Genomic DNA, 56,372 nt, shown 5'->3' on the forward strand with positions numbered 1-56,372 from the left:
CGTTTTCACGGTTGGGTAGAGCCACGTTCACTGCCTCGCTCGCTTGGCCATCACGGCCCTCACGTTTACTTCAAATGCCTTAAAGGCCGTGGAAAATATCTGACATCGTTGCATTTCAATGATGAGGTGCTGAATACGGTTAGGACCGCAGGAGCAGCCGAGGCAATCTCCCAGACAACGGCATTCGCACGCGGGGCGAGAATAGGTTTTGCGTTTTCTATCTGCAACGAAAACCGAGGCAGGCCTTGATCTTTGGGAAATGGATGACGAATGACTGACTGCGATGGCTGCCCCAATTATTCCATTGGTGAGGCGTTCCTCAGTGACCTGGTAGCTCCTCGAGCGGGTAAGGGCGGGGCCTATCGGGAGATTAGGTGTCTTTGAAGCCTGACAAGCGCTGTTCTGCGCTCCACCGTTTGAGCATAGGCCATGGCTAAAAACGCTTTCTCAGTGTAATCAGAAACTATTTTAGACATCTTGGCTATCGCCGCCTATATGAGAGAGGGCTTTGCTTCCTTGCTAACTTGACCCATGAAGATAGGTACTCTCAGCAGCCATGCAAACTAAGAGCCACAAACGCAGGTGATCCCATACAAGCTCGAGAAGTATTACGAGAGTCGAATATAGGAGATTTTCGAATTGCTTCTAAGTCGATTCCTAATAGGAAGAATTGAAGGAAACATCAACACTCAATAAGAAGCAGCATTAGGCCGTATCGAATTCGTAACGACGTCACGAAAACGAAACAGTGCTCACAAAGCGCCCACCTCCAACGGCCTGAAGGGAAAAGACTTTTTAGACCGAATCTATGCGTAACGAATTCGATACACGCTACCCCTACCGAGATCCTTATGACGCGCTCTACCCTTTGGTTTAACGGGGGCATTCCTCAGTTGGCCACATTATTGCTAGCAATCTTCCACCTAGAGCGCGAGCCCAATCGCGCCACCGTCCCGGTTCACGAGGAGCCCCCATGAGCGAGTTGCGTTTCACCGAAGATCACGAATGGCTGCGCGTCGAAGCCGATGGCACTGTCACTGTGGGCATTACGGCCTATGCTCAGCATGCCCTCGGCGATGTGGTCTACGTGCAACTGCCCGAACTTCAGCACTACGAGAAGGGTGCCGAAGCGTCCACCGTGGAATCGGTGAAAGCGGCCAGCGGGGTGTACATGCCCTTGGCCGGCGAGGTGGTCGCGGTCAATGACGCCCTCAACGACAGCCCTGAGCGGGTCAACGAAGCGCCCATGGGTGATGGCTGGTTCTTCCGCTTCAAGCCAGCCGACATGAGCGAGGTCACCGCCCTGCTCGACCAGCAGGCCTATGACCGCCTGCTCAACGCCAACGACGACGCCTGAGGAAACCGCCATGACCTTCAACCTCGGCACTGCCAACGAATTCATCGCACGCCACATCGGCCCGCGCACCGAAGACGAGCAGGCCATGCTCGCCACCCTGGGTTTCGACTCGCTGCAGGCCATGACAGACGCCGTCATCCCTGCGTCCATCAAAGGCACCAGCGTGCTGGGTGAGCACCAGGGCCAGAGCGAAGCTGATGCGCTGGCAGCGCTCAAAGCCATCGCCAGCAAGAACCAGCTGTTCAAAAGCTATATTGGCCAGGGTTACTACAACACCCACACCCCTGCGCCCATTCTGCGCAACCTGCTGGAGAACCCGGCCTGGTACACGGCCTACACGCCTTACCAGCCAGAAATTTCCCAAGGGCGCCTGGAAGCACTGCTCAACTTCCAGACGCTGGTCTGCGACCTGACCGGCCTGCCGATTGCCAACGCGTCCTTGCTGGACGAGGCCACCGCAGCCGCCGAAGCCATGACCTTCTGCAAGCGCCTGTCGAAGAACAAGGCCAGCCACAGCTTCTTTGCATCGGTCCACTGCCACCCGCAAACCCTCGATGTACTGCGCACCCGTGCAGAACCCCTGGGTATCAGCATCGAGGTGGGGGATGAACGTGAGCTGGGCGATGTCAGTGCGTATTTCGGCGCGCTGCTGCAATACCCGGCCAGCACCGGCGAAGTGCTGGACTACCGCGAAGTGGTGCAGCGGTTCCATGATGCCAACGCGCTGGTGGCCGTATCAGCCGACCTGCTGGCGCTTACCCTGCTGACCCCGCCTGGCGAATTCGAGGCCGACGTGGCCATCGGCAGCGCCCAACGGTTCGGGGTGCCGCTTGGCTTCGGTGGGCCACACGCGGCCTACTTCGCCACCCGTGACGCGTTCAAGCGCGACATGCCGGGCCGGCTGGTAGGCGTGTCCATCGACCGCTTCGGCAAAACGGCCCTGCGCCTGGCCATGCAGACCCGCGAGCAGCACATTCGCCGTGAGAAAGCCACCAGCAACATCTGCACGGCGCAAGTACTGCTGGCCAACATCGCCAGTATGTTTGCCGTGTACCACGGCCCCCTGGGCCTCAAGCGCATCGCCGAACGCATTCATGGGCTGACCTCGGTGCTGGCCGCAGGCCTGCGTGCGCTGGGTATCGAGCCGGTGGGCAGCAGCGCGTTCGACACCCTCACCCTGGCCATCGGCGGCAATACTGCCAGCCTGCACGAAATGGCTCGCGCCCAGGGCATCAACCTGCGCCAGGTGGATGCCGGGCATGTGGGCATTTCGCTGGACGAAACCAGCACCCAGGCCGATGTGCAAAGCCTGTGGCAACTGTTGGGCGGCGACCAGCCTCAGCCCGACTTCGACGCACTGGCCGCCACCAGCACGACGCTGCTGCCAGAGGTGCTGCTGCGCAGTTCGGCTTACCTGGAACACCCGGTGTTCAACCGCTACCACAGCGAAACCGAACTGATGCGCTACCTGCGCCGGCTGGCCGACAAGGACCTGGCGCTGGACCGCAGTATGATCCCGCTGGGTTCATGCACCATGAAACTCAACGCTGCCAGCGAAATGATCCCGGTGACCTGGGCCGAATTCGGCAACCTGCACCCCTTCGCCCCGGCCGAGCAAAGCCAGGGTTACCTGCAGATGACCAACGAGCTGGAAGCGATGCTGTGCGCGGCCACCGGCTACGATGCCGTGTCGCTGCAGCCCAATGCGGGCTCACAGGGCGAGTATGCCGGCCTGCTGGCGATCCGCGCCTACCACCGCAGCCGCAACGAAGGGCATCGCGATATCTGCCTGATCCCATCGTCGGCGCACGGTACCAACCCGGCCACGGCCCACATGGCTGGCATGCAGGTGGTGGTCACCGCCTGTGACGCGCGCGGCAATGTCGATGTGGCCGACCTGCGGGCCAAGGCGCTGGAGCACCGCGACCGCCTCGCCGCGCTGATGATCACCTACCCGTCCACCCATGGCGTGTTCGAAGAGGCAATCGGCGAGATCTGCTCGATCATCCACAGCAATGGTGGCCAGGTGTATATCGACGGCGCCAACATGAACGCCATGGTCGGCCTGTGCGCACCGGGCAAGTTCGGCGGCGACGTGTCCCACCTCAACCTGCACAAAACGTTCTGCATACCCCATGGCGGGGGCGGCCCGGGTGTTGGCCCGATTGGCGTCAAGTCGCACCTGGCGCCGTTCCTGCCGGGCCATGCTGCGCTGGCCAACCCAACAGGGGCCGTGTGTGCGGCACCGTTCGGCAGTGCCAGCATCCTGCCCATCACCTGGATGTACATCCGCATGATGGGGGGCGCAGGCCTCAAGCGCGCCTCGCAGATGGCGATCCTCAACGCCAACTACATCGCCCGCCGCCTGGAAGAGCACTACCCGGTGCTGTACACCGGCAGCAACGGCCTGGTTGCCCACGAATGCATCCTCGACCTGCGCCCGCTCAAGGACAGCAGCGGCATTAGCGTGGACGATGTAGCCAAGCGGCTGATCGACTTCGGCTTCCACGCCCCGACCATGTCCTTCCCGGTGGCTGGCACGCTGATGATCGAGCCGACCGAAAGCGAGTCCCGTGAAGAACTCGACCGTTTCTGCAACGCCATGATCCAGATCCGCGAAGAAATCCGCGCCGTCGAGAACGGCACCCTGGACAAGGAAGACAACCCGCTGAAAAACGCACCGCACACTGCCGCAGAGCTGGTGGGTGAGTGGGCCCATGGTTACTCCCGCGAACAGGCGGTGTATCCGCTGCCGAGCCTGATCGAGGGCAAGTACTGGCCACCGGTAAGCCGCGTCGACAACGTGTACGGCGACCGCAACCTGGTGTGCGCATGCCCACCTATCGAAAGCTACCAGGATGCATGAAGCCGTTGCCTGGCCTGGCCGTTGCCAGGTCAGCCAGCCCTCCCCGAGTCGCAAGGAGTCACTGATGTCCCAAGCACTGCTCAAGACCCCGCTGCATGCCCTGCACCTTGAACTGGGTGCGCGCATGGTACCGTTTGCCGGGTACGACATGCCCGTCCAGTACCCACTGGGGGTACTCAAGGAGCACTTGCACACCCGCGTACAGGCCGGCTTGTTCGATGTTTCACACATGGGGCAGATTCTGCTGCAAGGCAGCGATGCCGCCCGTGCCCTGGAAACCCTGGTACCGGTCGATATCCTCGACCTGCCGGTCGGCCTGCAGCGTTATGCCATGTTCACCAACGAACAAGGCGGTATTCTCGACGACCTGATGGTGGCCAACCTGGGCAATGACACCTTGCTGCTGGTGGTCAACGCTGCGTGCAAAGACCAGGACCTGGCCCACCTGCAAGCACACATCGGCGCATGCTGCAGCGTGCAACCTCTGTTCGAGCAGCGTGCCCTGCTGGCCCTGCAAGGCCCCGCTGCGGCGCAGGTGCTGCAGCGCCTGGCACCCGAAGTGGCCGGGATGACGTTCATGCAACTGCACGCGGTGCGGTTGCTGGGCGAAGACTGCTGGGTCAGCCGCTCCGGCTACACCGGGGAGGACGGCTACGAGATCTCGGTGCCGGCCAGTGCGGCCGAGGCCTTGGCGCGCAGGCTGCTGGCCGAACCCGAGGTACAGCCGATCGGCCTGGGGGCACGTGACTCCCTGCGGCTAGAGGCCGGCCTGTGCCTTTATGGCCACGACATGAACCCCGAAACCACGCCAGTAGAAGCCAGCCTGCTGTGGGCTGTGTCCAAGCCGCGCCGTGCGGACGGTGCCCGTGCCGGGGGCTTCCCAGGCGCTGAGGCCCTGTTCAGGCAGCAGCGCGAGGGCGTCGCCCGCAAGCGCGTAGGGCTATTACCGCAGGAACGCACCCCCGTGCGTGAGGGCGCCGATATCGTGGATGCCCATGACAACCCAATCGGCAAAGTGTGCAGCGGCGGTTTTGGGCCGACACTCGGTGCGCCCGTGGCAATGGGTTATATCGACAGTGAACACGCGGCAGTTGATACGTCGTTGTTTGCAGTTGTCCGCGGTAAGAAAGTGGGCCTGAAGGTGAGCAAAATGCCTTTTGTGACGCCACGTTACTACCGCGGTTGATGGGCATTGGGGCAGGTGACAAAACCCCGTTGTATAGACGTTTTCGAACCTGCCTAATAACTTTTTGAACAGGGCGCCAGGCCAGCCACCATGCCGTTTCCGACACATTGGTCGGTAACGGGCAAGGCGCCAATTTTAGCCCTTGCGCAGGGCTTGTTTTTCGTTCGAGAGTTGGCGTAGAGTCACCTCACTGTGTTTGCATGGGTCGCAACAGTTCGTGACCTGGGCCAGTAGCCGCATTATGCTACAACCCGTTCGACGTCTCTTACTTTCCTGCAACCCAGCCCGGTAATCTTTCGCGTACTCATAACGTGAAAGAAACTGTCATCAAAATTTAAGCGTCATAGGAAATAAGACAATGGCTGAGCGTCAGAACGGTACCGTCAAGTGGTTCAATGACGAAAAAGGTTACGGTTTCATCACCCCAGAAAGCGGTGCTGATCTGTTCGTGCACTTCCGCGCCATCGAAGGCAACGGCTTCAAGAGCCTGAAGGAAGGCCAGAAAGTCTCCTTCGAAGCTGTCCAAGGCCAAAAAGGCCTGCAGGCAGACAAGGTCCAGGTGCTCGGTTAATCCGCACCAGACCCATAGAAAAGCCCCTGCCAAGTGCAGGGGCTTTTTTTTGCCCGTAGAATAGGGCTCCGTTTTCTGGAGCTGTCCTGCATGTCCAAGCCTCTGCTGTTACCTCAGGGTGATTTTCCGCCGGTTGGCCTGGGCCGACGCCTGGCTGCAATGTTCTATGATTTTTTGCTGTGCACGGCACTGCTGATCGTCACTGCCGGCGCCTACAAGATGATCCAGATGGCGATCATCGGCGAAGCACGCATGCGCACGCTGACCGAGGCCGGTGCACTGGATGGCGACCCGTTACTGTCCACCGTGCTGGTGTTCGTGCTGTTTGGTTTCTTTGCCAAGTTCTGGACCCACGGCGGGCAGACACTGGGCATGCAGGTGTGGGGGATACGGGTACAGAACCCGGATGGTACAGCCATCAGCCTGTGGCAGGCGCTGCTGCGCTTCGTGGTGTCGATAGCCTCGTGGCTATGCCTGGGGTTGGGGTTCTTCTGGGCGCTGGTGGACACGCGCAAACGGGGCTGGCACGACATCTATTCCGAGAGCCAGTTGGTGCGGGTGCCGAAGCGGCGCTAGTGGTGTCAGGGGCTTGGGGCTGCTGGGCAGCCCATCGCGACCTGCGGTCGCTCCTACAAGGGGACCGCAGGTCGCCGGGGGTATTAGCCTGCTCTACGCAGTAACCACAACCCCGCCAAGGCGCAAATGGCGGCCGGCAACACCACGGCCAACAAGGGCGGGAAGCCGAACACCTGGCTGGATGGCCCCAGCAGGTCCTGGGCAATGCGGAACACGAAGCCCACCAATACGCCGGTGAACACGCGTTGGCCCAAGGTGACCGAACGCAGGGGCCCGAAGATGAAGGAAATGGCCATCAGTACCAGCGCTGCGGTCACAGCCGGTTGCAGCACCTTGGTCCAGAACGCCAGCCAGTAGCGCGCGTTGTTCAGGCCCTGGTCGGACAGGTAGTGGATGTAGTCCCACAGGCCGGTGATCGACAGCGACTCCGGTGCCACGACCACGGTATTGAGCAACTGCGGCGTAACCGACACATCCCACTTCTCTTCAGGGGCCTGCACTACCTCGGTATGGTCGCCGCGGAAGAACGTGGTACGCACATCGCTGAGTACCCACTGCTCGTTTTCATAACGGGCCCGGCGCGCGAAGCTGGAACTGATGATCTTGCGCTGGTCGTCGAAACGGTAGCGTGTCACCCCCAGCAGCAGGTTGTTCGGCTGCACCGAGTTGATGTGCACGAACTCCTCGCCCTGGCGGTGCCACATGCCACGCTTGGAGCTCTGTGCTTCACCGCCACCTTGCGCCAGTGAGCGATCGGCCTGGGCCGTATTCTCGGTGACCGGCGCTACGTATTCGCCAATCAGCAGGCCGACCAGCATCAGCACCAGCATGGGCTTCATCACGGCCCAGACGATGCGGCCGATGGAAACCCCCGCCGCACGCATGATGGTCAGCTCGCTGCTGCTGGCCAGGGTACCCAGGCCAATCAGGCAGCCGATGAGCGCCGCCATCGGCAGCATGTCGTACACCCGGCGCGGGGCGGTAAGCAGCACATACTTGCCTGCATCCATCACCGTGTAGGTATCGCTCAGGTCACCCATCTCGTCGATGAAGGCAAACAGGGACGCCAAACCGAGGATGATCCCCAGTACGGCCAGAATGGCCATGAGCACGCTCTGGCCGATGTAGCGGTCGAGCTTAGCCACGGGTCACCTCCGCACGGCGGGCAGCACGCTTGAGGCGCAGGGGCTCCCAGTACATGATCCCCAGCCCGATCAGCAGGAACAGGCCGTGGACCCACCACATGCCCAGGCCAATGGGCAGCTTGCCTTTCTCGAGGGCACCGCGAACGGAAATCAGCATTGTCAGGTAAGCCATGTACAGAAGAATTGCCGGCAGCAGCTTGAGGAAGCGCCCCTGCCGAGGGTTGGCGCGGGACAGCGGCACCGCCAGCAGGGTCACGATGAAGACCAGGATGGGCAGCGACAGCCGCCACTGCAGCTCGGCGCGCTCGCGCAGGTCCGTCGAGCCGAACAGCTCGGTGGTGGGGATGGCTTCGCGCTCGGTGACCTCTTCGCTCACCTCCGGCTTGGGCAGCAGCACACCGTAGGTGTCGTACTTGATGGCGCGGTAATCGGCCTGGCCCGGGTTGCCGTCGTAGCGGTAGCCGTTTTCCAGCACCAAGTAGCGGTTGCCGTCGGCCTGGATTTCCTGGTGACCACGCTCGGCCACCAGCACCGAGGGGGCGCGGTCCTTGGTCTTGTCCTGGTTGAAGCGTTTTTCCGAAATGAACACCCCGGCCAGGTTCACCCGGTCATCCGACAGCTGTTCGGTGTAGGTCACCCGGGAACCGTCGCGCAGGGTCTGGAAGCGGCCCGGCACCAAGGTGTCGAACTCGGTCAGGGCGTCCTGCTGGCTGATGATCTTCTGCACCTGGGCAACGCCCAGCGGCGCGAGGCTCAGGCTCAGCCAGGCAACCAGCAGTGCCACCAGCGCGGCGGGTGCCATGGTCATGCCCAGCAAACGCTGCTGGCTCATGCCCGTGGCCGATAGCACGGTCATTTCGCTTTCCAGGTACAGCCGGCCGTAGGCAAGCAGGATGCCCAGGAACAGCCCCAGCGGCAGGATGAGTTGCAGGAACCCTGGCAGGCGGAAGCCCATGATCAGGAACAGCACGCCCGGGTCGAGCACGCCCTGGGCAGCCTGGGCCAGGTACTTGATGAAGCGGCCGCTCATGATGATCACCAGCAGCACTGCGCTGACGGCGCTCAAGGTCACCAGGACCTCGCGGGACAGATAACGAAAGACGATCAAACCAGACACTCCTGGGCTGTCAGCACGGACTGCCATTGAATGGCACCAGACGATGACTTAGTACATCCAAGGCCAATGCGGGTTCGCCACAAGCGAACCTTCATATAAAGTGCGCGCATTATCCTGTGATTGATCGCCCCTGTCACTTGGTGCGCATCAAGCCGCACAACGGGGTTGTCAGCACGCTTGCCGCAGGCTCAAACTGGCAGCTTTTCCGCTGGCGCGCCATGGCGCGGCCAGCCCCGTCCAGAGCGCCGGCACACACGGCGCCACACGTATCGATCATTCGGGGACCCTGACATGGAACTGGTTGTAAAAAGCGTAGCCGCTGCATCCGTAAAAACTGCAACGCTGGTGATCGCAGTTGGTGAAAAACGTACGCTGGGCGCCGTGGCCAAGGGCGTAGACCAGGCCTGCGAAGGCGCCATCAGCGCCGTGCTCAAGCGTGGCGACCTGCTCGGCAAGCCGGGCCAGACCCTGCTGCTGCACAATGTGCCGGGCCTCAAGGCCGAACGTGTGCTGCTGGTTGGCTGCGGCAAGGATGAAGCCCTGGGCGACCGCGCCTGGCGCAAGCTGGTGGCAAGCGTTGCCGGCGTACTCAAGGGCCTGAATGGCGCCGATGCCGTGCTGGCCCTGGATGATATCGCAGTCAGCAACCGCGACGCCCACTACGGCAAATACCGCCTGCTGGCCGAAACCCTGCTGGACGGCGAATACGTATTCGATCGTTTCAAAAGCCAGAAAGCCGAGCCCCGCGCCCTGAAAAAAGTCACCCTGCTGGCCGACAAGGCAGGCCAGGCCGAGGTCGAGCGCGCCGTGCAACACGCCAGTGCCATCGCCACCGGCATGGCCTTCACCCGCGACCTGGGCAACCTGCCGCCAAACCTGTGCCACCCAAGCTTCCTGGCCGAACAGGCCAAGGACCTGGGCAAAGCCCACAAGGGCCTTAAGGTCGAAGTGCTGGACGAGAAAAAAATCAAGGACCTGGGCATGGGTGCGTTCTATGCCGTGGGCCAGGGCAGCGACCAGCCGCCACGCCTGATCGTGCTGAACTACCAGGGCGGCAAGAAGGCCGAGAAGCCGTTCGTGCTGGTGGGCAAGGGCATCACCTTCGACACCGGCGGCATCAGCCTCAAGCCAGGTGCCGGCATGGACGAAATGAAATACGACATGTGCGGCGCGGCCAGTGTGCTGGGCACGCTGCGCGCCGTGCTGGAACTGCAACTGCCGATCAACCTGGTGTGCCTGCTGGCCTGCGCCGAGAACATGCCCAGCGGCGGCGCAACCCGCCCGGGCGACATCGTCACCACCATGAGCGGGCAGACGGTTGAAATCCTCAACACCGATGCCGAAGGCCGCCTGGTGCTGTGCGACACCCTGACCTACGCCGAGCGCTTCAAGCCCCAGGCCGTGATCGACATCGCCACCCTCACCGGCGCCTGCATCGTTGCCCTGGGCAGCCACACCACCGGCCTGATGGGCAATGACGACGCGCTGGTGGGCCAGTTGCTCGATGCCGGCAAGCGTGCCGACGACCGCGCCTGGCAATTGCCGTTGTTCGACGAGTACCAGGAGCAGCTGGACAGCCCGTTCGCCGACATGGGCAACATCGGCGGGCCCAAGGCCGGCACCATCACGGCTGGCTGCTTCCTGTCGCGCTTTGCCAAGGCCTACCAGTGGGCGCACATGGACATCGCGGGCACCGCCTGGGTCAGCGGCGGCAAGGACAAGGGCGCCACTGGCCGCCCGGTGCCCCTGCTCACCCAGTACCTGCTGGACCGCGCCGGCGCCTGACGCCCTGAGCCGGTGGCGCGCGGTGCGCCACCGGCCGGCGATATTCCCATGAGCAAAGTCGATTTCTATATCCTGCCCACCGACGCCCTGTCGGCGCGCCTGGATTTCGCCTGCAAGCTGTGCGACAAGGCCTGGCGCCTGGGCCACCGTGTGTACCTGCACTGCCAGGATGAGGCCCAGCGCATGGCACTGGACCAACGGCTGTGGGCGTTCAGGGGTGAAGCCTTCGTGCCCCACGACATGGCCGAGGCCCAACCCGATGCCAGCGTGGCGCTGGGTCTGGGCGAAGACGCAGGCGCGCACTGCGACCTGCTGATCAACCTGGGTGCGGCGGTGCCAGGCTTCGTCGGGCAGTTCGAGCGGGTGGCGGAAATCGTCGTGGAAGAGCCCGGCATCCGCCAATCAGCCCGTGAGCGATTCCGTTTCTACCGTGAACAGGGCTATGCTCTGCAAGACCACCGCTTACAGCGATTTTGACGACGATGGACAAGCACTCCCCCCTGCCAGATTCCAACCATCTGCTCGATGACCTCGAGTCGATCCGCCAGCTGCTCGGTGATGCCGACCTGCAGCCACCGCTGCTCACCGACACTGTGGAGCAGATGCCGTTGCACCTCGACGAGCCGGCCGGCAACGCTGCCTCCGCGGTTGACGGGCAACCCGCCGCAGCCGATGACAACCCGCAAGCGCGCCGCCAGGACACCCTGTTGCACCTGGAAAGCGAACTGCGCGCTGCCGCACAGATGATCATGCAAGATGTGATCAACGACTTCACCCCGCACATCGAGAACGAGATCAAGCGCCGGCTGGACGCGCGCATCGAGCGGTTGATCAAGCGTTCGGAGTAACTCCAGTATTCGGCGGCGCCTGCTTCGCGGGTGAACCCGCTCCTACAGAGCATCAAGGTGATGCGGGCCGGTGGGCGCAGGTTTACCCGCGCAGGCTGCCCCTGCCCCGCCAGATAGCAGCAGCCTGTCGCCTGCGGCCACCAGCTTGGTTATACTTCTCGGCTTTCCCGAATTAATGCACAGGGTCCCGCCGCGCATGGATAAGACCTACCAGCCGCACGCCATCGAAACTTCCTGGTACAACACCTGGGAGGCCGAGAACTATTTCGCCCCACAAGGTGCAGGCGAGTCCTACACCATCATGATTCCGCCGCCGAACGTGACCGGCAGCCTGCACATGGGCCACGGCTTCAACAACGCGATCATGGATGCCCTGATCCGTTTCCGTCGCATGCAGGGCCGCGACACCCTGTGGCAACCTGGCACCGACCACGCCGGTATCGCCACGCAGATGCTGGTAGAGCGCCAGCTCGAAGCGAAAGGCCAGAACCGTCATGACCTGGGCCGCGAACAGTTCTTGGAAAAGGTCTGGGAGTGGAAGGACCAGTCCGGTGGCAACATCAGCCGGCAGATCCGCCGCCTGGGCTCGTCGGTGGACTGGAGCCGCGAGCGCTTCACCATGGACGACGGCCTGTCCGACGCTGTCAAGGAAGCCTTCGTGCGCTTGCACGAAGACGGCCTGATCTACCGCGGCAAGCGCCTGGTGAACTGGGATACCAAGCTGCACACGGCCATCTCCGACCTTGAAGTGGAAAACCACGACGAGAAGGGCCACCTATGGAACCTGCGTTATCCGCTGGCCGACGGCGCCACCACGGCCGAAGGCCTGGGCTACCTGGTGGTCGCAACCACCCGCCCGGAAACCCTGCTGGGCGATGCGGCCGTTGCGGTGAACCCGGCTGACGAACGCTACCAGGCGCTGATCGGTAAATTCGTCGAACTGCCCCTGGTCGGCCGCCGCATTCCGATCATCGCCGATGACTACTGCGACCCGGCGTTCGGCACTGGCTGCGTGAAGATCACCCCGGCTCACGATTTCAACGACTACGAAGTGGGCAAGCGCCACAACCTGCCGCTGCTGAATATCTTCGACAAGAACGCCATGGTGCTGGGTGCCGCGCAGGCGTTCAACCTCGATGGCAGCGTCAACGAGCAGGTCGACACTGGCCTGCCAGCCCAGTACGCCGGCCTGGACCGCTTCGTCGCCCGCAAGCAGATCGTCGCCGACCTGGATGCCCAGGGCCTGCTGGTCAGCATCGATGACCACGCGCTGAAAGTGCCCAAGGGTGACCGCTCGGGCACCGTGATCGAGCCGTGGCTGACCGACCAGTGGTATGTCTCTACCAAGCCGCTGGCAGAACCTGCGATCGCCGCCGTGGAAGACGGCCGCATTCAGTTCGTGCCCAAGCAATACGAGAACATGTATTTCTCCTGGATGCGCGACATCCAGGACTGGTGCATCAGCCGCCAGCTGTGGTGGGGCCACCGCATCCCGGCCTGGTACGACGAAGCCGGCCAGGTGTATGTGGGCCGCAACGAGCAGGAAGTCCGCGCCAAGCACAACCTGGGCGCCGAGGTGAACCTGCGCCAGGACGACGACGTGCTCGACACCTGGTTCAGTTCGGGCCTGTGGACCTTTTCCACCCTGGGCTGGCCGGAGCAAACCGAATTCCTCAAGAAATTCCACTCCACCGATGTGCTGGTCACCGGGTTCGACATCATCTTCTTCTGGGTGGCGCGCATGATCATGCTGACCATGCACCTGGTGAAGAACGAGGACGGCACCCCGCAGGTACCGTTCAAGACCGTGTATGTGCATGGCCTGGTGCGTGATGGCCAGGGCCAGAAGATGTCCAAGTCCAAGGGTAACGTGCTGGACCCTCTGGACATCGTCGACGGTATCACCCTCGACGCCCTGCTGGAAAAACGCACCAGCGGCATGATGCAGCCCAAGCTGGCCGAGAAGATCGCCAAGCAGACCAAGGCCGAGTTCCCCGAAGGTATCGCCAGCTACGGCACCGACGCCCTGCGTTTCACCTTCTGCTCGCTGGCCTCCACAGGCCGTGACATCAAGTTCGACATGGGCCGCGTCGAAGGCTACCGCAACTTCTGCAACAAGATCTGGAACGCGGCCCGCTACGTGCTGGACAAGGGTGAAGACTGTGGCCAGAACGGCGAAGCCTACGAGCTGTCGCTGGCTGACCGCTGGATTATCTCGCAGTTGCAGCGCACCGAAGCCGAGGTGACTCGCCAGCTGGAGCAGTTCCGCTTCGACCTGGCCAGCCAGGCGCTGTACGAGTTCATCTGGAACCAGTACTGCGACTGGTACCTTGAGCTGTCCAAGCCTGTGCTGTGGGACGAAAACGCCCCGGTCGAGCGCGCCCGTGGTACCCGTCGCACCCTGGTGCGCGTACTGGAAGTGGCACTGCGCCTGGCGCACCCGTTCATGCCGTTCATTACCGAAGAAATCTGGCAGCGCATTGCGCCGCTGGCCGGCATCGAAGGCAAGACCATCATGCTGCAGCCATGGCCGGTAGCCGTTGAGGCCCGCATCGATGCCGCGGCCGAAGGCGATATCGAATGGCTCAAGGAACTGATGGTAGGCCTGCGCAACATCCGCGCCGAAATGAACATCGGCCCAGGCAAGCCGCTGCCGCTGTTCCTGAAGAACGCCAACGCCGACGACCAGCGCCGCCTGCAGGAAAACGAAGCGCTGCTGAAGAAGCTGGCCAAGGTCGAGTCGTTCACCGTGCTGGGTGATGCTGACGAAGCACCTTTGTCGGCCACTGCCCTGGTGGGCGACCTGCAGGTACTGGTACCCATGGCCGGGCTGATCGACAAGGATGCCGAGCTGGCACGCCTGAACAAGGAAATCCAGCGCCTGCAAGGCGAAGTGGCGCGCGTGGGTGGCAAGCTGTCCAACGCTGCCTTCGTCGACAAGGCACCGCCTGCGGTGATCGAGAAAGAGCGTGCGAAGCTGGCGGAGTCCGAACAGGCGCTGGCCAACTTTACCGAGCAGCACGCGCGGATTGCAGCGCTGTAACCTGACATTGCGGATGTGACCGGCGGGGGCCATGCCCTCGTTCGCGGCCAAGGCCGCTTCCAAGGGGACGAACATCCCAGTGGAAGCGGCCTTGGCCGCGAATGGGCCGGCACCGTATCACCGGACCCAACCATGACTGAAAAGCCCACCCTGCACCCGCGTAACCGCCACCAGGGCCGTTATGACTTCCCCAGCCTGATCAAGGCACACCCCGACCTGGCCCGCTTCACCATCACCAACCCCTACGGCAAACCCAGCATCGACTTCGCCAACCCCGAAGCCGTGCGGGTGTTCAACCGCGCCCTGCTCAAGGCGCAGTACGGCATCCAGCATTGGGACATTCCCGCGGACTACCTGTGCCCGCCTATCCCGGGCCGCGCCGACTACCTGCACGTGGCCGCCGACCTGCTAGCGGAGGACAATGGCGGCGAAATCCCCAGAGGGGCCCAGGTACGCGTTCTGGATGTGGGGGTGGGGGCAAACTGTATCTACCCGTTGCTGGGCCACAGCGACTATCGCTGGCGCTTTCTGGGCTCGGACATCGACCCCGTCGCGCTGGCCTCGGCCAAGGCCATCGTGCAGGCCAACGGCCTGAGCAAGGCCATAGCCCTGCGCCAGCAGGCAAACGCTGCGCATATCCTCACCGGGCTGCTGCAAGCGGACGAGCGCCTGGCATTGACACTGTGCAACCCGCCCTTCCATGCCTCACGCGAGGAAGCCACCCGGGGTAGCCAGCGCAAATGGAAGAACCTCGGCAAGCAGGACCCTAAACGCAAGTTGCCTGTGCTGAACTTTGGTGGCCAGAACAACGAGCTGTGGTGCGAGGGGGGTGAAATCCGCTTCGTCACCCAACTGGTTGGCGAAAGCGTGCAATACGCCCAGCAAGTGCTGTGGTTCACCAGCCTGGTGTCCAAGGCCAGCAACCTGCCCGGCATCGAGGCCGCGCTGAAAAAAGCCGGGGCGAAGGCGGTACGCATCAGCGAAATGGGCCAGGGGCAAAAGCAGAGCCGCATGGTGGCCTGGAGCTTCCATGCGCAAGCGGCGCGCCAGGCCTGGTACGCCCGACCAGAATCGAATGCATGAAAAAACCGCGCCCGGGCAAGCCGGGCGCGGTTTCGTCAAACCAACAAGAATTACTTGTTGATAGCGTCGGTCAGCACTTTGGCTGGCACGAACTTGACGACTTTCTTGGCAGCGATTTCGATGGCAGCGCCAGTCGAAGGGTTGCGGCCGGTACGGGCAGGACGCTCGGAGACTTTCAGCTTGCCGATGCCTGGCAGGGTGATTTCAGCGCCGTTTTCCAGCTGGTCGGCAACGATCTGGCCCAGTTGCTCCAGAGCGTTCTTGGCGGTGGCTTTCGGTGCAGAGATCGATTCGGCGATATCGGCAATCAGTTGGTCTTTGGTCAATGCCATGGTGGTGTTCCTTCCCTATCAAATTCGATGGTTTTGCAGCGAACGACGACGTTATCGGGCCAGCCCCGTCAACTTGGCGGGCCGCGCCAATTGGGTATGTAGATACACAAATCGGCGTTTGGTTCGACGTGGCGAGCGTGCACTGCCAGCAATGCGCCACAGCAGGGGCGCAAGACCGCGCAAAGCTATCACACGAATGAACAAATATCCGCTGCGCACCCCGATTTAATGCGGGTTTTTCGGGGGTTTTTCGCCTTAAAGCCACAAAGTTGCTTAAAAAACGAGCAACTGGCATTTGCGCCAACTTCTGGCCACTGCATCGCCCTGCGTCTGAGGTAAACTTCAGGCCTTTTGCAGCCCGTTGAGAATCCCATGCCAATCCGCCATTGCATCGTTCACCTGATCGACAAAAAGCCCGATGGCAGCCCCGCTGTGCTGCACGCCCGCGACACTGAACTGGCCGCCTCCGACGCCATCGAAAACCTGCTGGCCGACCTGAATGACAGCTACAACGCCAAACAAGGCAAGGCCTGGGGCTTTTTCCACGGCGAGTCCGGGGCCTACCCCCTGAGCGGCTGGCTTAAACAGTACCTGGATGCAGACAAGGATTTCACCGCGTTCAGCCGCATGGCCGTCGAACACCTGCAAAAGCTGATGGAAGAGTCCAACCTCTCTACGGGCGGGCACATCCTCTTCGCCCACTACCAGCAGGGCATGACCGAGTACCTGGCCATCGCCCTGCTGCACCACAGCGAAGGCGTGGCCGTGAACGCCGAACTCGACGTCACGCCATCACGGCACCTGGACCTGGGCCAATTGCACCTGGCAGCACGCATCAACCTGTCGGAATGGAAGAACAACCAGAACTCCAAGCAGTACATCTCGTTCATCAAGGGCAAGAACGGCAAGAAGGTATCGGACTACTTCCGTGACTTCATCGGCTGCCAGGAAGGGGTCGACGGCCCGGGCGAAACCCGCACGCTACTCAAGGCCTTCAGCGATTTCGTGGAAAGCGAGGACCTGCCTGAAGCGTCCGCCCGGGAAAAAACCCAGACACTGGTGGAGTACGCCACGACCCAGACCAAACTGGGCGAACCGGTCACCCTGGAAGAATTGTCCAGCCTGATCGACGAAGAGCGCCCCAAGGCGTTCTACGACCATATCCGCAACAAGGACTACGGCCTGTCGCCGGAAATACCTGCCGATAAACGCACCCTCAACCAGTTCCGCCGCTTCACCGGGCGCGCCGAGGGGTTGTCGATCAGCTTCGAGGCCCATCTGCTGGGTGACAAGGTGGAGTATGACGAAGCCGCAGGGACGCTGATCATCAAAGGCTTGCCGACCACCCTGGTCGACCAGCTCAAGCGGCGCAAGGACTAAGGCCCAGGCTACCCTAGACAGCGGCGGGTGCGGTATAGGAGGCCACCAAGGCCTCCTTCGCCGACTTGCGCAGCCGTTTGACCAGCCGCTCCTGCCGCAGGGCCTCGCCCTTGTCCGGCCATTGCTCCACATACACCAGCGCCTGGGCCGGGCTGGTCTTGAAATACCGCGCCCCCCTGCCGTTCTGGTGCGCCACGAAGCGCCGCTGCGGGTCGTCGCTGATACCGCAGTACAGCGAACCGTTGGCGGCCCTGACCAGGTACACATACCAAGGTTTCATTGCCTGACCCGGCACTTGTTCACTCACGACGCCTGCCCTTTCCATCATTAATTTGATGAGCCCACACATCGAGGGCTTCATCATGCTTGCTTGTAAAACCCGTATGTGGCTGACCGTCGCACTGCTAACGGCAGCCTCTGCCACCCAGGCGTCCATCGGCGAGAAAACCGCGCAGCGCATGCAGCGCAACTACGACGCTACCCCAGCACAGTGCGAAGGCAACGCCGTACCGGCCCATGCCTGCTCGGGGGTACTGCTCAGGTCCACCCGGCCATCCCCGCACTATCACACCTGGCATCATAGCCAGAACAGCAAGGACAAGGGCGGGGTTTCGTTCTCGTACCTGCGTCGCGATTTGCCTGTCACCCGGCTGGCCGCCGACGGGCGCAGCGGCTTCACCCTCTACCCTCTGCTGCAGCGGCCCAAGGGCTCGCTGCACTACGAGATGCTGTGCGCCTGGCCCACCGACGGTGACACCTGGGAGCGAGACAACCGGGGCTGCGGCGATAACCGCCAGACCCCTGAACGCGAAGCCGCCTGCCACGAGCAGGGCGTGCTCAGCGCCGAAGACTGGATAGCCCACTACAGGAAAACCGGCGACTATAAACGCCAGTGCGCCTTCGACATCCGCCGCACACGCGTGCCGGAGCGGGCCGACGCCTTCTACCAAAGCCTGCGCGGCCAGCAGCTGTTCGCACAGGAAATGCCGTTCCCCTGGAACGAAGTATTGGTAGGCGCCTGGGAAGAAGCCAGCGCCAATACCCTGCCCATCCAGTCGTTCTTCCACATCGAGGGCGAGTATGGTGCCTTGCAGCAGGCTCAGGCCGACCAGCAAGACTGGCACAAGACCTACGGCGGCTTCATACCGGTGATACGCATCCGCCTGCCGCAAGATGGCACTGAACGCGCCACCTTCAGCTACTACGAAAGCGATCAGGCCGTCGCGCTACCTTGAGCATGCTGGAACGCTCGCAGGCCCTTGAAGGCCTGCTGGCGTACCTTACCCTGCAGCCAGGGTGTCCAGCCCAGCAGCAAACCCAGCGTGCCCAGCGCCTGGCGCGACCACCCCCACAGGTCGAAGCTGTCGTCGTGCTGGTAGATCAGCCCGTCCCGAATCAGAAAACGCGCCTGAATGCGGTTGACCACCGTGCGCCCGGTCTGGGCAAACGTGTAGGTCGCCAACCACTGCGCCGCACCGCCGTGCTCATCCGCCCGCACCTTGTCGAAGGTAAGGGAGAACGCCTTTGCCCGCTGGGTGAGCATGCGCCACATGTCTGCGGCATCCTTGCCGCGCAGGGTGCCGAACACCGGGTCACTGAAGACGACATCGTCGCTGTAGCAGGCAGCCATGGCCTCGGCATCGAGGCGCTGGAAGGCCTGGTAGAAGCGGGTAATCAGTTCACGGTTGGCGTCGCTCATGGGCTCAGGGTCCTGGGAGGGCAAAACCGCACGATAATCCGCCCGGCTCGCGTGCGCCAGCGGCCTTTCAGACCTTCTCGCTGGTGACCTGGACATGCAGGGCACGCCCGGCCCCCAGGCCGAACACGATGGCCCCCAGGCCGATAATCGCAAATACCCAGCCCAGAGCTGCCCAGCCACCGGTCAGGTCGTGCACCAGCCCTACCGCGAAGGGCCCCATGGACGCCAGGGTATAACCCACGCCCTGAGCCATGCTCGACAGGTTGGCCGCCACATGGGCATCCCGGGAGCGCAGCACGATCAAGGTCAGCGCCAGGGCGAACGTGCCACCCTGCCCCAACCCCAGCACCACCGCCCAGCCCCACAGCCCGGAGAGCGGCGCATACAGGCAACCGAACAACCCACAGAGGGTCACCAGCATGACCAGCACGATCGCCAGCCGCTGGTCTTTGCCACGCGTGGCCAGCCAGGGGGCTGCAAGGGAGCTTGCCAGTTGCACGATCACCGAACCCGATAGCACCAGCCCTGCTTGCGTGGGGCTAAGGCCACGCCCGATCAGAATCGACGGCAACCAGCCAAAGACGATATAGGCCAGTGACGACTGCAGGCCCATGTACAACGTCACCTGCCAGGCCAGCGGGTCGCGCCACAGGCCGCGCACGCGGTAAGCAACCTTGTGCTGGCCGTGGCCTTGGCGAGCCTGGGGCAGCCACACCAACATGGCCACCAAGGCGGGCAGCATCCAGAACCCTAGCCCCAGGGCCCAGCTGTTATCGAAATACTGGGCCAGCGGCACCGTGGCCCCGGCCGCCATGGCTGCGCCGAGGCACAAGGCCATGGTGTACACGCCCGTCAGGGTTCCAGCATGCTGAGGGAAGTCACGCTTGACGATACCGGGTAGCAAGACCCCGATAATGCCGATGCTGGCCCCTGCCACCAGGCTACCCATGAACAGCCCTGTTGCCCCCAGCGTACTGCGCAGCACAATGCCCAGCGCCAGGGTGACAAGAATCACCAGCACCACGCGCTCGCTGCCCAGACGACGCGCCAGTAACGGCGCCAGTGGCGCGAACAGGCCCAGGCACAACACCGGCAAGGTGGTCAGCAACCCGGCCTGGGCGGCGCTGAGCCCCAGCCCGTCGGACACCTGGCCCAACACGGGTGCCATGCTCGACAACGCCGGGCGCAGGTTCAATGCCACCAGCACCAGGCCGAGCAGCAGCAGCCAGGGGCGCGGCGTAACCGCCGGTTGCGCCTGCACCTGCTCGTCATCGGCCTCGGCATCGATCAGCAACGGGTCGAGGTCCGCCGTGCCGGGTGGGTTGGTACGGATCGTGGAATCAGACATGGGCTTCTCGTATCAGGATTCGATGAGGGTACGGCTCAGGCGCTTGGCCCGCTGGGCATCGCGTTGTTCGATAGCGTCGAGGATTTGCCCATGCAGGTCGAACGTGGCTTGGCAACGGGGGACCGTGGCCATGTTGTGCTGCAAGGCCGCAGCCACCACACCGGAAAAATAGCGGTACAGCTCACTGAGTGCCGGGTTGTGGGCCGCATCGACCAGACGCTGGTGGAACACCAGGTCACAGGCGACGTAGGCGTCCACATCACCGTGGAAATGGCCGGCGCTGCCCTTCAGGGCCTCCCGCAGGCGCTGCAGATCCGTGTCGGTACGGCGCAGGGCTGCCAGTGCAATGGCCTCGGTTTCCAGAATGTGGCGGGTTTCCCGTGCCTGCTCAGGAGTGCACTGGGTCATGGCCTGTACAGCGTGCAAAGGGTCCTGAGCGGTGCGCAGGTAGCTGCCATCCCCCTGGCGGATTTCCACCAAGCCACTGAATGCCAGCACGCGCATGGCCTCGCGCACGGTATTGCGGCTGATCCCCAACTGAAGGGCCAGTTCAGGCTCCGTGGGCAGCCGCTCACCGACCAACCAGGCGCCTTGCGAGATACGCTCGCGCAACTGGTCCACCGCCTGCTCAACCAACGAGCGTTTTATTAACAAGGACATCGGTACATCCAGTCATCGGACGAATTAGCGATCAAAATAATGCATCTCTGACCGCTCAACAATCGTTTATCGCCAGATAAGGTGGGGTAGCCGGTTTGCACCGCACCTTATCCCGGCCAGCCCCTAGCTGTGTGGATAATGTCAGCCCAGTGCATCCAGCAATGCCTGGTTCATCTCAGGCGTACCGATGGTAATGCGCAGGAACTGATCAATACGCGCCTGCTTGAAGTGGCGCACGATCACGCCTTGCTCGCGCAAACGCGCCGCCAACTCCCCGGCATCCTGTTGTGGATGGCGGGCGAATACAAAGTTGGCAGCAGACGGCAGCACTTCGAAGCCCTTGGCCTGCAGCTGCGCGACCAGCTTTTCGCGGCTGTCGATGACCTTGCGGCAGGTCTGGTCGAAATAGGCGCGGTCCTCGAATGCCACTGCCGCGCCGACGATGGCGGCGCGGTCCAGCGGGTACGAGTTGAAGCTGTTCTTGATCCGCTCCAGCGCCTCGATCAGGTCCGGGTGGCCCACCGCCAACCCAACCCGCAGGCCGGCCAACGACCGCGATTTCGACAGGGTCTGGGTCACCAGCAGGTTGTCGTAGCGGTTTACCAGGCTGATGGCCGTTTCGCCGCCAAAGTCGATGTAGGCTTCATCCACCACCACCACCGAATCCGGGCTGGCCTGCAGCAACTGCTCCACGGCCTGCAGAGGCAACAGGCAGCCAGTGGGCGCGTTGGGGTTGGGGAAGATGATGCCCGCGTTCGGCTTGCGGTAATCCTCCACGCGGATCTGGAACTGCTCATCCAACGGCACCTGTTCGAAGGCGATGCCATACAGGCCGCAGTACACCGGGTAGAAGCTGTAGCTGATGTCCGGGAACAGCAGCGGCGCGTCGTGCTGGAACAGGCCATGGAAGATGTGCGCCAGCACCTCGTCCGAGCCGTTACCTACGAATACCTGCGCCGGGGCGACGCCGTAGTACTCCGCGACCGCCTGCTTGAGGCGGTCACCGTTGGGGTCCGGGTAGAGGCGCAGGTTTTCGCCCAGCTCCCCGCGCATGGCTTCCACCGCTTTAGGCGATGGGCCGTAGGGGTTCTCGTTGGTATTGAGCTTGACCAGGCGCGCCAGCTTGGGCTGCTCGCCGGGGACGTAAGGCACCAGGTCCTTGACGAAAGGGCTCCAGAATCGACTCATGCTCAGTTCCCCTTCTCTTGGCTCAGGATGCGGTATTCGGCGCTACGGGCGTGGGCGGTCAGGGACTCACCGCGGGCCAGTACCGAGGCAGTGCGGCCCAGTTCGGAGGCGCCCTGCTCGGAGCAATAGATGATCGACGAACGCTTCTGGAAGTCGTACACCCCCAGCGGCGACGAGAAGCGCGCAGTGCCGGAGGTGGGCAGCACGTGGTTGGGGCCTGCGCAATAGTCGCCCAGCGCTTCGCTGGTGTGGCGGCCCATGAAGATCGCACCGGCGTGGCGAATGTACGGCAACCAGGCCTGCGGGTCAGCCACCGACAACTCCAGGTGCTCAGGGGCGATACGGTTGGCCACCTCGATTGCCTGCTGCATGTCCCGCACCTGGATCAGGGCGCCGCGACCATTCACCGATTTCTCGATGATCTCGGCGCGTTCCATGGTCGGCAGCAACTTGCTGATGCTGGCTGCCACGCGGTCGAGGAAATCGGCATCCGGGCTGACCAGAATGGCCTGGGCGTCTTCGTCGTGCTCTGCCTGGGAGAACAGGTCCATGGCAATCCAGTCCGGGTCGGTCTGGCCGTCACACACCACGAGAATTTCCGACGGCCCGGCGATCATGTCGATGCCTACCTGGCCGAACACGTGGCGCTTGGCGGTGGCCACGTAGATGTTGCCCGGGCCGACGATCTTGTCCACCTGGGGCACGCTCTCGGTGCCATAGGCCAGGGCAGCCACCGCCTGGGCGCCGCCCACCGTGAACACTCGGTCCACACCGGCAATGCAGGCTGCGGCCAGCACCAGCTCGTTGACCTCGCCACGCGGGGTCGGCACCACCATGACCACTTCGGTGACACCCGCCACCTTGGCCGGAATCGCGTTCATCAGCACCGAGGACGGGTAGGACGCCTTGCCACCCGGCACATAAAGGCCGGCGCGGTCCAATGGCGTGACCTTCTGCCCCAGCACGGTACCGTCAGCCTCGGTGTACTGCCACGAGTCCTGCTTCTGCCGCTCGTGGTACATGCGCACGCGGTCGGCTGCCTTCTCAAGGGCTGCACGCTGCTCGTCGGTGATGCGGGTAAGCGCCAGTGCAAGGCGCTCGCGGCCCAGAATGAGGTCGTCGATGCAGCTAGCCTCTACCCCGTCGAAACGCTGGGTGAACTCTACAAGGGCAGCATCGCCACGCTCACGCACGGCCTTGATGATATCGAGTACACGCTGGTTGACCGCTTCGTCGGACACGCTCTCCCAGCTCAGCAGATGATCCAGATGCCGAGCGAAATCCGGGTCAGCAGCGTTGAGACGGGCAATTGCGGTGGACACGGTCATGGCGAGGGCCTCGATTGATAGCGAATGCTCAGGCGCCCTAGGCTACCAGTCCATCCGCACGGGCACCCGAGAAAAGTGGCTATGACGCGGATAGACGGGCGCGACAGCCAACGCTGCGCGCAGGAAGTCGTCAGCCGCGGTGTCGCGATTCGACCGCTTGGCGCAGCGTGTCGATCAGGCTCTGGATGCGGGCGTGCTGCATTTTCATGGAGGCCTTGTTGACCACCAGGCGCGAGCTGATGTGCGCGATCATTTCCTGGGGCTCCAGGCCATTGGCACGCAAGGTGTTACCGGTGTCGACCACATCGATGATCTTGTCGGCCAGGTTGATCAGGGGTGCCAGCTCCATCGAGCCATACAGCTTGATGATGTCGACCTGGCGACCCTGCTCGGCATAGTAACGCTTGGCCACGTTCACGAACTTGGTGGCCACGCGCAGGCGGCCCTTGGGCTCGGGCGCGCCGACCACGCCAGCGGTCATCAGCTTGCAGCGGGCAATCTGCAGATCCAGGGGCTCGTAAAGGCCCTGCCCACCGTACTCCATCAGCACGTCCTTGCCTGCCACACCCAGGTCGGCGGCGCCGTGTTCGACATAGGTCGGCACGTCGGTGGCACGCACGATCAGCAGGCGCACGTCGTCCTGCGTGGTCGGGATGATCAGCTTGCGGCTCTTGTCCGGGTTCTCGGTGGGAACGATACCGGCCTCGGCCAGCAATGGCAGGGTATCGTCGAGAATACGGCCTTTGGAAAGCGCGATGGTCAACATTGGAACGTCGGTCCTTAAGCAGCTACTGCCGGCCAGGTGGTGCACCTGGCCGCATTCAATTCGAACGGCGCGTCCTTGCGCCCCAGGGCAATCAGCCCGGTACGCGGCGGATCTTGGCGCCGAGCATCTGCAGTTTTTCCTCGATGCACTCATAGCCACGGTCGATGTGGTAGATGCGATCGATCAAGGTGTCGCCTTCGGCCACCAGTGCCGAGAGCACAAGGCTGGCGGATGCACGCAGGTCGGTGGCCATTACCGGGGCACCTTTCAGGGCGTTGACGCCGGTCACGATGGCAGTGTTGCCCTCGACCTGAATCTGCGCGCCCATGCGGTGCATTTCGTACACGTGCATGAAGCGGTTTTCGAAGATCGTTTCGATCACCGCACCGGTGCCTTCGGCAATGGCGTTGAGCGAAATGAACTGCGCCTGCATGTCGGTCGGGAACGCTGGGTACGGGGCCGTGCGCAGGTTGACGGCTTTCGGCCGCTTGCCGTGCATGTTCAGCTCGATCCAGTCCTCACCGGTGGTGATGTCGGCGCCTGCTTCCTTGAGCTTTTCCAGAACCGCCTCAAGGATGGTGGGGTCGGTGTCCTTGACCTTGACGCGGCCACCGGTAACGGCAGCGGCCACCAGGTAGGTGCCGGTTTCGATGCGGTCCGGCATGACGCGGTAGTGGGCCGAACCCAGCCGCGCAACACCCTCGATGGTGATGGTATCGGTGCCGGCGCCCTGCACATTGCCGCCCATGGCGTTGATGAAGTTGGCCAGGTCGACCACTTCCGGCTCGCGGGCCGCGTTCTGCAGCACACTGCGGCCGTTGGCCAGCGCTGCGGCCATCATGATGTTCTCGGTACCGGTCACACTTACGGTATCGAAGAAGAAGTGCGCACCGCGCAGGCCACCCTCAGGCGCCTTGGCCTTGATGTAGCCACCTTCAACCTCGATCTTCGCGCCCATGGCCTCCAGGCCACGAATGTGCAGGTCGACAGGTCGCGAGCCAATGGCGCAACCGCCTGGCAACGCCACCTCGGCCTCGCCGAAACGGGCAACCATGGGGCCGAGCACCAGAATGGAGGCACGCATGGTTTTCACCAGCTCGTAGGGTGCGACCAGGGTCTTGATGGTACGAGGGTCGATTTCCACCGCCAGCTTTTCGTCGATCACAGGCTCGATGCCCATGCGACCGAACAGCTCGATCATGGTGGTGATGTCGTGCAGGTGCGGCAGGTTGCCCACGGTGACCGGGCCATCGGCCAGCAAGGTCGCAGCCAGAATGGGCAGGGCTGCGTTCTTCGCGCCCGAAATGCGGATCTCGCCATCAAGGCGAGCGCCACCAGTAATAATCAGTTTGTCCATTGGAATCTCGCCGCCAAGTTGGCTCAGGTGCGCTCAGCCCAGGCTGCGCTGCTGAAAAATTTCATGGTTACCGCATGGATGCTGCCGTTGGCGATCCACGGATTCAGGTGAGCGTAAATCGCCTGCTGGCGTTTGACCGGGCTCAGGCCGGCCAACTCGTCGCTGATCACGTTCAGCTGGAAGTTGCAGCCTTCGCCTTCAACTTCGACCCGGGAACCCGGCAATTTTTCTTCAAGGAAGCTTTTAACTTCTATGGCCTGCATGCTCAACCTCAATCGGCGCCCGATGCGCACGGGTCGGCCATCATACAAAAAAGCCCCTCGCCTGCGAAGCCCAACAACGGGTTCGCTGACCGAGGGGCCATCATCCCAGCAGAGCCATCAGGTGGCCAGCACCTCGTCGAGGTCGTACACCTCGGCGATTTCCCGCATGTCATCGGGCATGCCGCGCACCTGGCAACGCTTGCCGGCAGCGCCGGCATCGCGCATGAACGCCAGCAGCAACGAAAGCCCGACGCTGGTGGAGCGCTGCACGGCGGAGCAATCGATCACCACGTCCACGCCCTCGCTGCCCGCTATCAATGCCTTGCCCTGCTTACGCAAGGCAGGCCCGCTGCGGTAGTCCAGCACGCCGGCAAGGCGGACCACGCCTGGCTCGCTCATGCTCGCGGTCGCTTCACTCATTTGACGGCCTTTTCTGGCGAACTGTCGGCGGTTTGCTTGGCCTTGGCCACTTCACCCGCCCAGCCGTCGATGGTCTTGTCCAGGTTGTTGCCATTGCGCTGCATGGCGTCAGCGAACTGATCGCGGAACAGCTTGCCGATGTTGATGCCATTGACGATGACGTTACGCACCTTCCATTCGCCAGCGATGTTCTCCAGCGTGTACTGCACCGGGTACACCGCACCGTTGTTACCGGTGACCTTCATGCCGACACTGGCACGTTTACCATCGTCAGACTTAGCCGGATCCACCACGATGCCCTGGTTGTTGTACTCCAGCAGGGCGTTGCCGTAGAACTGCATCAGGCTGCGCTTGAAGTTTTCCTGGAAGCGCTGCATCTGCTCAGGGCTGGCCTTGCGCGAGTACTTGACGGTCATGATGCTGCGCGAGATGCCATCGGCATCCACCACCGGGCCCAGGATGCGGTTCAGCGCGTCGTAGAACGCGCTGGGGTTGGCCTGATACTGCTGCTTGTTGGCCTTCAGGTCACCCAGCAATTCATTGGTGGTGCTTTGAATCACGTCATGAGGGGACTGGGCAGCCATGCTCATGAGAGGCAAGGCTGCCAGCAGGACCAGCAAGCCACGTCGCAGAATCGATATCATGGAAACTCCTCAATTAGCCGGTTGCGCGTCTCGGGGTTCCTTGCCAACAGTGTTGAGCAGGAACTTGCCAATCAGATCTTCCAGCACCAGCGCGGACTGGGTGTCATGGATGGTACCGCCGTCCTTGAGCACCTCTTCCTCGCCGCCTACGCTGATGCCGATGTACTTCTCACCCAACAGGCCTGCGGTCAGGATCGATGCAGTGGAATCGGTCGGCAGGTTGTTCACCGACTTGTCCAGCTGCAAGGTCACCCGACCGGTGAAGGAATCACGGTCCAGGTCGATGGCGGTGACTTTGCCGATGGTGACACCGGCCATGGTCACCTTGGCTCTGACAGTCAAACCGGCGATATTGTCGAAGTAGGCGTAAACTTTATAGGTATCGCTGGTCGGGCTTGCCGACAGGCCGCTGACACGCAGGGCCAGCAGCAGCAACGCCAGGATCCCGGCCAACAGAAACAGGCCTACACCGATTTCCAGGGTGCGGTTTTGCATCAGAAATCTCCAAACATCAAGGCGGTCAGAATAAAGTCCAGACCCAGTACAGCCAGCGAGGCATAGACCACGGTCCTGGTAGTGGCACGGCTGATCCCTTCTGAGGTGGGCTCACAGTCATACCCCTGGAATACGGCGATCCAGGTGGTGACGAAGGCGAACACCAGGCTCTTTATCAACCCGTTGAGCACGTCGTCAGTGAACGAAACACTGTTCTGCATGTTGGCCCAGAACGAGCCCTCGTAGACGCCCAGCCAGTCGACTGCCACCCACGACCCGCCCCAGATGCCCACCACGCTGAAGATCAGTGCCAGCAACGGTAGCGAGATGAAGCCGGCCCACAGGCGCGGGGCAACGATGTACTTGAGTGGGTCGACGCCGATCATTTCAAGGCTCGACAGCTGCTCGGTGGACTTCATGTTGCCGATTTCAGCCGTGAGCGCGGACCCGGCGCGGCCTGCGAACAGCAGGGCGGTGACGACCGGACCAAGCTCGCGCAGCAGGGTAAGGGCGACCATCTGGCCCACCGCCTGCTCCGAACCGTATTTGGTGAGGATGCTGTAGCCCTGCAGGGCCAGCACCATGCCAATGAAGGTACCGGACACCACGATGATGGCTAACGACAACACACCCACTGAGTACAGTTGCCTGGTCAGCAGCTGGAAACCGCCGCCAATGCCACCGCGACCGACCAGGGCATGGAACAGGAACAGGCAGGAGCGCCCCAGCACGGCCACTACATCGATTGCCGCGCGGCCGAACAGGCGCACGCGCTCAAGCATGGATTTTCTACGCATCAGCGCGCCCCCAGCAGATCGGCGCGGTAATCGGGCGCAGGGAAGTGGAAGGGTACAGGGCCATCCGGGTCGCCTTTCATGAACTGGCGGATACGCGGGTTATCCGACCCCATCAACTCGTCGGGGGTGCCCTGCCCCAGCACCTGGCCATCACCCACCACATAGATGTAATCGGCGATGCTGGCGGTTTCTGCCAGGTCATGGGACACGACGATGCTGGTGATGCCCAGGGCATCGTTGAGCAGGCGGATCAGCCGCACCAGCACACCCATGGCGATCGGGTCCTGGCCGACGAACGGCTCGTCGTACATGAGGATCTGCGGGTCCAGCGCAATCGCCCTGGCCAGCGCCACGCGGCGTTTCATACCGCCCGACAGCTCATCCGGCATCAGATCGATGGCACCGCGCAGGCCCACGGCCTGCAGCTTCATCAACACGATGTCGCGGATCATTTCATCCGGCAGCTGGGTATGCACGCGCAGCGGGAAAGCGACGTTCTCGAACACATCCAGGTCGGTGAACAGCGCGCCACTCTGGAACAGCACGCCCATCTGCTTGCGCGCGTCGAACAGGTCGCTGCGCGACAGCGTCGGCAGGTTTTGCCCGGCGACCCACACTTCGCCGCTGGATGGGCGCAACTGGGCGCCCATCAGACGCAGCAATGTGGTTTTGCCGCACCCGGATGGCCCCATGATGCCAGTGACCTTTCCGCGTGGGATGCGGATGTCGACATTGTTGAAAATGCTGCGCGAACCCCGTTTGAAGGAAACCCCCTTCAACTCGACCGCACAGGCGCTATCCACACTCATCTAGACTCCTTGCTAGTGCAGCCTCGTCCTAGTGGACGTCGGCCTTCATCTGGAAGGCACACGCCCCTGGGCAGGCTGAATAGCGGCGAACTATAGCACCGCTGGCAGCGCCGCCCCAAGGCTGCCAAACGCGTCGTTCAGCGTCACGACAGCCTGGGGGTACATTGCCTACGACAATCGAAAGCGTGAGGGTTTCATTCAATACCGCTATAATCGGCGCCTTTTCATCAGGCACCGCTTTTTCGACATGAGCCAATCCAGCGAGCTGATCCAATCCGCCCAACGCACCCTGCGCCTGGAACTCGAGGCTGTAGAGGCCCTGTTGGCGCGCATCGACGCTACCTTCGTCAAGGCCTGCGAGCTGATCCTGGCCAGCAAGGGCCGCGTGGTCGTGGTGGGCATGGGCAAGTCCGGGCACATCGGCAACAAGATCGCCGCCACCCTGGCCAGCACTGGCACACCAGCTTTCTTCGTGCACCCGGCCGAAGCCAGCCATGGCGACATGGGCATGATTACGCGCGATGACGTCATCCTGGCCCTGTCGAACTCGGGCAGCACGGCCGAAATCATTACCCTGCTGCCGCTTATCAAGCGCCTGGGCATCAAGCTGGTCAGCCTGACCGGCAACCCGGCTTCACCGCTGGCCCAGGCCGCCGACGTCAACCTCGACGCCGGCGTCGAACACGAAGCCTGCCCGCTGAACCTGGCGCCGACATCGTCCACCACAGCATCGCTGGTGCTGGGCGACGCCCTGGCCATCGCCCTGCTCGAAGCCCGTGGCTTCACTGCTGAAGACTTCGCCTTCTCCCACCCAGGCGGCGCCCTGGGCCGGCGCTTGCTGCTCAAGGTCGAGAACGTGATGCACGCGGGCGACGAACTGCCGCAGGTCGCCCGCGGCACCCTGCTCAAGGAAGCACTCCTTGAAATGTCCCGCAAAGGTTTGGGCATGACCGTCATCGTCGAAACCGATGGCACGCTGGCCGGGGTGTTCACCGACGGTGACCTGCGCCGCAGCCTGGACCGCAACATCGACGTGCATACCACCCTGATCGAAGACGTCATGACCGTGCACGGCAAAACCGCCCGTGCCGAGATGCTGGCGGCCGAGGCGCTGAAGATCATGGAAGACAACAAGGTGGGCGCCCTGGTGGTCGTAGACGGGCAGGACCGCCCTACCGGCGCCCTGAACATGCACGACCTGCTGCGTGCCGGCGTACTGTAAAGGAGCGATGCAATGCACCAGGACCTCATGCAACGGGGCAAAGGCGTCAAGCTGGCCGTGTTCGACGTGGACGGCGTACTCACCGACGGGCGCCTGTATTTCCTCGAAGACGGGAGCGAGTTCAAGAGCTTCAATACACTGGATGGCCAGGGCATAAAAATGCTCATGGCCTCTGGCGTGACCACCGCCATCATCAGCGGGCGCAAGACACCGGTCGTCGAGCGGCGGGCGAAGAACCTCGGCATCCCGCATCTGTTTCAAGGGCGCGAAGACAAACTGGTCGTGCTTGACGGCCTGCTCGCCGAGCTGGGCCTGAGCTATGATCAAGTGGCCTACCTGGGCGATGACCTGCCCGACTTGCCGGTTATCCGCCGGGTGGCACTGGGCATGGCGGTAGCCAGCGCGGCACCGTTTGTGCGCCAGCACGCCCATGGCGTCACGCAGGCACGGGGTGGCGAGGGTGCCGCCCGCGAATTCTGCGAACTCATCATGCAGGCCCAGGGCACCCTGGACGCTGCCAACGCCAACTATCTGTAAGGTTGCCCATGTTCAGCAAGAAAGCCAGAAACATCGTGCTGCTCGGGGCCATCGCCGCCCTGCTGGTAGCCGTCGGCTACTGGAACGTCAGCCCCGAGAGCTTCCTGGAGCAGCCCGCGGCGCAGGTGGACGAAAGCGCCATCGACTACTACGCCATCAATGCCCACAGCGTGCAGTTCTTGCCAGACGGCAAGCTGCAGTACGAAATGACCGCCGACAAGGTCGAACACCTGAAGGCCAGCGAAGTCACACTGCTGACCACTCCGGACTTGCACATGTATCGCGGTACGGAGTACCCGTGGCATGTACAGAGCGTGCGCGCCGAGGTCAACCCTGACGGCAGCGAGGTCGAACTGATCGACAACGTGCGGATCGCCCGCACGGACGAAAAGAAGCGTGAAACCATCATTACCAGCTCGCGCATGACCGTGTTCCCGCAGAAGGAATATGCGCAGACCGAGCAAGCCGTTAGAATCGACGGCGCCGGTGGCACGACTACGGGCAAAGGTATGAAAGCGTATTTGAAAGAAGGCAGGATGGACCTGCTCTCTAACGTAAGAGGACAGTATGAGGCTCGTTAAAACCCTCCCCCTTTTGCTCAGCCTGAGCGCAGCACTGGGAAGCGCGAGCGCCCTCGCCCTGCCAAACGACCGTGATCAGCCCATTCGCATCCAGGCCGACAACGCTCACCTGGACGACAAGAAAGGCGTGGCCACCTATACCGGCGACGTCATCATCACCCAGGGTTCGATGATGATCAAAGGCAATACCGTGACCATCACCCGTACCGCTTCTGGCGATATCGACGTGGTGACCTCGGTGGGCAACCTGGCCTACTTCGAGCAGCAGCAGAGCGCCGCCAAAGCCGACAAGATGAAAGGCTGGGGCGTGACCATCCAGTATCAGTCGCAAAAGGACCTGGTAGTGCTCACCGACCGCGCCAAGGTCGAAAACGAAGGCAACACCACCGAAGGCGAGAAGATCGTCTACAACACCCAGACCCAGGTTGCCACCGCAGGTCGTGGCGGCAATGTGACCACACCGCGTCAGCGCATCGACATGGTGATCCAGCCCAAGAAGAAGGCCGAGTAAATGGCAACCCTCAAAGCCCAGCACCTGGCCAAGAGCTACAAGGGCCGGCAGGTGGTACGTGACGTCAGCCTGTCCATCGACAGCGGCCAGATCGTGGGCCTGCTCGGCCCCAACGGCGCCGGCAAGACCACCTGCTTCTACATGATTGTCGGGCTGGTCCAGGCCGAACAGGGCCGTGTGCTGATCGACAACCTCGATGTCAGCCACCAGCCCATGCACGGGCGCGCCCGCGCGGGTATCGGCTACCTGCCGCAGGAAGCGTCAATCTTCCGCAAGCTGTCCGTGGCAGACAACATCAAGGCCATCCTGGAAACCCGCAAGGACCTCGACCGCGAAGGCCGTCGCCAGGAGCTGGAAAGCCTGTTGCAGGAATTTCACATCAGCCACATCCGCGACAACCTGGGCATGAGCCTGTCCGGTGGTGAGCGTCGACGCGTCGAAATTGCCCGCGCACTGGCCACCGCGCCCAAGTTCATCTTGCTGGACGAACCCTTCGCCGGCGTCGACCCGATTTCGGTAGGCGACATCAAGCAGATCATTCACCACCTCAAGGCCAAGGGTATCGGCGTGCTGATCACCGATCACAACGTGCGTGAAACCCTGGATATCTGCGAAACCGCCTATATCGTCAACGATGGCCGCCTGATCGCCGAAGGGGATGCAGAAACGATCCTGGCCAACGATCTGGTCAAAGAGGTGTACCTGGGCCACGAGTTCCGCCTCTGATCCCGGGGCGGGCCTGGGGCACGGCAAAAAAGCCTATCTATTGCGGGTCAAGTTGTTACAGTGCTCTAGGCAAACGCTACAATTTAAGGCATAAAACTTGCTTGATTTGGCGCCCCGGCGCCCTCGTGTAGTGGATGGCGCATGCGCGCCGGCGAACAAGGTACCAAGCCCCTGCCATGAAACCATCGCTCGTCCTAAAAATGGGCCAGCAACTGACGATGACACCGCAGTTGCAACAGGCCATCCGCCTGCTCCAGCTTTCCACCCTGGACCTGCAGCAGGAAATCCAGGAAGCCCTGGAGTCGAACCCGATGCTCGAACGCCAGGAAGACGGCGACGACTTCGACAACAACGACCCGATGGCCGACAACGCCGAAAACAAGCCGGCCGCCGAAACGCAGGACAACAGCTTCCAGGAAACCACCGTCAGCACCGAAAACATGGAAGACGGTGAGTGGAGCGAGCGCATCCCCAACGAGCTTCCCGTGGATACCGCGTGGGAAGACATCTACCAAACCAGCGCCAGCAGCCTGCCCAGCAACGATGATGACGAATGGGATTTCACCACCCGCACGTCCGCGGGCGAGAGCCTGCAAAGCCACCTGTTGTGGCAGTTGAACCTGGCGCCCATGTCCGACACCGACCGCCTCATCGCGGTCACCTTGATCGACAGCATCAACGGCCAGGGCTACCTGGAAGACACCCTTGAGGAAATCTGTGCAGGTTTCGACCCCGAACTGGACATCGAACTGGATGAAGTCGAAGCGGTGCTGCACCGTGTCCAGCAGTTCGAGCCCGCTGGGGTAGGCGCCCGCACCCTGGGCGAATGCCTGCTGCTGCAACTGCGCCAGCTGCCTGGCAGTACCCCGTGGATGGCCGAAGCCATGCGCCTGGTCAGCGACTTCATCGACCTGCTGGGTAGCCGCGACTACAGCCAGCTGATGCGCCGCATGAAGCTCAAGGAAGACGAACTGCGCCAGGTGATCGAGCTGGTGCAGAGCCTCAACCCCCGCCCCGGCTCGCAGATCGAGTCCAGCGAGCCCGAATACGTGGTGCCCGACGTGATCGTGCGCAAGGACAGCGAGCGCTGGCTGGTGGAACTGAACCAGGAAGCCATCCCGCGCCTACGCGTGAACGCGCAGTACGCAGGCTTTGTACGCCGTGCCGACACCAGCGCCGACAACACCTTCATGCGCAACCAGTTGCAGGAGGCGCGTTGGTTCATCAAGAGCCTGCAGAGCCGCAACGAAACCCTGATGAAAGTGGCCACCCAGATCGTCGAACACCAGCGCGGCTTCCTCGACCACGGTGACGAGGCCATGAAACCCCTGGTACTGCATGACATTGCCGAAGCGGTAGGCATGCACGAGTCGACCATTTCCCGGGTTACCACGCAAAAGTACATGCACACCCCGCGCGGCATCTACGAACTGAAATACTTTTTCTCCAGCCATGTGAGCACTGCAGAAGGCGGCGAATGCTCGTCCACGGCGATCCGCGCGATCATCAAGAAACTGGTTGCCGCGGAAAATCAGAAAAAGCCATTGAGCGACAGCAAGATCGCTGGTTTACTGGAGGCACAAGGCATCCAGGTAGCCCGTCGTACCGTCGCCAAGTACCGCGAGTCCCTCGGCATTGCACCGTCGAGCGAGCGCAAGCGACTGATGTAACCCTGAGATGCGCCACAGCGTTTGTGTGGCAGGTGCAACACCTGCCTCTTTATGCACGGGCAACAAAAGGAGAAGCTGTATGCAAGTCAATATCAGTGGACAGCATGTAGAAGTCACCCAGCCACTGCGCGATTATGTGCTTGAAAAGCTCGCCCGCGTGGAGAGTCACTTCGACAAGATCACCAACGTGCAGGTCATCATGAAGGTCGAGAAGCTGCAGCAAAAGGTCGAGGCGACCTTGCAGATTCCCGGCGGTGAAGTGGTAGCGAATGCCGAACACGAAGACATGTATGCAGCGATCGACGCCTTGGCCGACAAGCTCGACCGTCAACTGAAAAAACACAAGGAAAAACAGCAAAGCCTGCTGCAAGGTGCGGCTGCCCGCTGATCCCCCTCATCCATGATCCGACTTGAAACCATCCTGACCCCCGGCCGTTCCCTCGCGAACGCGCCGGGCGGCAGCAAGAAACGCGCCCTTGAAAAGGTCGCCGAGCTGATTGCCAAAGAAGTGCCAGAACTGGACGGGCAAACTGTCTTCGAAAAACTGATCGCTCGGGAAAAGCTCGGCTCCACCGGTTTCGGTAATGGCATTGCCATTCCCCATTGCCGGCTCGAAGGCTGCACAACCCCGGTCAGTGCCTTGCTGCACCTCGAAGCCCCTATCGATTACGACGCCATCGACGGCGCCCCCGTGGACCTGCTGTTCGTGTTGCTGGTACCCGCGGCCGCCACCGATGCTCACCTGGAGCTGCTGCGCCAGATTGCCAGCATGCTCGATCGCAAAGAGGTTCGCGAGCGCCTGCGTGCGGCCCCCAGCAGTGAGGCCCTGTTCCAGGTTGTCCTGGACGTACAGAACGAGCACTGAACATGCGCCTGATCATCGTCAGCGGCCGGTCTGGCTCCGGCAAGAGCACCGCCCTCGATGTCCTGGAAGACAACGGTTTCTACTGCATCGACAACCTGCCCGCCAGGTTGTTGCCGCAACTGGCAGAAACCGCCCTGTTGAACACCGAACTGCCGCAACCCAAGGTGGCCGTTTCGATTGACGCGCGCAACCTGCCCAGCCACCTGTCGCGCTTCCCCGAACTGCTCGAGGAGGCCCGGGCCCGGCACATCAAGTGCGATGTGTTGTACCTGGACGCCGATGAGGACACGCTGCTCAAGCGTTTTTCCGAAACCCGTCGCCGCCACCCGCTGACCAACGCCGACCGCTCGCTGGCAGAAGCCATACGTGTGGAGCGCGAATTGCTGGGCCCCATCGCCGACCTGGCCGACCTCAAGATCGATACCACACGTTTGAACCTGTACCAACTGCGGGATTCGATCAAGCTGCGCCTGCTGGACACCCCCGAACCGGGTACGGCGTTTTTGGTCGAGTCGTTTGGCTTCAAGCGTGGCATGCCGGTTGATGCCGACTTGGTATTCGACGTGCGCTGCCTGCCCAACCCGTACTGGAAACCTGAGCTGCGGGAGCACTCCGGGCTGGAGCAGCCGGTGATCGATTACCTTACTGCGCAACCCGATGTGCAGGAGATGTTCAACGACATCTCCAGCTACCTGCTCAAGTGGCTACCCCGCTTCGCCGCCAGCAACCGGGCCTACGTTACCATTGCCATCGGCTGCACCGGTGGCCACCACCGTTCGGTATACATCACCGAACGTCTTGGCCAGTTGCTGCAGCAAACCCTGAAAAACGTTCAGGTCCGTCACCGCGACCTCTAGCCCAAGGATCCGCCACGCCATGCCCGCCCGTGAAATCACCATCATCAACAAGCTGGGGCTGCATGCCCGGGCGGCAGCCAAGTTCGTCGGTGTTGCTGGCCGCTTCCCCTGCCAAGTCAAGGTTGGCCGGGCGCCGGACAAGCTGGTAGACGGCAAGAGCATCATGGCCGTGATGATGCTGGCGGCCGGCAAGGGCACACAGGTGCACCTGCACACCGAAGGCGAGCAGGACCAGCAAGCCATGGACGCCCTGGTAGCGCTGATCGAGAACTTCTTCGACGAAGGCGAGTAAATCGGCGGGGCCGCCGCAACCTTGTCGCCGATCCTTCGGCGACAAGGTGTGGTCAGGACATCGCAGTGTCCATCACCATCATCAGGCAGAAGCCCGTACACAGCCCCAGGCTGGCCAGGCGATGATGACCATTGCTGCGTGACTCCGGGATGATCTCCTGCGTGACGACCAACAGCATCGCACCTGCAGCGCACGCGAGCCCCAGCGGCAAGAGCAGTTCCGCCACGTTCACCAGCCAGGCGCAGATCACCGCGGCCACCGGCTCCACCAGCCCGGATGCAGCACCGATGAGAAACGCCTTGAAGCGTGGCATCCCTGCACCAGCCAGCACCAACGCGATAACCAGGCCTTCGGGCACGTCCTGCAGGGCAATGCCCATGGCCAGGCTGTCGGCATCGGCCATGCCACCCCCAGCTGATACGCCAATGGCCATGCCCTCGGGAATGTTGTGGGCAATGATCGCGAATACGAACAACCAGATGCGCGCTGCAATCACGGGCTGCCCCTGGGACGCCACGAGCGCCTGGGGCGAAGCACTGGAGATTCTGAGGTCTATCAGGAACAGGCACAGTGCACCGCCCAACAGGCCGGCACTGATCAAGCCGCCGGCGCCCCACGCGCTGAACCCGATGGCTTGCGCGGCCTCGAGCCCTGGCACGATCAGCGAAAAGGCCGTGGCGGCGAGCATGACCCCGGCGCCAAAACCCAGCAGGGTATCGGCCAACGCCACCGGCATGTTGCGGATGACCAACACCGGTACAGCCCCCAGCGCCGTACCCAGCGCACACAGCGCACCACCCTGCAGGGCACGCAACATGCGCGGCTCGAGGTCTAGCCAGGCCAGGCCGCGAGCCACCAGCAATGCAGTGCCAGCCAGCATCAACAGGGTGCCAAGCGCCAACCTGAACAACCGCACACTGTTAACCGACATCACCTGGGAGGGCATACCGATGCGACTCACTGAATGGCGGCGTGGTAACGGCGCTCCACTTGCGCCCAGTCGATGACGTTGTAGAACGCCCCGATGTATTCAGGGCGGCGGTTCTGGTACTTCAGGTAGTACGCGTGCTCCCAGACGTCCAGCCCGAGGATGGGTGTGTTGCCGTGCATCAACGGGCTGTCCTGGTTGCCGCTGCTTTCGACAAGCAGTGTTTTCTGCGGGGTCACGCTGAGCCACGCCCACCCGCTGCCGAAGCGCGTCAAGGCGGCCTTGGTAAAGGCGTCCTTGAACGCCTCGAACCCGCCCAGCTGTGCAGTGATCGCCTGGGCCAGCTCGCCTTCAGGTTCACCGCCGCCCTGTGGCGACATCACAGTCCAGAACAGGCTGTGGTTGGCGTGGCCGCCGCCATGGTTGGTCACCGCGCCGCGCAGGTTTTCGGGCAAGCTCGCTACCGCTGCCACCAGTTTCTCCACCGGCCACTCTGCCCACTGCGTTCCCTCGACGGCGGTGTTAAGGCCGTTGACGTAGGTCTGGTGGTGCTTGGTGTGGTGAATTTCCATGGTCTGCGTGTCGATGTGCGGTTCCAGCGCGGCGTAGGCGTAGGGCAGTGCAGGCAAGGTATGCGGCATGTCAGTGGATTCCGTAGGTCTGGTTATTGGGCGTTGCATCCGGCACCCGTGTGCTGGCCGGAGTGCTGTGGCGATTGAGCAAACGTTCGGTGCGGGGGTATTGCCCATACTCGGCAATGAAACTGAGCAATTCGCTGTAGGTGCGCGAACTGTGACGCAGCGCGGCGTCGCGCAGTGCCTGGGGCAGGCGCAGGTCCTGGCAGGCCTGCAGCAGCCGCTGGTGGAATCAGCACTCTCCTGCGGCTGGTTCAGCCGCAGGTGCAGGTCGGCCAGGTTGTGGTGCGCAACGACCAAGGCGGCTACTGCCTCGTCGGCGTCATGCCAGCGCTCGAACAGCACCTGGGCCAGGGCCAGGGCTTGTAGGTAATGTTCACGGGCATCGACCAGCTGTCCTTGCTCGAACAGCCGGTTGGCGGCTTGCGTGGTGCGTTTCCAGTGCTGCATGACGGGCCTCCAGGCGGTGACGCGAGTCAGATGCCGCCAGCGGTGAGTTTTTCCGGGTCGAGCAACGCCTGCAGCTGATCGCGGGACAGGTCTGTGTGCTCCAGCGCGACGTCGATGATGGGGCGCCCCTGCTTGTAGGCGGTTTTGGCAATTTCGGCAGCCTTGAGGTAGCCAATGATCGGGTTGAGCGCGGTCACCAGAATCGGGTTGCGCGCCAGCGCTTCCTTGAGCTTGTCCTCGTTGACCTTGAAGGTGGCAATGGCCTTGTCCGCGAGCAGCCTGCTGACATTGGCCATCAGCTCGATGCTCTCCAGCAGGTTGCGTGCGATGACGGGCAGCATCACGTTCAACTCGAAGTTGCCGGACTGCCCGGCCACGGCGATGGTGGCGTCATTGCCGATGACTTGCGCCGCCACCATGGCCGTGGCCTCGGGAATGACCGGGTTGACCTTGCCAGGCATGATCGAAGAGCCGGGCTGTAACCCCTGCAGTTCGATTTCGCCCAACCCGGCCAGGGGCCCGGAGTTCATCCAGCGCAGGTCGTTGGCAATCTTCATCAATGCCACGGCAGTGGTCTTGAGCTGACCGGACAAAGCCACCGCAGTGTCCTGGGAGCCGATGAGGGCAAACAGGTTCTGCCCAGGGGTGAACGCCACGCCGGTCAGCGTGCTGAGCTGCTGGGCAAAGCTGGCGGCGAAGCGCGGGTGGGCGTTGATCCCGGTACCCACCGCCGTCCCGCCCTGGGCCAGGGCCTGCAGGCTCGGCAAGGTGGCCTCGATATGCGCCTTGGCAGCATCGACCTGGGCGGCCCAGCCATCGAGTACCTGGCTCATGCGCACGGGCATGGCGTCCATCAGGTGGGTACGGCCAGTCTTCACGAACTGATGCACCTGCTGGGACTTGTGCTCGATCACCTGCACCAGGTGGCTCAAGGCCGGCAACAGCTGCTCATGCAAGGCCAACGCCGCGCTGACGTGGATGGTAGTGGGGATGATGTCATTGCTGCTCTGGCCACAGTTCACGTGATCGTTGGGGTTGACCACTTCGCCCAGCACGCGAGTGGCCAAGGTGGCGATCACCTCGTTGGCATTCATGTTGGAACTGGTGCCGGACCCGGTCTGGAACACATCGACCGGAAAATGCCCGATGAAGCCTTCGGCCAGCAATTGCTCGACCGCCTTGACGATGGCTTGCCCCTGGGCGGCAGGCAGTTGCTCCAGCTCGATGTTGGCCTTGGCGGCAGCGGCCTTGGCCAGCAGCAGGGCACGAATGAACTGCACCGGCATACGTTGCCCGCTGACCGGAAAGTTGTCGACCGCGCGCTGGGTCTGGGCACCGTACAGGGCCTGGGCAGGCACCTGCAGTTCGCCCATGCTGTCGCGCTCGATTCGGGTATCACTCATCATCAAGTCCTTGCATCAGTTCTTCAGGAGAAATCGACGGCAACAGGCGGCAATTAGCCAGTTGCAGGGCATAGGGTTGCCAGCGCTGGTTCTGCTCCTGGCGGTCGAGGTTGCGCAGGTCCAGCAACGGGCGCCATGCCTGGTCCAGGCACAGGCATCGCCAGTGCCAGGGCAGCATGCGGTCACAGGCGGTATCGAGCAGCAGGCGGAAGGAAGTCAGCGCCACCGTCCATGGCGAGGTCTCGGTGCAACACACCAGGTAGCGGCCCTCGGCAAGGTAGTGCTCGATCAGGCGCGGCTCATCGGCTTCAAGCGCGCAACGGATGCGACGGCTCAACCAGCGCCAGTTTTCCAGGTAGGGGAGTTCGCGTAGGACGGTATTCATGAACATCATCGCCGGGTGACTGGATAATGATATTCATTATTAATTGATAAATAGAATCAATTCAAGCGGGGTGTGGGATTAAAAAAAACCGGCGCTTGGCCGGTTTGGTGATTTGCAGCACAAAGGGCCGCACAGCGGCCCCAACAAAACGAGGGGCCGTTAACTGCCCGCTACCGTCATCTGCTCGATCAACACCGAGCCTGTATGAATATTGCTGCGTGTCTCGAGATCGCTGCCGATGGCGACAATTTGCTGGAACATGTCCCTCATGTTGCCGGCAATGGTCACTTCTTGCACAGCGTGCTGGATTTCGCCATTTTCAACCCAGAAGCCTGCAGCACCGCGGGAGTAATCGCCGGTTACCATGTTCAGGCCATGTCCCATCAGCTCGGTTACCAGCAAGCCACGCCCCATGCGCCGGATCAGGGCCGCCTGGTCTTCTTCACCATGGGTAACGAACAGGTTGTGCACGCCACCCGAGTTGGCGGTGCTCGGCAGCCCCAGCTTGCGGCCGGAATAGGTGCCCAGCAGGTAGGACACCAGCTCGCCTTTGTCGACGAATGGCTTGGCATACGTGGCCAGGCCGTCGCCATCGAATGCGGCACTGCCCAATGCCCGGGGAATGTGCGGGCGCTCATCCAGGGTCAGCCAGGACGGAAACAGGCGCTGGCCCAGCGCCCCTTCGAGGAAGGACGACTTGCGGTACAGGTTGCCGCCTGAAACAGCTGCCAGGAAGCTGCCGAACAGCCCGCCCGCCAACTCTGCCGAGAACAGCACCGGCACCTCGCAGGTGGGCACCGGGCGCGCGCCCAGGCGGCTGGCCGCACGCTGGGCAGCGCGCACGCCAATGCTGCGCGGGTCTGCCAGCAGGTTGCCTTGACGGTTGACGTCGTACCAGTAGTCACGCTGCATCTGGCCATCGCCTTCAGCGATCATCACGCAGCTCAGGCTATGCCGGGTGGAGGCATAACTGCCGACGAAGCCATGGCTGTTGCCGTACACACGGCAGCCCTGGTGAGTATTGAGGGTGGTGCCGTCGGCATTGAGGATACGGGGGTCGGCATCGAACGCGGCCGCCTCACAGGCAAGAGCCATCTCGATGGCCCGCTCGGGCTCCAGGTTCCAGTCATGGTAGAGGTCCAGGTCTGGAATGTCGCGCGCCATCAATGCGGCGTCTGCCAGGCCCGAACACGCGTCCTCGGAGGTATGTTTGGCAATGGCCAGGGCCGCCGCTACGGTTTCCCTGATCGCGTCGGGGCCGCTGGCCGATGTGCTGGCCGAACCCTTGCGCTGGCCCACATACAAGGTGATGCCAAAGCCCTGATCGCGGTTGAACTCGACGGTTTCAACTTCCCGCTGGCGTACCGTGGTGGACAGGCCCTGCTCCAGCGACACCGCCACTTCGCAAGCGCTGGCGCCCTGGCGGCGTGCCTCGGCGATTATCGCCTCAACCTGCTCCTGCAATGCTGGCAGGTCTTTCGGACCTACGCTCTGGACTGCACTCATGGTGATCTCCACTCAAATTCTGCATTCACCGGGGGGTCAATCTACGACCGGGCCGGACAAGCGGCCCCCGGGTGGTTATCATGGCGGCAATTTTCAGGCCTTGTACGAAAAGTGCCTACGTGGCGACTTTTCATAAATACCCAAGCGGACTGCCCCCATGGTTGATTCAAACGACGACGCCTTCGACGGCGAAAAAAGCAAAACCCAGATCAAGCGTGAACTGCACGCGCTGGTCGAACTTGGCGAACGCCTCACAACCCTCAAGGCCGACACGCTGGCCCGCCTGCCGCTCACCGACGAGCTGCGCAAGGCCCTGGCCGAGGCCAGCAAACACACCGCTCACGGCGCCCGCAAACGGCATATGTCGTTCGTCGGCAAGTTGATGCGGGTACAGGACCTGGATGCCATCCAGGCACTGCTTGAACAGATGGACAGCTCCACGCGCCAGTACAACGAACGCTTCCACGGCCTTGAGCGCTGGCGCGACCGGTTGATCGATGGCAATGACGAAGACCTTGAGCGCTTCGTCAACGAATACCCTGATACCGACCGCCAGCAGCTGCGCTCCCTGGTGCGCCACGCCCAGCACGAGAAGGCACGTAACAAACCACCGGCTGCATCGCGCAAGGTATTCAAGTACATCCGCGACCTCGACGAGCTGCAGCGCGGCTTGTGCTGACCCTCCAGGCGGCCGCTGCACCAGCCTGGGTGCCAGCGGCCGCCCGCGGCCGGCAGCCTGCGGGCGTATTCACGCGCCGGTACCACCGACGGTGATTGCGTCCAGCTTCAAGGTTGGCTGGCCCACACCCACCGGCACCGACTGCCCATCCTTGCCGCAGGTGCCTACGCCACTGTCCAGGGCCAGGTCGTTGCCGACCATCGACACCCGGCTCATGGCTTCCGGGCCATTGCCGATCAGGGTAGCGCCCTTTACCGGTGCGGTGATCTTGCCGTCTTCGATCAGGTAAGCCTCACTGGTTGAAAACACAAACTTGCCGCTGGTGATATCGACCTGCCCACCACCGAGGTTGGCGCAGTAGATGCCTTTTTTCACCGACGCGATGATTTCCTGCGGGTCGCTCTCGCCTGCGCGCATGTAGGTGTTGGTCATGCGCGGCATCGGCAGGTGGGCGTAGGACTCACGGCGCCCGTTGCCCGTCACCGCCATGCCCATCAGGCGCGCGTTGAGCTTGTCCTGCATGTAGCCCTTCAGCACCCCGTTCTCGATCAGGGTGGTGCATTCGGTCGGGGTCCCTTCGTCGTCCACGCTCAGCGAACCGCGCCGCCCTTCCAGGGTGCCGTCGTCGACGATGGTGCACAGGCTGGAGGCCACCTTCTGACCGATGCGGCCACTGAACGCCGAACTGCCCTTGCGGTTGAAGTCACCTTCCAGGCCGTGGCCCACAGCCTCGTGCAGCAGCACACCGGACCAGCCAGAGCCCAGTACCACCGGCAGGGTACCTGCCGGCGCCGGTATGGCCTCCAGGTTTACCAGCGCCTGCCGCAGGGCCTCGCGGGCATAGCCCATCACCCGCTCTTCGGTGAAGAAGCGGTAGTCGGTACGCCCGCCACCGCCCTGCCCGCCCCGCTCGCGGCGGCCATTCTGCTCGACGATGACGCTGACGTTGAAGCGCACCAGCGGGCGCACGTCTGCAGCCAGGCTGCCATCGGCTGCCGCAACAAGGATGCGTTCCCAGACCCCGGCCATGCTCACGCTGACCTGCTGAATACGCGGGTCCAGTGCGCGGGTAGCCACATCGACACGCTTGAGCAGCTCGACCTTTTCGGCACGGCTGAGCACGTCCAGCGGGCTGTCCGCCGTATACAGCGCTGGCACCTGCTGTGTGCGGAAGGCCTGCACGCTGCCGTTCTGCCCGGCGCGGGAAATTGAACGCGCGGCACGGGCAGCGGAGGTCAGCGCCTCCAGGTTGATCGCGTTACTGTAGGCAAAGCCGGTTTTTTCACCGGCCTGGGCGCGTACGCCGACGCCCTGATCGAGGTTGAAGCTGCCTTCCTTGACGATGCCGTCTTCCAGCGCCCAGGTTTCGGATACCTGGCCCTGGAAATACAGATCGGCCGCATCGATACCGGGGCCGGCCAATTCACCCAGCACGCTCTGCAGGCTGTCCAGGGTCAGGCCGCCTGGGGTCAGGAGCTGTTCGCTGACGGTGGATAACATCTGGCTCATAGTCACTCCGAGGTGTGCGCAGGCCGCAACGCGCCCTGCGAAAAAAAGCGCCGGTGTTCGATCACCGGCATGCGCGCCCGGATGGACGCCTGTTGTTGGCTGTCGCGCTCGGCAAGCAGTACCGCTTCGCCTTGCGCCTGTTGTGCAACGACCCGCCCCCACGGGTCCACGATCGCTGCATGGCCGTAAGTGTGGCGCTCGCCAGGGTGTGTACCGCCCTGCGCCGCCGCCAGTACATAGCACTGGGTTTCGATGGCCCGGGCACGCACCAGCACGTCCCAGTGTGCCGCGCCCGTCACAGCAGTGAAGGCGGCAGGTGCTGTAATCAGTTCGGCACCCGCCGCCCGCAATTCGCTGTACAGCTCGGGGAAGCGCAGGTCGTAGCACACGCTCAACCCCACACGCCCTGCCGGCGTATCTGCCACCACCACCTGCGCGCCGTGGGCGTAGTCATCAGACTCGCGGTAGCGGCCACGGTTATCGGCCACATCCACGTCGAACAGGTGCAGCTTGTCGTAACGTGCCACCTGCTCGCCGTGCTCATCGATGAGCAGCGAGCAGGCATGCGCCTTGGCATTCGGCTGACCTGCAGGCGGCAATGGCAATGTACCTGCCACTACCCATAACCTGAGGTCGCGGGCGACGCGTTTCAACCATGGCAGTATCGGCCCCTGCCCCAGCGCTTCGGCGCGACCAATGGCGGCGGCGTCCTTGCGGCCCATGGCGGCGAAGTTTTCCGGCAGCACGGCCAAGCGTGCGCCGCCTGCTGCTGCCTGCTCCAGCAGGGCACTGGCACGCGCCAGGTTTTCCAGTACGCCGTCCTGGCTGACCATCTGGATGACCGCAGCCTTCATGGGCACTCCTAGCGGGACTTCTCGAAAGGTTTCACAAAGGTGATTCTAGGCTCTTTCCACGGGCCTTCTACCCGGTAGTGCACACTGGCGATGCGTGAGACGCGGTCACCAATCAGCCGATCGACTAGGAACAGCGCGCCCCCCACTGCCGGGGCACCCACGATCAGCGCCGCCAGTGGCAGGTTGTTGGTGACCGGGAGGCTAACCTGCAGGTTCGCCGCGACCGTGTCGCGCACCATGTCCAGCGTGCCATCGAGCTCGAAATCGCTTGAAGGCCCGGTGACCGAGATCGGCGTACGCGTCACGTATACGCCGTTGCTCGCCACCAGCAAGCCTTTTAGCCGGTCGTAGGCCAGGCCCTTGTCGAACAGGTCAGAGAAGTCCAGGCGCAGACGCCGCCCAATGGAGTTGAAGTTGAGCAGGCCGAACACCCGCAATGCCTGGGCACCACCGTCCACTTCGACGAACTGGCCGGACCGCAGCGCTGCGTCCAGGCTCCCCGAGAAGCGCTTGAGGCTGATCGCAGCCGGCGATCCCGGCCAACGGCCGTCCACATCCAGGCGGAAATCGCGGCTGCTCACGGTCGGGGCAAAGCCCCAGGCAGTGAGCACATCGGCCAGGTTCTTGCCCTGCAACCGCCCCTTGTACCAGCTACTGGCGCTGCCGACGCCACCCTCCCAGCCGCCGCCGCCATTGATGCGCAGGCCCTTGAGGTCCAGGTCCAGGTCGCTGGCAGCGACGCCGCGCGTGGTTGGCCGCAGCTTGATGGCGGCGCTGCCGTACAGTTCATCCCCGCGGTACAGCTTATCGATGCGCAGGTCCAGCGGTGGCACTTTGCGCGGGTCGAATGACGCCAGCGGGTCGGCACCCTCTTCGGCCTGGGCCTGCCCGGCATCGCTGGCCGGCAGGCGAAGCGTTTGCAGGTGCACCGTCATGGGCGCGCCCTTGGCGTCAGGCAGGCGGGCGTCCCCAATCACTTCGCGGCTGTCCAGGCGCAGCGCCCAGGCCGGGCCACTGCGGGCCAGGCGCACCACGGCCTGGTTAAGCTGCGTGCCAAACGCCTTGAGCTGGCCAATGGTCAGGTCCACGCTCTGCAGCAGTTGCTTGGCACTGCCACCAGGGTCGCTGCCACCCAGCTTTTCGGCCTGCGCCTGCCAGGGCGCCAGGTCGAGGGCCTCCAGCCGGCCCCGCACCCGCAGCCCCTGGCCTGCGGGAGGCTGAGGCTGGCCCGGGCCAAGCAGCAATTCACCGCCGCCTTGGGTCAGCTTGTCGGCTGGCGCGGTGTAGGCCAGCTGGGCAAGGTCGGTGTAGGCGGCATCGATACGCCGCTGCGGGCCCTGTAGGGTCAGGCTGAAGCGGCTGGCGCGGCTATCACCTGCGGCTTTACCGAAAGGTGCAGGCAAGTCGATTGACAGCCCTTTGAGGGTGGAATTGACGGTGAGCAGGTTTTCCCGGCTGCCCAGGCTCAACTGCAGGTCGTATGGCAGGTCGCCGGATGCCGGCAGGGCCTGATCGAACTGCAGCCATTGGGTCAACGTCTTGAGCGACACCTGGCCGCTAGCGCTGATGCGCGTCTGCATCTGCCCCGGCTGGCCTTCTGCGGCAATTTGCGCCGTCACCGGCTTGCCGAAGGCCTGCAAGGTGATGCCCTTGCCGCTCAGGCCCTTGTCGTAGTCGAAGCTGAAATCACCCTTGAGCCGGCTCAGTTCCAACGTCGGTGGCGCAACCTTCAGCCGGGCATCGCGCGTGGCGAAGTCCACCTGCACGTTTGGCCGCTGCCCATGCGCCAGGGGGATGTCGAGCTTGACCTTGCCCTTGAGCGGGCCCTCGCCGTCCCAGCCGGCAAAGATGTCGCTGGTGCCGATGGGGGCTTCCTTGAGGATGCTGAGGCCGTCGGCCAGGCGACCATCGAAGTTGCCGTCCAGATACAGGTGGCTGTCCCGGCCCTCTGCAACGTGGGGGATATCGACCTTGACGTCGCTGACCTTGGTATTGAGCAACAGGCCTTGCCGCGCCCGGATGCGCACCCCGCTGTCTTCGATGAACACATCACCAGCCACCTGCTGCACCTGTGGCCAGCCAGGCTGGAAGTCCAGGGCAGCGTCATGCACCTTGAAGAACAGGCTGATGCTGCGCGCCTCAGGCACGGCACCGTGGTTGAGCGAACCCTGGTACTGGAAGTAGCCTTCGTCCACTGCCCCCTTGACGATGGCGCTGCGCAGCCACTGGTCGAGGGCCGGGCTCAGCACCTCGGGCAAGTATTTCGCAGTGTAGCGGCCGTCGCCGTCGGTCAGGCCGACACGCAGGTCCATGTAATCCTCGCGGCCTTTTTCGAACCACAGGCGGATGAGGAAATCACCGGCAATCTTGCCCTCATCGCCCACCACCTTGAGATAAGGGGCAACGAGGGTGAACCCCTGCTTGTCGAGGGCCCAGGTGAGGCGCGCGTTGGCCTTCTGGTAGTGCCAGGGCTTGGCGAAGATAGGGTACAAGTGCAGCATGAACGCGTCGGTGTCCAGGCGCAGCTCGCCGTGGCCCAGGTCGCCACTGATGCTGCCGCTGACGTTACCGGCGGCAGGCGCGTTGTGGTAGGCGTTGAAGCCGACCTTTTCCAGGTTGGCTTCGAATTGCAGGCGCTGATCACCTTCAGCCTTGGGTTTTGCCTGCATGCGCACATTGCGCAGCGCACCGGTCACCTGCAACCCATCAACCACGGCCATCGCCTGTGAGGGCAACGGCGCCAGCGCGTGGATCAGCGGGGTCAGGGGCGTGAGGTCGAGGCGGTCTGCCTGCAGGTGCCAGGTTTCATCGGCCGGGGCTTGACCTGCACGTTGCTGCAGTTGCAGGTGCGACTCCCAGCGTTGCTTGGCAAGGTCCATGGCCAGCGAGTCGACCACCACATCAAAACCGTCGCCCTGGCGCTGGAACCAGGCATTGAAGGCGAGGTTGTTCACTTTCGCCGGCTTGCGGCCCTCGAGCGCGCCCTGCAATTGCGGCGCGTTGAGCCGCACTGTTGCCTGCTGCAGCTCCCTGTCGCGCCAGTCTATCCAGAACTCACCACCGGCCTGCAACGTGTCGGCATGCCATTGGCCCAGCAGGCGGGGCGGTAACCAGCGCGCCCAGTCGCTTTGCGGCAGGCTCAGGTAGGTTTGCACCTGGGCATCGCGCCAGGCGTCGGCGGAGGCGCGGCTGCGCAGGTTCAGTGCCATGGGTTGCCCATCGGGCAGGGTGGCCCGCAGTTCCAGCACCTGGCGAGCACTGCCGGCACGCAAACCTGCACTCATATAAGTGAGGGTCAGCGGGTCGCGCTGCCAGGCCTGCAAGGTCACCTGGCTATCGAAGATATCAAGGCGCCCCAGCTGGCCAAGGCGCTGCAACAGTTTTGCCGGGTCCAGTGGCGCGTCGTCCTGCTTGGGCAGGCCCTCAAGTTGCCAGCCGCCCTGCTCGTCCTCACGGGCAATCAGTTGCAGGCCGCTGAGCTGAATGCGTGACAGCCTGACTTCACGGGCCAGCAGGCTGCCCCAGATATCCGGCACGACCCGAACGTCGTCCAGGCGCAGGGCCGTGGCGCCCTCGCCCAATTGCAGGTCGCGTACTTTGAACACCGGGGCCAGCCTGCTCCAATGGCCCTCCAAGGCCCCGATGTGCACGGGTACCCCGAGCGCCTCGGCCGCTTTACGCTGCACGTCGGCGCGGTACTCGGCCACCAGGGGCACCAGTTCGCGCCCCAGGCTGGCGTACAGCGCCAGCAATACCACCAGCAGGGCGCACACGCCCAGCCCCCAGCGGGTCAGGACGACAAGAACGCGGCTTACACGCGCCATGGCCAAGGCCCTCCAGGTCGTCTATGCAGCATGGCCCGTGGAATGGGTTTTGCCAGGCCACGGCGGGCGTCAGGCGGCCTCAGAGCAGCACCACGTCATACTGCTCCTGCGAATACATCGACTCGACCTGAAAGCGAATGGTTCGACCGATGAAGGCCTCCAGTTCAGCGACGTTGCCGGATTCCTCATCCAGCAGACGGTCCACCACCTTCTGGTTGGCCAGCACGCGGTAGCCCTCGGCCTGATAGGCGCGAGCCTCGCGCAGAATCTCACGGAAGATTTCGTAACAGATGGTTTCAGGGGTTTTCAGTTTGCCGCGGCCCTGGCACGCCTGGCACGGCTCACACAGCACCTGCTCCAGGCTTTCGCGGGTCCGCTTGCGGGTCATCTGCACCAGCCCCAGTTCGGTGATGCCGATGATGTTGGTCTTGGCGTGGTCACGCTCCAGCTGTTTTTCCAGGGTGCGCAGCACCTGGCGCTGGTGCTCTTCATCTTCCATGTCGATGAAGTCGATGATGATGATGCCACCGATGTTGCGCAGGCGCAGTTGCCGGGCGATGGCGGTAGCGGCTTCCAGGTTGGTCTTGAAGATGGTTTCTTCAAGGTTGCGGTGGCCGACAAAGGCACCGGTGTTCACATCGATGGTGGTCATGGCTTCGGCCGGGTCGACCACCAGGTAGCCACCAGACTTCAACGGCACCTTGCGCTCCAGGGCACGCTGGATTTCGTCCTCCACGCCATACAGGTCGAAAATCGGCCGCTCGCCCGGGTAGTGTTCGAGGCGGTCGGCGATCTCCGGCATCAGCTCTTCGACGAACTGCGTGGTTTTCTGGAAGGTTTCCCGGGAATCGATGCGGATCTTCTCGATCTTGGGGTTTACCAGGTCACGCAGGGTACGCAGGGCCAACCCCAGATCTTCGTAGATGACCATGGGGGCGCCGCAGCTTTTGATCTGCGCGCCGATTTGCTCCCACAGCCTGCGCAGGTAGCGGATGTCCTGCAGGATTTCCTCGGCCCGGGCACCTTCGGCGGCGGTGCGTAGGATGAACCCACCGGCGTCCTTGATGTTTTCGCTGTCCATGCAGTCACTGACCACACGCTTGAGGCGCTCGCGCTCGGCTTCGTCCTCGATCTTCAGGGAAATGCCCACATGGCTGCTGCGCGGCATGTACACCAGGTAGCGCGAGGGGATCGAAAGCTGGGTGGTCAGGCGCGCGCCCTTGGTGCCGATCGGGTCCTTGGTGACCTGAACCACCAAGGCCTGGCCTTCATGGACAAGGGCCGTGATGTTTTCCACCGCAGAGCCTTCGCGCTGGGAAATTTCCGATGCGTGAATGAACGCCGCCCGCTCCAGCCCTATATCGACAAAAGCCGCCTGCATGCCCGGCAATACCCGTACTACCTTGCCCTTGTAGATGTTGCCGACGATGCCACGGCGCTGGGTGCGCTCGACGTGCACCTCCTGCAGTACCCCGTTTTCCACCACCGCCACGCGTGACTCCATCGGGGTGATGTTGATCAGGATCTCTTCACTCATGGCACGTTCTCGTCAAGGATGTTCGGTAATGATGGATCGCAGTGGGGTGGCTGGCTAGCGCGGCGCTGATACGCCGTGTTGCTGCCAGCACGCGATGGAAAACGCATCCAGCAGGCGCGCAGTTTCGAACAGGGGCAGGCCGACCACGGTCGAGTAACTGCCCATCAGTTCCCTGACAAAAACTGCGCCCAGGCCCTGGATGGCGTAGCCGCCGGCTTTGTCATGGGGCTCACCGGTGGCCCAGTAGCGCTGCGCTTCTTCTGGGCTGATGGCACGGAAATAGACATGGGTACCCACGCACACGTCCAGGCAGCGAGCGCCGTCGGTCACGGCCACGGCGGTGATCACCTGATGATGGTCATCTGACAGCTGCGCGAGCATGGCCAGCGCGTGTTCCCGGTCACGGGGCTTGCCAAGGATCTGGCCGCCAATCGACACCACGGTATCGGCACCCAGCACCACACCGGGGCCGTTGAGCCCGGCCAGGCCGGCAGCCGCCTTCGCACGGGCAAGGCGCAGGGCGTACTCGGAGACGCCTTCATCCGGCAGCGGGGTTTCGTCGACAGAGGCACTGATAACGGAAAAGTCGACGCCGATCTGAGCCAACAGTTCGCGCCGACGGGGTGAGCCAGAAGCCAGGTAAAGCGGGGTCATCGGACATCTCCCTGTCAGTGGCACCGTGGCCGTCAATTGATGTGCAGGCGTCGGCGTACGTCGCGCAAGGCAAAGCTTATCCATGGCCAGAGCAGTGCACTGATCACAGCCGACCAGACCAGTGCCAGGGTCGGCAGGCGGTTACCGGTGAGCGCGCTGAGCCACAGCTGAACCAGCTGGGCGATACCGAACACCACCAGGATCACCAGGCTCTGCTGCCACATGGGGAACATGCGCAAGCGCTGTTGCAGTGACAGCACGAGGAAGGTGATCAGGGTGAGAATAAGCGCGTTTTGCCCAAGCAGGGTGCCGTAGAGCACATCCTCGGCCAGGCCAAGCACGAATGCCGTGGTCATGCCGACTTTGTGCGGCACGGCGAGGGTCCAGAACGACACCAGCAAGGCCAGCCACATGGGACGGAACACTTCCATGAACTGAGGCATGGGCGACACGCTGAGCAGCAGGCCGATGGCGAAGGTCAGCCAGATGAACCAGCCATTGTTGCGGCGCGACGCTGCCATCACGGCCTCCTGGGTTGAGCGGTTGCCGCCGGGGCCGCTGCCGGTGTGGCAGGTTGCGCTGCGGGTGTGGCGGGCTTGGCTGGCGTGGTGCCAGCCGGTGTGGCGGGCGTGGTCGCTGCCGGCGCAGCCTGCTCGGGTGCGGCTGTGCCCTGCCCGGCTGCCGGCGCCCCCTTGCGGTCGGCCTCTTCCTGGGCGATGGCGGCATCGGTGGCCCGCTCTTCCGGGGTGCGGCGATCACTGAACACCAGCAACATGTAGCGGCTGCGGTTCAGCGCGGCAGTGGGGATGGCGCGCACGATGGCAAACGGCTGGCCGGAGTCGTGGATCACTTCGTTGACCGTGGCAACGGGGTAGCCTGCCGGGAAACGCTGGCCCATGCCGGAGCTGACCAGCAAGTCCCCTTCCTTGATGTCTGCCGTATCGGCCACGTGACGCAGCTCCAGCCGTTCGGGGTTGCCGGTACCGCTGGCAATGGCGCGCAGGCCGTTACGGTTGACCTGTACCGGAATGCTGTGGGTGGTATCAGTGAGCAGCAGCACCCGTGAGGTGTAGGGCATCAACTCGACCACCTGGCCCATCAGGCCACGCGCATCGAGTACCGGCTGGCCCAGGAATACGCCGTCACGCTCACCCTTGTTGATCAGGATACGGTGGGTGAACGGGTTGGGGTCGACACCGATCAGTTCGGCCACCTCAACCTTTTCATTAACCAGTGCCGATGAGTTGAGCAACTCGCGCAGGCGCACGTTCTGCTCGGTGAGGGCTGCCAGCTTCTGCAGGCGCCCCTGCAGCAGCAGGGCTTCGGTCTTGAGTTTCTCGTTTTCGGCAATCAGCTCGTTGCGGCTGCCGAACTGCCCCGCCACCCCTTGCCAGGCACGCTGCGGCAGGTCGGTGATCCAGTAGGATTCCATGAGCACCAGGCCCATCTGGCTGCGCACAGGTTTAAGCAGGTCGAAACGCGCGTCGACAACCATCAACGCGACCGACATCACTACCAGAACAAGCAGGCGCACGCCCAGCGAAGGGCCCTTGGAGAAAAGCGGTTTAATGGGCCGTTCCTCGTGGACGACTCAGGAGGTCATTGGACATGGGACAACGCACCAGCCTGGTTGCGGGTTGACGGATAAGGCGCCCGGGCGGGCGCCAGCCCAGCACATACAGGTAGCACTGTGCGCACTGCCTGTAAACCGGGGCTCGTGAACAGCGAGGGGATCACTCGCTGGAGAGCAGGTCCATCGCGTGCTTGTCCATCATTTCCAGGGCGCGACCGCCGCCACGGGCAACACAGGTCAGCGGGTCTTCGGCAACGATCACCGGCAGGCCGGTTTCCTGGGCCAGCAGCTTGTCCAGATCACGCAACAGCGCACCACCACCGGTCAGCACCAAGCCACGCTCGGCAATGTCCGAGGCCAGCTCTGGCGGGGACTGTTCCAGGGCGCTCTTGACCGCCTGAACGATGGTGGCCAGCGATTCCTGAAGGGCTTCGAGCACCTCGTTGGAATTGAGGGTGAACGCGCGTGGTACGCCTTCGGCCAGGTTGCGGCCGCGCACATCGACTTCACGCACTTCGCCACCTGGGTAGGCAGTGCCGATTTCCTGCTTGATGCGCTCGGCGGTGGATTCACCGATCAGGCTGCCGTAGTTGCGGCGTACGTAAGTGACGATGGCTTCATCGAAACGGTCGCCGCCCACGCGGACAGATTCTGCGTAGACCACGCCGTTCAGTGAGATGAGCGCGATTTCGGTGGTACCACCACCGATATCCACCACCATCGAGCCGCGGGCTTCTTCAACCGGCAGGCCAGCACCGATGGCAGCGGCCATGGGCTCTTCGATCAGGAACACTTCACGGGCACCTGCACCCAGGGCCGACTCGCGGATGGCGCGGCGTTCAACCTGGGTGGACTTGCACGGTACACAGATCAGCACACGGGGGCTGGGCTGCAGAAAGCTGTTCTCGTGAACCTTGTTGATAAAATATTGCAACATTTTTTCGCAAACGCTGAAGTCGGCGATCACGCCGTCCTTCATCGGACGAATGGCAGCAATGTTGCCAGGCGTACGGCCCAGCATGCGCTTGGCTTCGGTACCGACGGCGACGACGCTTTTCTGATTGCCATGGGTACGGATGGCAACAACCGAGGGCTCATTCAGGACGATACCGCGCTCACGCACGTAAATAAGGGTGTTGGCAGTACCCAGGTCGATGGACAGATCGCTGGAAAACATGCCACGCAGTTTCTTGAACATGGGAAAGTGACCCTGGGGAAAGCGTGGGTAAAAAAGTGCGGCAAACTCTAACAATGGCAGGGATTTTGGGCAAGGAGCCAATATGTTAAATTGGCTGTTTTTCCGAGCATGCCAGCCGATGATCGCGGCCGTTGGACCGCCAAAAAGCTGACATGTTCCTCACCGCGGACACTAATTCCGTTCTTTGTTTCCCTTGGAGATCACCATGGCGCTTGAACGCTGCGACGTGGAAAAGATCGCCCATCTGGCCCGACTGGGGCTGAATGATGGCGAACTGCCACGCATTACCGACGCCCTGAACAGCATCCTCGGGCTGGTCGACCAGATGCAAGCGGTCGATACCACTGGCATCGAGCCCCTGGCTCACCCCCTGGAGGCCAGCCAGCGGCTGCGCCCCGACCAGGTCACCGAGCACAACCAGCGCGAGGCCTACCAGGCCATCGCACCGAAGACCGAAAGCGGTCTGTACCTGGTTCCCAAAGTCATCGAGTAAGGGATAGCGCCTGCCATGCATCAATTGACCCTGGCCGAGATCGCCCGCGGGCTCGCCGACAAGTCGTTTTCTTCCGAAGAGCTGACCGGCGCCCTGCTGGCCCGCATCAAGCAGATCGACCCGCAACTCAACAGCTTCATCAGCGTCACCGACGACCTGGCCATCAGCCAGGCACGTGCCGCCGACGCCCGCCGCGCTGCCGGTGACACCGGCGTGCTGCTGGGTGCGCCCATTGCCCACAAGGACCTGTTCTGTACCCTGGGCGTGCGCACCAGCTGCGCGTCGAAGATGCTCGACAATTTCAAGGCGCCTTACGACGCCACCGTGGTAGCCAAGCTGGCCGAAGCCGGCATGGTCACCCTGGGCAAAACCAACATGGACGAGTTCGCCATGGGTTCGGCCAACGAATCCAGCCACTATGGCGCGGTGAAAAACCCCTGGAACCTCGACCACGTGCCAGGCGGCTCTTCTGGCGGTTCGGCCGCTGCCGTAGCGGCCCGCCTGCTGCCGGTGACCACCGGTACCGACACCGGCGGCTCGATCCGCCAGCCTGCCGCGCTGACCAACCTGACCGGCCTCAAACCGACCTACGGTCGCGTCTCGCGCTGGGGCATGATCGCCTACGCCTCCAGCCTCGACCAGGGCGGCCCGCTGGCCCGTACCGCCGAAGACTGCGCCCTGCTGCTGCAAGGCATGGCCGGGTTCGATGCCAAAGACTCCACCAGCATCGATGAACCGGTGCCGGACTACAGCGCCAACCTCAATGCGCCCCTGCAGGGCCTGCGCATCGGCCTGCCCAAGGAGTACTTCGGCGCGGGCCTCGACCCGCGTATCGCCGACCTGGTCCAGGCCAGCGTCAAGGAACTGGAACAGCTGGGCGCGGTGGTGAAGGAAATCAGCCTGCCGAACATGCAGCATGCCATCCCGGCGTACTACGTGATCGCGCCGGCCGAAGCCTCTTCGAACCTGTCGCGTTTCGACGGCGTGCGCTTCGGCTACCGCTGCGATGCCCCGAAAGACCTCACCGACCTGTACAAGCGCTCCCGTGGCGAGGGCTTCGGCGCCGAAGTGCAGCGCCGCATCATGGTCGGCACCTACGCCCTGTCGGCCGGCTACTACGATGCCTACTACGTCAAGGCGCAGCAGATCCGCCGCCTGATCAAGAACGACTTCATGGCCGCCTTCAACGATGTCGACCTGATCCTCGGCCCAACCACGCCGAACCCGGCCTGGAAGCTGGGCGCCAAGAGCAGCGACCCGGTCGCCGCCTACCTCGAGGACGTGTACACCATCACCGCCAACCTCGCCGGGCTGCCTGGCCTGTCGATGCCGGCCGGCTTCGTCGATGGCTTGCCGGTCGGTGTACAGCTGCTGGCACCGTACTTCCAGGAAGGCCGCCTGCTCAATGTCGCGCACCGCTACCAGCAGGTGACCGACTGGCACACCCGCGCCCCTAACGGCTTCTGAGGAATTCACACATGCAATGGGAAGTTGTGATCGGGCTGGAAATCCACACTCAGCTCGCCACCCAGTCGAAGATCTTTTCCGGCAGCGCCACGACGTTTGGCTCGGAACCGAACACACAGGCCAGCCTGGTCGACCTGGGCATGCCCGGCGTACTGCCGGTACTCAACCAGGAAGCCGTGCGCATGGCGTGCATGTTCGGCCTGGCCATCGATGCTGAAATCGGCAAGCGCAACGTGTTTGCCCGCAAGAACTACTTTTACCCCGACCTGCCCAAGGGCTACCAGATCAGCCAGATGGACCTGCCAATCGTCGGCAAGGGTCACCTGGACATCGCCCTTGAAGACGGCACCCTCAAGCGCATCGGGATCACCCGTGCGCACCTGGAGGAAGACGCCGGCAAGAGCCTGCACGAAGACTTCAGCGGCTCCACCGGCATCGACTTGAACCGCGCCGGCACACCCTTGCTGGAGATCGTTTCCGAGCCAGACATGCGCAGCGCCAAGGAGGCCGTGGCGTACGTCAAGGCCATCCACGCCCTGGTGCGCTACCTGGGCATCTGTGACGGCAACATGGCCGAAGGCTCGCTGCGCTGCGACTGCAACGTGTCGATCCGCCCCAAGGGCCAGACCGAGTTCGGCACCCGCTGCGAGATCAAGAACGTCAACTCGTTCCGCTTCATCGAGCGCGCGATCAACAGCGAGATCCAGCGCCAGATCGACCTGATCGAAGACGGCGGCAAGGTGGTGCAGGAAACCCGCCTGTACGACCCGAACAAAGACGAAACCCGTTCCATGCGCAGCAAGGAGGAAGCCAACGACTATCGTTACTTCCCCGACCCAGACCTGCTGCCAGTGGTGATCGAAGACAGCTTCCTGGCAACCGTGCGTGCCGGCCTGCCGGAACTGCCGCCGCAGAAAGTCGAGCGTTTCCAGAGCCAGTACGGCCTGTCGGCC

The 56,372-nt window shown here is 62.9% G+C and carries 56 protein-coding genes and 1 pseudogene (1 of these 57 running past the window's edge); 26 read left to right on the plus strand and 31 right to left on the minus strand.

What is annotated here, in order from left to right; translation table 11 throughout:
• Positions 1 to 973: 973 nt before the first annotated feature.
• The 5 genes from gcvH to APH25_RS12855 all read left to right on the plus strand — a co-directional run bounded on the left by gcvH (position 974) and on the right by APH25_RS12855 (position 6,556).
• Complete coding sequence (gene gcvH, locus APH25_RS12835) at positions 974 to 1,357, plus strand: glycine cleavage system protein GcvH (protein WP_060482202.1); 384 nt, start codon at positions 974 to 976, stop codon at positions 1,355 to 1,357.
• A 10-nt stretch (positions 1,358 to 1,367) separates the two neighbouring features.
• Positions 1,368 to 4,223 carry an aminomethyl-transferring glycine dehydrogenase gene (gene gcvP, locus APH25_RS12840; RefSeq protein ID WP_060482203.1) on the plus strand — a complete coding sequence of 952 codons (2,856 nt, stop codon included), beginning with the start codon at positions 1,368 to 1,370 and terminating at the stop codon, positions 4,221 to 4,223.
• Positions 4,224 to 4,287: 64 nt separating this feature from the next.
• Complete coding sequence (gene gcvT / locus APH25_RS12845; protein ID WP_371262506.1) at positions 4,288 to 5,409, plus strand: glycine cleavage system aminomethyltransferase GcvT; 1,122 nt, start codon at positions 4,288 to 4,290, stop codon at positions 5,407 to 5,409.
• 358 nt (positions 5,410 to 5,767) lie between these two features.
• Entirely contained in the window at positions 5,768 to 5,980 is a 213-nt protein-coding gene (locus APH25_RS12850; RefSeq protein WP_028631500.1) for a cold-shock protein, read from the plus strand.
• A gap of 90 nt (positions 5,981 to 6,070) precedes the next feature.
• A complete protein-coding gene (locus APH25_RS12855; protein WP_028631501.1) occupies positions 6,071 to 6,556 on the plus strand; it encodes an RDD family protein in 486 nt (161 codons plus the stop codon).
• 83 nt (positions 6,557 to 6,639) lie between these two features.
• Here APH25_RS12855 and lptG read toward each other — a convergent pair whose 3' ends face one another.
• Both lptG and lptF read right to left on the minus strand, forming a co-directional pair.
• Entirely contained in the window at positions 6,640 to 7,701 is a 1,062-nt protein-coding gene (lptG, locus tag APH25_RS12860) for an LPS export ABC transporter permease LptG (protein ID WP_060482204.1), read from the minus strand.
• The gene (gene lptF, locus APH25_RS12865) at positions 7,694 to 8,809 is read right to left on the minus strand and encodes an LPS export ABC transporter permease LptF (protein ID WP_028631503.1); all 1,116 of its coding nucleotides are present in this window, start codon (positions 8,807 to 8,809) and stop codon (positions 7,694 to 7,696) included. The genes lptG and lptF overlap by 8 nt, the downstream gene beginning before the upstream one ends.
• Before the next feature lie 300 nt (positions 8,810 to 9,109).
• Here lptF and APH25_RS12875 point away from each other — a divergent pair, with 300 nt between their 5' ends.
• From APH25_RS12875 to rlmF, 5 genes are all read left to right on the plus strand, one after another.
• Positions 9,110 to 10,603, plus strand: a complete 1,494-nt coding sequence (locus APH25_RS12875; protein ID WP_060482205.1) for a leucyl aminopeptidase — start codon at positions 9,110 to 9,112, stop codon at positions 10,601 to 10,603.
• A 48-nt stretch (positions 10,604 to 10,651) separates the two neighbouring features.
• A complete protein-coding gene (locus APH25_RS12880) occupies positions 10,652 to 11,080 on the plus strand; it encodes a DNA polymerase III subunit chi (RefSeq protein WP_060482206.1) in 429 nt (142 codons plus the stop codon).
• Between the two features lie 5 nt (positions 11,081 to 11,085).
• On the plus strand, positions 11,086 to 11,451 hold the full coding sequence (locus APH25_RS12885) for a hypothetical protein (RefSeq protein WP_060482207.1): 366 nt from the start codon (positions 11,086 to 11,088) through the stop codon (positions 11,449 to 11,451).
• A 196-nt stretch (positions 11,452 to 11,647) separates the two neighbouring features.
• On the plus strand, positions 11,648 to 14,494 hold the full coding sequence (locus APH25_RS12890) for a valine--tRNA ligase (RefSeq protein WP_060482208.1): 2,847 nt from the start codon (positions 11,648 to 11,650) through the stop codon (positions 14,492 to 14,494).
• Between the two features lie 132 nt (positions 14,495 to 14,626).
• On the plus strand, positions 14,627 to 15,577 hold the full coding sequence (gene rlmF / locus APH25_RS12895) for a 23S rRNA (adenine(1618)-N(6))-methyltransferase RlmF (protein ID WP_060482209.1): 951 nt from the start codon (positions 14,627 to 14,629) through the stop codon (positions 15,575 to 15,577).
• A gap of 50 nt (positions 15,578 to 15,627) precedes the next feature.
• Here the strand turns inward: rlmF and APH25_RS12900 are convergent, their stop codons facing one another.
• Positions 15,628 to 15,909, minus strand: a complete 282-nt coding sequence (locus APH25_RS12900; RefSeq protein ID WP_028631509.1) for an HU family DNA-binding protein — start codon at positions 15,907 to 15,909, stop codon at positions 15,628 to 15,630.
• 372 nt (positions 15,910 to 16,281) lie between these two features.
• On the opposite strand from APH25_RS12900, the gene yejK reads away from it, so the two are divergent.
• Entirely contained in the window at positions 16,282 to 17,289 is a 1,008-nt protein-coding gene (yejK, locus tag APH25_RS12905; protein ID WP_028631510.1) for a nucleoid-associated protein YejK, read from the plus strand.
• Positions 17,290 to 17,302: 13 nt separating this feature from the next.
• Here the strand turns inward: yejK and APH25_RS12910 are convergent, their stop codons facing one another.
• Positions 17,303 to 17,569 carry a GIY-YIG nuclease family protein gene (locus tag APH25_RS12910; RefSeq protein ID WP_236403231.1) on the minus strand — a complete coding sequence of 89 codons (267 nt, stop codon included), beginning with the start codon at positions 17,567 to 17,569 and terminating at the stop codon, positions 17,303 to 17,305.
• Between the two features lie 82 nt (positions 17,570 to 17,651).
• Between APH25_RS12910 and APH25_RS12915 the strand changes: the two genes are divergently transcribed.
• Positions 17,652 to 18,524, plus strand: coding sequence for a hypothetical protein (locus tag APH25_RS12915; RefSeq protein ID WP_156333162.1), 873 nt, complete (start codon positions 17,652 to 17,654; stop codon positions 18,522 to 18,524).
• Here the strand turns inward: APH25_RS12915 and APH25_RS12920 are convergent.
• From APH25_RS12920 to APH25_RS12980, 13 genes are all read right to left on the minus strand, one after another.
• Positions 18,503 to 18,988 (minus strand): nuclear transport factor 2 family protein, encoded by a 486-nt coding sequence (locus APH25_RS12920; protein ID WP_060482211.1) that lies wholly within the window; start codon positions 18,986 to 18,988, stop codon positions 18,503 to 18,505. The two genes, APH25_RS12915 and APH25_RS12920, sit on opposite strands and share 22 nt — an antisense overlap.
• A gap of 67 nt (positions 18,989 to 19,055) precedes the next feature.
• Entirely contained in the window at positions 19,056 to 20,336 is a 1,281-nt protein-coding gene (locus APH25_RS12925) for an MFS transporter (RefSeq protein ID WP_060482212.1), read from the minus strand.
• A gap of 12 nt (positions 20,337 to 20,348) precedes the next feature.
• Positions 20,349 to 20,996 (minus strand): FadR/GntR family transcriptional regulator, encoded by a 648-nt coding sequence (locus tag APH25_RS12930; RefSeq protein ID WP_060482213.1) that lies wholly within the window; start codon positions 20,994 to 20,996, stop codon positions 20,349 to 20,351.
• Between the two features lie 141 nt (positions 20,997 to 21,137).
• Positions 21,138 to 22,184, minus strand: coding sequence for a histidinol-phosphate transaminase (gene hisC / locus APH25_RS12935; RefSeq protein ID WP_060482214.1), 1,047 nt, complete (start codon positions 22,182 to 22,184; stop codon positions 21,138 to 21,140).
• 2 nt (positions 22,185 to 22,186) lie between these two features.
• The gene (gene hisD, locus APH25_RS12940) at positions 22,187 to 23,512 is read right to left on the minus strand and encodes a histidinol dehydrogenase (RefSeq protein ID WP_060482215.1); all 1,326 of its coding nucleotides are present in this window, start codon (positions 23,510 to 23,512) and stop codon (positions 22,187 to 22,189) included.
• A gap of 130 nt (positions 23,513 to 23,642) precedes the next feature.
• A complete protein-coding gene (hisG, locus tag APH25_RS12945; RefSeq protein ID WP_028631517.1) occupies positions 23,643 to 24,278 on the minus strand; it encodes an ATP phosphoribosyltransferase in 636 nt (211 codons plus the stop codon).
• A gap of 91 nt (positions 24,279 to 24,369) precedes the next feature.
• Positions 24,370 to 25,635 carry a UDP-N-acetylglucosamine 1-carboxyvinyltransferase gene (murA, locus tag APH25_RS12950; RefSeq protein ID WP_028631518.1) on the minus strand — a complete coding sequence of 422 codons (1,266 nt, stop codon included), beginning with the start codon at positions 25,633 to 25,635 and terminating at the stop codon, positions 24,370 to 24,372.
• A gap of 23 nt (positions 25,636 to 25,658) precedes the next feature.
• Positions 25,659 to 25,898, minus strand: a complete 240-nt coding sequence (locus tag APH25_RS12955; protein ID WP_028631519.1) for a BolA family protein — start codon at positions 25,896 to 25,898, stop codon at positions 25,659 to 25,661.
• 117 nt (positions 25,899 to 26,015) lie between these two features.
• A complete protein-coding gene (locus APH25_RS12960) occupies positions 26,016 to 26,318 on the minus strand; it encodes a lipid asymmetry maintenance protein MlaB (protein WP_060482216.1) in 303 nt (100 codons plus the stop codon).
• Positions 26,315 to 26,962: a phospholipid-binding protein MlaC gene (locus APH25_RS12965; RefSeq protein WP_060482217.1), complete on the minus strand. Its 648-nt coding sequence runs from the start codon at positions 26,960 to 26,962 to the stop codon at positions 26,315 to 26,317. Before APH25_RS12965 ends, APH25_RS12960 begins: the two co-directional genes overlap by 4 nt.
• 9 nt (positions 26,963 to 26,971) lie before the next feature.
• Positions 26,972 to 27,457 carry an outer membrane lipid asymmetry maintenance protein MlaD gene (gene mlaD / locus APH25_RS12970; protein ID WP_028631522.1) on the minus strand — a complete coding sequence of 162 codons (486 nt, stop codon included), beginning with the start codon at positions 27,455 to 27,457 and terminating at the stop codon, positions 26,972 to 26,974.
• A complete protein-coding gene (gene mlaE, locus APH25_RS12975; protein WP_028631523.1) occupies positions 27,457 to 28,254 on the minus strand; it encodes a lipid asymmetry maintenance ABC transporter permease subunit MlaE in 798 nt (265 codons plus the stop codon). The genes mlaD and mlaE overlap by 1 nt, the downstream gene beginning before the upstream one ends.
• On the minus strand, positions 28,254 to 29,063 hold the full coding sequence (locus APH25_RS12980) for an ATP-binding cassette domain-containing protein (RefSeq protein ID WP_028631524.1): 810 nt from the start codon (positions 29,061 to 29,063) through the stop codon (positions 28,254 to 28,256). The genes mlaE and APH25_RS12980 overlap by 1 nt, the downstream gene beginning before the upstream one ends.
• 247 nt (positions 29,064 to 29,310) lie before the next feature.
• Between APH25_RS12980 and APH25_RS12985 the strand changes: the two genes are divergently transcribed.
• The 10 genes from APH25_RS12985 to APH25_RS13030 all read left to right on the plus strand — a co-directional run bounded on the left by APH25_RS12985 (position 29,311) and on the right by APH25_RS13030 (position 36,324).
• Positions 29,311 to 30,285: an SIS domain-containing protein gene (locus APH25_RS12985; RefSeq protein WP_060482218.1), complete on the plus strand. Its 975-nt coding sequence runs from the start codon at positions 29,311 to 29,313 to the stop codon at positions 30,283 to 30,285.
• Positions 30,286 to 30,297: 12 nt separating this feature from the next.
• Complete coding sequence (locus APH25_RS12990; RefSeq protein ID WP_028631526.1) at positions 30,298 to 30,822, plus strand: HAD family hydrolase; 525 nt, start codon at positions 30,298 to 30,300, stop codon at positions 30,820 to 30,822.
• An 8-nt stretch (positions 30,823 to 30,830) separates the two neighbouring features.
• Positions 30,831 to 31,403, plus strand: coding sequence for an LPS export ABC transporter periplasmic protein LptC (gene lptC / locus APH25_RS12995; protein ID WP_028631527.1), 573 nt, complete (start codon positions 30,831 to 30,833; stop codon positions 31,401 to 31,403).
• The gene (lptA, locus tag APH25_RS13000; RefSeq protein WP_028631528.1) at positions 31,390 to 31,914 is read left to right on the plus strand and encodes a lipopolysaccharide transport periplasmic protein LptA; all 525 of its coding nucleotides are present in this window, start codon (positions 31,390 to 31,392) and stop codon (positions 31,912 to 31,914) included. Before lptC ends, lptA begins: the two co-directional genes overlap by 14 nt.
• Positions 31,915 to 32,640: an LPS export ABC transporter ATP-binding protein gene (gene lptB / locus APH25_RS13005; RefSeq protein WP_028631529.1), complete on the plus strand. Its 726-nt coding sequence runs from the start codon at positions 31,915 to 31,917 to the stop codon at positions 32,638 to 32,640. It abuts the gene before it with no gap.
• Between the two features lie 176 nt (positions 32,641 to 32,816).
• A complete protein-coding gene (locus tag APH25_RS13010) occupies positions 32,817 to 34,310 on the plus strand; it encodes an RNA polymerase factor sigma-54 (protein ID WP_060482219.1) in 1,494 nt (497 codons plus the stop codon).
• Positions 34,311 to 34,389: 79 nt separating this feature from the next.
• Positions 34,390 to 34,698 (plus strand): ribosome hibernation-promoting factor, HPF/YfiA family, encoded by a 309-nt coding sequence (gene hpf / locus APH25_RS13015; protein ID WP_003255135.1) that lies wholly within the window; start codon positions 34,390 to 34,392, stop codon positions 34,696 to 34,698.
• Between the two features lie 12 nt (positions 34,699 to 34,710).
• Positions 34,711 to 35,175: a PTS IIA-like nitrogen regulatory protein PtsN gene (gene ptsN / locus APH25_RS13020; RefSeq protein ID WP_028631531.1), complete on the plus strand. Its 465-nt coding sequence runs from the start codon at positions 34,711 to 34,713 to the stop codon at positions 35,173 to 35,175.
• 2 nt (positions 35,176 to 35,177) lie between these two features.
• Positions 35,178 to 36,032 carry an RNase adapter RapZ gene (rapZ, locus tag APH25_RS13025; RefSeq protein ID WP_060482220.1) on the plus strand — a complete coding sequence of 285 codons (855 nt, stop codon included), beginning with the start codon at positions 35,178 to 35,180 and terminating at the stop codon, positions 36,030 to 36,032.
• Positions 36,033 to 36,051: 19 nt separating this feature from the next.
• Entirely contained in the window at positions 36,052 to 36,324 is a 273-nt protein-coding gene (locus APH25_RS13030) for an HPr family phosphocarrier protein (protein ID WP_028631533.1), read from the plus strand.
• Between the two features lie 52 nt (positions 36,325 to 36,376).
• Here APH25_RS13030 and APH25_RS13035 read toward each other — a convergent pair whose 3' ends face one another.
• From APH25_RS13035 to pmbA, 6 genes and pseudogenes are all read right to left on the minus strand, one after another.
• Positions 36,377 to 37,270: a ZIP family metal transporter gene (locus tag APH25_RS13035; protein ID WP_028631534.1), complete on the minus strand. Its 894-nt coding sequence runs from the start codon at positions 37,268 to 37,270 to the stop codon at positions 36,377 to 36,379.
• Between the two features lie 11 nt (positions 37,271 to 37,281).
• Entirely contained in the window at positions 37,282 to 37,893 is a 612-nt protein-coding gene (locus APH25_RS13040) for a superoxide dismutase (protein ID WP_060482221.1), read from the minus strand.
• Position 37,894: 1 nt separating this feature from the next.
• Positions 37,895 to 38,337: pseudogene (locus APH25_RS24965) on the minus strand (hypothetical protein).
• Positions 38,338 to 38,363: 26 nt separating this feature from the next.
• Complete coding sequence (locus tag APH25_RS13045) at positions 38,364 to 39,740, minus strand: lyase family protein (protein WP_060482222.1); 1,377 nt, start codon at positions 39,738 to 39,740, stop codon at positions 38,364 to 38,366.
• Positions 39,733 to 40,134 (minus strand): hypothetical protein, encoded by a 402-nt coding sequence (locus tag APH25_RS13050; protein WP_028631538.1) that lies wholly within the window; start codon positions 40,132 to 40,134, stop codon positions 39,733 to 39,735. Before APH25_RS13050 ends, APH25_RS13045 begins: the two co-directional genes overlap by 8 nt.
• 150 nt (positions 40,135 to 40,284) lie before the next feature.
• Positions 40,285 to 41,631, minus strand: a complete 1,347-nt coding sequence (gene pmbA / locus APH25_RS13055; protein ID WP_060482223.1) for a metalloprotease PmbA — start codon at positions 41,629 to 41,631, stop codon at positions 40,285 to 40,287.
• Positions 41,632 to 41,788: 157 nt separating this feature from the next.
• Here pmbA and yjgA point away from each other — a divergent pair, with 157 nt between their 5' ends.
• Positions 41,789 to 42,310 (plus strand): ribosome biogenesis factor YjgA, encoded by a 522-nt coding sequence (yjgA, locus tag APH25_RS13060; protein ID WP_060482224.1) that lies wholly within the window; start codon positions 41,789 to 41,791, stop codon positions 42,308 to 42,310.
• Positions 42,311 to 42,379: 69 nt separating this feature from the next.
• Here yjgA and tldD read toward each other — a convergent pair whose 3' ends face one another.
• From tldD to mreB, 8 genes are all read right to left on the minus strand, one after another.
• Positions 42,380 to 43,819, minus strand: a complete 1,440-nt coding sequence (tldD, locus tag APH25_RS13065) for a metalloprotease TldD (RefSeq protein ID WP_060482225.1) — start codon at positions 43,817 to 43,819, stop codon at positions 42,380 to 42,382.
• Between the two features lie 2 nt (positions 43,820 to 43,821).
• Positions 43,822 to 44,673, minus strand: coding sequence for a carbon-nitrogen hydrolase family protein (locus tag APH25_RS13070; protein WP_060482226.1), 852 nt, complete (start codon positions 44,671 to 44,673; stop codon positions 43,822 to 43,824).
• Between the two features lie 8 nt (positions 44,674 to 44,681).
• A complete protein-coding gene (locus tag APH25_RS13075; RefSeq protein ID WP_060482227.1) occupies positions 44,682 to 48,497 on the minus strand; it encodes a YhdP family protein in 3,816 nt (1,271 codons plus the stop codon).
• Between the two features lie 79 nt (positions 48,498 to 48,576).
• On the minus strand, positions 48,577 to 50,034 hold the full coding sequence (rng, locus tag APH25_RS13080) for a ribonuclease G (protein ID WP_028631544.1): 1,458 nt from the start codon (positions 50,032 to 50,034) through the stop codon (positions 48,577 to 48,579).
• A 54-nt stretch (positions 50,035 to 50,088) separates the two neighbouring features.
• Entirely contained in the window at positions 50,089 to 50,688 is a 600-nt protein-coding gene (locus APH25_RS13085; RefSeq protein ID WP_060482228.1) for a nucleoside triphosphate pyrophosphatase, read from the minus strand.
• Between the two features lie 32 nt (positions 50,689 to 50,720).
• Positions 50,721 to 51,209, minus strand: a complete 489-nt coding sequence (gene mreD, locus APH25_RS13090; protein WP_028631546.1) for a rod shape-determining protein MreD — start codon at positions 51,207 to 51,209, stop codon at positions 50,721 to 50,723.
• On the minus strand, positions 51,209 to 52,198 hold the full coding sequence (gene mreC, locus APH25_RS13095) for a rod shape-determining protein MreC (RefSeq protein WP_060482229.1): 990 nt from the start codon (positions 52,196 to 52,198) through the stop codon (positions 51,209 to 51,211). The genes mreD and mreC overlap by 1 nt, the downstream gene beginning before the upstream one ends.
• A gap of 223 nt (positions 52,199 to 52,421) precedes the next feature.
• Positions 52,422 to 53,459, minus strand: coding sequence for a rod shape-determining protein MreB (mreB, locus tag APH25_RS13100; RefSeq protein ID WP_003255163.1), 1,038 nt, complete (start codon positions 53,457 to 53,459; stop codon positions 52,422 to 52,424).
• A gap of 205 nt (positions 53,460 to 53,664) precedes the next feature.
• Here mreB and gatC point away from each other — a divergent pair, with 205 nt between their 5' ends.
• The 3 genes in view from gatC to gatB are tightly spaced (at most 15 nt apart) and all read left to right on the plus strand, a layout consistent with a single transcriptional unit that may run on beyond the window.
• Positions 53,665 to 53,952 (plus strand): Asp-tRNA(Asn)/Glu-tRNA(Gln) amidotransferase subunit GatC, encoded by a 288-nt coding sequence (gene gatC, locus APH25_RS13105; RefSeq protein ID WP_028631548.1) that lies wholly within the window; start codon positions 53,665 to 53,667, stop codon positions 53,950 to 53,952.
• 15 nt (positions 53,953 to 53,967) lie between these two features.
• Entirely contained in the window at positions 53,968 to 55,419 is a 1,452-nt protein-coding gene (gatA, locus tag APH25_RS13110) for an Asp-tRNA(Asn)/Glu-tRNA(Gln) amidotransferase subunit GatA (protein WP_028631549.1), read from the plus strand.
• A gap of 11 nt (positions 55,420 to 55,430) precedes the next feature.
• On the plus strand, positions 55,431 to 56,372 hold the 5' portion of the coding sequence (gene gatB, locus APH25_RS13115; protein WP_060482230.1) for an Asp-tRNA(Asn)/Glu-tRNA(Gln) amidotransferase subunit GatB. Its footprint extends 504 nt past the window's final position; the window shows 942 of its 1,446 coding nt (coding positions 1-942); its start codon is at positions 55,431 to 55,433; the stop codon falls past the right edge of the window.

The sequence above is a fragment of the Pseudomonas sp. NBRC 111119 genome (assembly GCF_001320125.1).
Classification (GTDB): Bacteria; Pseudomonadota; Gammaproteobacteria; order Pseudomonadales; family Pseudomonadaceae; genus Aquipseudomonas; species Aquipseudomonas parafulva.

Coding starts and splice junctions, on each gene's coding strand:
- ptsN (WP_028631531.1), top strand. CDS start 34,711: ATGATCCGACTTGAAACCATCCTGACCCCCGGCCGTTCCCTCGCGAAC.
- APH25_RS13010 (WP_060482219.1), top strand. CDS start 32,817: ATGAAACCATCGCTCGTCCTAAAAATGGGCCAGCAACTGACGATGACA.
- mreB (WP_003255163.1), bottom strand. CDS start 53,459: ATGTTCAAGAAACTGCGTGGCATGTTTTCCAGCGATCTGTCCATCGAC.
- lptA (WP_028631528.1), top strand. CDS start 31,390: ATGAGGCTCGTTAAAACCCTCCCCCTTTTGCTCAGCCTGAGCGCAGCA.
- murA (WP_028631518.1), bottom strand. CDS start 25,635: ATGGACAAACTGATTATTACTGGTGGCGCTCGCCTTGATGGCGAGATC.
- APH25_RS13085 (WP_060482228.1), bottom strand. CDS start 50,688: ATGACCCCGCTTTACCTGGCTTCTGGCTCACCCCGTCGGCGCGAACTG.
- APH25_RS12930 (WP_060482213.1), bottom strand. CDS start 20,996: ATGTCCTTGTTAATAAAACGCTCGTTGGTTGAGCAGGCGGTGGACCAG.
- APH25_RS12985 (WP_060482218.1), top strand. CDS start 29,311: ATGAGCCAATCCAGCGAGCTGATCCAATCCGCCCAACGCACCCTGCGC.
- mreC (WP_060482229.1), bottom strand. CDS start 52,198: ATGTCGGTCGCGTTGATGGTTGTCGACGCGCGTTTCGACCTGCTTAAA.
- APH25_RS13030 (WP_028631533.1), top strand. CDS start 36,052: ATGCCCGCCCGTGAAATCACCATCATCAACAAGCTGGGGCTGCATGCC.
- hisC (WP_060482214.1), bottom strand. CDS start 22,184: ATGAGTCGATTCTGGAGCCCTTTCGTCAAGGACCTGGTGCCTTACGTC.
- APH25_RS13040 (WP_060482221.1), bottom strand. CDS start 37,893: ATGCCGCATACCTTGCCTGCACTGCCCTACGCCTACGCCGCGCTGGAA.
- APH25_RS13050 (WP_028631538.1), bottom strand. CDS start 40,134: ATGATGTTCATGAATACCGTCCTACGCGAACTCCCCTACCTGGAAAAC.
- APH25_RS12920 (WP_060482211.1), bottom strand. CDS start 18,988: ATGAGCGACGCCAACCGTGAACTGATTACCCGCTTCTACCAGGCCTTC.
- rapZ (WP_060482220.1), top strand. CDS start 35,178: ATGCGCCTGATCATCGTCAGCGGCCGGTCTGGCTCCGGCAAGAGCACC.
- gatA (WP_028631549.1), top strand. CDS start 53,968: ATGCATCAATTGACCCTGGCCGAGATCGCCCGCGGGCTCGCCGACAAG.
- gcvP (WP_060482203.1), top strand. CDS start 1,368: ATGACCTTCAACCTCGGCACTGCCAACGAATTCATCGCACGCCACATC.
- APH25_RS12885 (WP_060482207.1), top strand. CDS start 11,086: ATGGACAAGCACTCCCCCCTGCCAGATTCCAACCATCTGCTCGATGAC.
- gcvT (WP_371262506.1), top strand. CDS start 4,288: ATGTCCCAAGCACTGCTCAAGACCCCGCTGCATGCCCTGCACCTTGAA.
- hpf (WP_003255135.1), top strand. CDS start 34,390: ATGCAAGTCAATATCAGTGGACAGCATGTAGAAGTCACCCAGCCACTG.
- lptC (WP_028631527.1), top strand. CDS start 30,831: ATGTTCAGCAAGAAAGCCAGAAACATCGTGCTGCTCGGGGCCATCGCC.
- APH25_RS12875 (WP_060482205.1), top strand. CDS start 9,110: ATGGAACTGGTTGTAAAAAGCGTAGCCGCTGCATCCGTAAAAACTGCA.
- APH25_RS13035 (WP_028631534.1), bottom strand. CDS start 37,270: ATGCCCTCCCAGGTGATGTCGGTTAACAGTGTGCGGTTGTTCAGGTTG.
- APH25_RS13045 (WP_060482222.1), bottom strand. CDS start 39,740: ATGAGTGATACCCGAATCGAGCGCGACAGCATGGGCGAACTGCAGGTG.
- APH25_RS12990 (WP_028631526.1), top strand. CDS start 30,298: ATGCACCAGGACCTCATGCAACGGGGCAAAGGCGTCAAGCTGGCCGTG.
- gcvH (WP_060482202.1), top strand. CDS start 974: ATGAGCGAGTTGCGTTTCACCGAAGATCACGAATGGCTGCGCGTCGAA.
- lptB (WP_028631529.1), top strand. CDS start 31,915: ATGGCAACCCTCAAAGCCCAGCACCTGGCCAAGAGCTACAAGGGCCGG.
- APH25_RS12900 (WP_028631509.1), bottom strand. CDS start 15,909: ATGGCATTGACCAAAGACCAACTGATTGCCGATATCGCCGAATCGATC.
- yejK (WP_028631510.1), top strand. CDS start 16,282: ATGCCAATCCGCCATTGCATCGTTCACCTGATCGACAAAAAGCCCGAT.
- APH25_RS13070 (WP_060482226.1), bottom strand. CDS start 44,673: ATGAAGGCTGCGGTCATCCAGATGGTCAGCCAGGACGGCGTACTGGAA.
- APH25_RS12890 (WP_060482208.1), top strand. CDS start 11,648: ATGGATAAGACCTACCAGCCGCACGCCATCGAAACTTCCTGGTACAAC.
- APH25_RS12955 (WP_028631519.1), bottom strand. CDS start 25,898: ATGCAGGCCATAGAAGTTAAAAGCTTCCTTGAAGAAAAATTGCCGGGT.
- mreD (WP_028631546.1), bottom strand. CDS start 51,209: ATGGCAGCGTCGCGCCGCAACAATGGCTGGTTCATCTGGCTGACCTTC.
- APH25_RS12980 (WP_028631524.1), bottom strand. CDS start 29,063: ATGAGTGTGGATAGCGCCTGTGCGGTCGAGTTGAAGGGGGTTTCCTTC.
- mlaE (WP_028631523.1), bottom strand. CDS start 28,254: ATGCGTAGAAAATCCATGCTTGAGCGCGTGCGCCTGTTCGGCCGCGCG.
- yjgA (WP_060482224.1), top strand. CDS start 41,789: ATGGTTGATTCAAACGACGACGCCTTCGACGGCGAAAAAAGCAAAACC.
- hisD (WP_060482215.1), bottom strand. CDS start 23,512: ATGACCGTGTCCACCGCAATTGCCCGTCTCAACGCTGCTGACCCGGAT.
- APH25_RS12915 (WP_156333162.1), top strand. CDS start 17,652: ATGCTTGCTTGTAAAACCCGTATGTGGCTGACCGTCGCACTGCTAACG.
- APH25_RS12925 (WP_060482212.1), bottom strand. CDS start 20,336: ATGTCTGATTCCACGATCCGTACCAACCCACCCGGCACGGCGGACCTC.
- APH25_RS12855 (WP_028631501.1), top strand. CDS start 6,071: ATGTCCAAGCCTCTGCTGTTACCTCAGGGTGATTTTCCGCCGGTTGGC.
- APH25_RS12850 (WP_028631500.1), top strand. CDS start 5,768: ATGGCTGAGCGTCAGAACGGTACCGTCAAGTGGTTCAATGACGAAAAA.
- rng (WP_028631544.1), bottom strand. CDS start 50,034: ATGAGTGAAGAGATCCTGATCAACATCACCCCGATGGAGTCACGCGTG.
- APH25_RS12880 (WP_060482206.1), top strand. CDS start 10,652: ATGAGCAAAGTCGATTTCTATATCCTGCCCACCGACGCCCTGTCGGCG.
- gatC (WP_028631548.1), top strand. CDS start 53,665: ATGGCGCTTGAACGCTGCGACGTGGAAAAGATCGCCCATCTGGCCCGA.
- pmbA (WP_060482223.1), bottom strand. CDS start 41,631: ATGAGTGCAGTCCAGAGCGTAGGTCCGAAAGACCTGCCAGCATTGCAG.
- hisG (WP_028631517.1), bottom strand. CDS start 24,278: ATGTTGACCATCGCGCTTTCCAAAGGCCGTATTCTCGACGATACCCTG.
- rlmF (WP_060482209.1), top strand. CDS start 14,627: ATGACTGAAAAGCCCACCCTGCACCCGCGTAACCGCCACCAGGGCCGT.
- APH25_RS12965 (WP_060482217.1), bottom strand. CDS start 26,962: ATGATATCGATTCTGCGACGTGGCTTGCTGGTCCTGCTGGCAGCCTTG.
- APH25_RS12960 (WP_060482216.1), bottom strand. CDS start 26,318: ATGAGTGAAGCGACCGCGAGCATGAGCGAGCCAGGCGTGGTCCGCCTT.
- APH25_RS12910 (WP_236403231.1), bottom strand. CDS start 17,569: ATGAAACCTTGGTATGTGTACCTGGTCAGGGCCGCCAACGGTTCGCTG.
- APH25_RS13075 (WP_060482227.1), bottom strand. CDS start 48,497: ATGGCGCGTGTAAGCCGCGTTCTTGTCGTCCTGACCCGCTGGGGGCTG.
- tldD (WP_060482225.1), bottom strand. CDS start 43,819: ATGAGCCAGATGTTATCCACCGTCAGCGAACAGCTCCTGACCCCAGGC.
- mlaD (WP_028631522.1), bottom strand. CDS start 27,457: ATGCAAAACCGCACCCTGGAAATCGGTGTAGGCCTGTTTCTGTTGGCC.